This window comes from Kurthia gibsonii (genome assembly GCF_006539985.1).
GTDB classification, from domain to species: Bacteria; Bacillota; Bacilli; order Bacillales_A; family Planococcaceae; genus Kurthia; species Kurthia gibsonii.
The window spans coordinates 1-57,671 of sequence record NZ_BJOB01000015.1 but is presented as its reverse complement, the minus strand read 5'-3'; the positions used below and the strand labels follow the sequence as shown (position 1 = coordinate 57,671).

Annotated in this window: 63 protein-coding genes and 1 tRNA gene (1 of these 64 running past the window's edge); 16 read left to right on the top strand and 48 right to left on the bottom strand. The window is 36.0% G+C overall.

All coding sequences use genetic code 11. The features are described from left to right. From KGI01_RS06775 to acpS, 15 genes are all read right to left on the bottom strand, one after another. Positions 1-43 (bottom strand) — tRNA-Asn (locus KGI01_RS06775) (it extends 34 nt beyond the left edge of the window). 93 nt (positions 44-136) lie between these two features. Next, positions 137-571 carry a SprT family protein gene (locus KGI01_RS06770; RefSeq protein WP_141274062.1) on the bottom strand — a complete coding sequence of 145 codons (435 nt, stop codon included), beginning with the start codon at positions 569-571 and terminating at the stop codon, positions 137-139. A 72-nt stretch (positions 572-643) separates the two neighbouring features. Further along, positions 644-2,797 carry a Tex family protein gene (locus KGI01_RS06765; protein ID WP_141274061.1) on the bottom strand — a complete coding sequence of 718 codons (2,154 nt, stop codon included), beginning with the start codon at positions 2,795-2,797 and terminating at the stop codon, positions 644-646. A 57-nt stretch (positions 2,798-2,854) separates the two neighbouring features. After that, positions 2,855-3,454 (bottom strand): SpoIIE family protein phosphatase, encoded by a 600-nt coding sequence (locus KGI01_RS06760; protein ID WP_141274060.1) that lies wholly within the window; start codon positions 3,452-3,454, stop codon positions 2,855-2,857. 2 nt (positions 3,455-3,456) lie between these two features. Next, on the bottom strand, positions 3,457-4,236 hold the full coding sequence (sigB, locus tag KGI01_RS06755) for an RNA polymerase sigma factor SigB (protein ID WP_068450609.1): 780 nt from the start codon (positions 4,234-4,236) through the stop codon (positions 3,457-3,459). Further along, positions 4,214-4,684 (bottom strand): anti-sigma B factor RsbW, encoded by a 471-nt coding sequence (gene rsbW, locus KGI01_RS06750; protein ID WP_068450608.1) that lies wholly within the window; start codon positions 4,682-4,684, stop codon positions 4,214-4,216. The genes sigB and rsbW overlap by 23 nt, the downstream gene beginning before the upstream one ends. Beyond that, on the bottom strand, positions 4,671-5,012 hold the full coding sequence (locus KGI01_RS06745; protein WP_141274059.1) for an anti-sigma factor antagonist: 342 nt from the start codon (positions 5,010-5,012) through the stop codon (positions 4,671-4,673). Before KGI01_RS06745 ends, rsbW begins: the two co-directional genes overlap by 14 nt. A 73-nt stretch (positions 5,013-5,085) precedes the next feature. After that, positions 5,086-6,099, bottom strand: coding sequence for a PP2C family protein-serine/threonine phosphatase (locus tag KGI01_RS06740; protein ID WP_141274058.1), 1,014 nt, complete (start codon positions 6,097-6,099; stop codon positions 5,086-5,088). Positions 6,100-6,114: 15 nt separating this feature from the next. After that, on the bottom strand, positions 6,115-6,513 hold the full coding sequence (locus KGI01_RS06735; RefSeq protein WP_087681120.1) for an anti-sigma regulatory factor: 399 nt from the start codon (positions 6,511-6,513) through the stop codon (positions 6,115-6,117). Then, entirely contained in the window at positions 6,510-6,881 is a 372-nt protein-coding gene (locus tag KGI01_RS06730; RefSeq protein ID WP_141274057.1) for an STAS domain-containing protein, read from the bottom strand. The genes KGI01_RS06735 and KGI01_RS06730 overlap by 4 nt, the downstream gene beginning before the upstream one ends. After that, positions 6,881-7,690, bottom strand: coding sequence for an STAS domain-containing protein (locus KGI01_RS14155; RefSeq protein ID WP_304364145.1), 810 nt, complete (start codon positions 7,688-7,690; stop codon positions 6,881-6,883). The genes KGI01_RS06730 and KGI01_RS14155 overlap by 1 nt, the downstream gene beginning before the upstream one ends. A gap of 174 nt (positions 7,691-7,864) precedes the next feature. Next, positions 7,865-8,215: a type II toxin-antitoxin system PemK/MazF family toxin gene (locus KGI01_RS06720; RefSeq protein ID WP_068450600.1), complete on the bottom strand. Its 351-nt coding sequence runs from the start codon at positions 8,213-8,215 to the stop codon at positions 7,865-7,867. A gap of 4 nt (positions 8,216-8,219) precedes the next feature. Next, positions 8,220-8,498 (bottom strand): transcriptional regulator, encoded by a 279-nt coding sequence (locus KGI01_RS06715; protein ID WP_255314754.1) that lies wholly within the window; start codon positions 8,496-8,498, stop codon positions 8,220-8,222. A gap of 148 nt (positions 8,499-8,646) precedes the next feature. Further along, on the bottom strand, positions 8,647-9,765 hold the full coding sequence (gene alr / locus KGI01_RS06710) for an alanine racemase (protein WP_373863122.1): 1,119 nt from the start codon (positions 9,763-9,765) through the stop codon (positions 8,647-8,649). Positions 9,766-9,859: 94 nt separating this feature from the next. After that, on the bottom strand, positions 9,860-10,225 hold the full coding sequence (gene acpS, locus KGI01_RS06705; protein ID WP_141274054.1) for a holo-ACP synthase: 366 nt from the start codon (positions 10,223-10,225) through the stop codon (positions 9,860-9,862). Positions 10,226-10,294: 69 nt separating this feature from the next. Between acpS and KGI01_RS06700 the strand changes: the two genes are divergently transcribed. Next, positions 10,295-10,900, top strand: coding sequence for a rhomboid family intramembrane serine protease (locus KGI01_RS06700; RefSeq protein ID WP_141274053.1), 606 nt, complete (start codon positions 10,295-10,297; stop codon positions 10,898-10,900). A 37-nt stretch (positions 10,901-10,937) separates the two neighbouring features. Here KGI01_RS06700 and KGI01_RS06695 read toward each other — a convergent pair whose 3' ends face one another. From KGI01_RS06695 to KGI01_RS06665, 7 genes are all read right to left on the bottom strand, one after another. Next, positions 10,938-12,416 (bottom strand): PH domain-containing protein, encoded by a 1,479-nt coding sequence (locus KGI01_RS06695; protein WP_141274052.1) that lies wholly within the window; start codon positions 12,414-12,416, stop codon positions 10,938-10,940. Beyond that, positions 12,409-12,885, bottom strand: a complete 477-nt coding sequence (locus KGI01_RS06690; protein ID WP_141274051.1) for a PH domain-containing protein — start codon at positions 12,883-12,885, stop codon at positions 12,409-12,411. Before KGI01_RS06690 ends, KGI01_RS06695 begins: the two co-directional genes overlap by 8 nt. Before the next feature lie 133 nt (positions 12,886-13,018). Further along, a complete protein-coding gene (locus KGI01_RS06685; RefSeq protein WP_141274050.1) occupies positions 13,019-14,593 on the bottom strand; it encodes a degradosome RNA helicase CshA in 1,575 nt (524 codons plus the stop codon). A 308-nt stretch (positions 14,594-14,901) separates the two neighbouring features. Beyond that, positions 14,902-15,630 carry an alpha/beta hydrolase gene (locus KGI01_RS06680; protein WP_141274049.1) on the bottom strand — a complete coding sequence of 243 codons (729 nt, stop codon included), beginning with the start codon at positions 15,628-15,630 and terminating at the stop codon, positions 14,902-14,904. A gap of 67 nt (positions 15,631-15,697) precedes the next feature. Then, the gene (locus KGI01_RS06675) at positions 15,698-17,062 is read right to left on the bottom strand and encodes a UDP-N-acetylmuramoyl-tripeptide--D-alanyl-D-alanine ligase (RefSeq protein WP_141274048.1); all 1,365 of its coding nucleotides are present in this window, start codon (positions 17,060-17,062) and stop codon (positions 15,698-15,700) included. 15 nt (positions 17,063-17,077) lie between these two features. Beyond that, positions 17,078-18,145, bottom strand: coding sequence for a D-alanine--D-alanine ligase (locus KGI01_RS06670; protein WP_141274047.1), 1,068 nt, complete (start codon positions 18,143-18,145; stop codon positions 17,078-17,080). Between the two features lie 266 nt (positions 18,146-18,411). Then, entirely contained in the window at positions 18,412-19,182 is a 771-nt protein-coding gene (locus KGI01_RS06665; protein ID WP_307723178.1) for a hypothetical protein, read from the bottom strand. A 223-nt stretch (positions 19,183-19,405) separates the two neighbouring features. On the opposite strand from KGI01_RS06665, the gene KGI01_RS06660 reads away from it, so the two are divergent. Further along, positions 19,406-20,575 carry an FtsW/RodA/SpoVE family cell cycle protein gene (locus KGI01_RS06660; RefSeq protein WP_141274046.1) on the top strand — a complete coding sequence of 390 codons (1,170 nt, stop codon included), beginning with the start codon at positions 19,406-19,408 and terminating at the stop codon, positions 20,573-20,575. A gap of 149 nt (positions 20,576-20,724) precedes the next feature. Here the strand turns inward: KGI01_RS06660 and KGI01_RS13850 are convergent, their stop codons facing one another. Continuing rightward, positions 20,725-20,862: an Lmo0850 family protein gene (locus KGI01_RS13850; RefSeq protein WP_165442666.1), complete on the bottom strand. Its 138-nt coding sequence runs from the start codon at positions 20,860-20,862 to the stop codon at positions 20,725-20,727. A 376-nt stretch (positions 20,863-21,238) separates the two neighbouring features. On the opposite strand from KGI01_RS13850, the gene KGI01_RS06655 reads away from it, so the two are divergent. From KGI01_RS06655 to KGI01_RS06645, 4 genes are all read left to right on the top strand, one after another. Further along, positions 21,239-21,556, top strand: coding sequence for a metal-sensitive transcriptional regulator (locus tag KGI01_RS06655; protein ID WP_068450576.1), 318 nt, complete (start codon positions 21,239-21,241; stop codon positions 21,554-21,556). 13 nt (positions 21,557-21,569) lie between these two features. Further along, complete coding sequence (gene copZ / locus KGI01_RS14065; RefSeq protein WP_255314753.1) at positions 21,570-21,779, top strand: copper chaperone CopZ; 210 nt, start codon at positions 21,570-21,572, stop codon at positions 21,777-21,779. An 84-nt stretch (positions 21,780-21,863) separates the two neighbouring features. Continuing rightward, complete coding sequence (locus tag KGI01_RS06650; protein ID WP_255314752.1) at positions 21,864-24,050, top strand: heavy metal translocating P-type ATPase; 2,187 nt, start codon at positions 21,864-21,866, stop codon at positions 24,048-24,050. A gap of 185 nt (positions 24,051-24,235) precedes the next feature. Next, positions 24,236-25,417, top strand: a complete 1,182-nt coding sequence (locus KGI01_RS06645; protein ID WP_141274045.1) for an MFS transporter — start codon at positions 24,236-24,238, stop codon at positions 25,415-25,417. Between the two features lie 144 nt (positions 25,418-25,561). Here KGI01_RS06645 and KGI01_RS06640 read toward each other — a convergent pair whose 3' ends face one another. Continuing rightward, on the bottom strand, positions 25,562-26,953 hold the full coding sequence (locus KGI01_RS06640; RefSeq protein ID WP_141274044.1) for an L-cystine transporter: 1,392 nt from the start codon (positions 26,951-26,953) through the stop codon (positions 25,562-25,564). Positions 26,954-27,115: 162 nt separating this feature from the next. Here KGI01_RS06640 and cls point away from each other — a divergent pair, with 162 nt between their 5' ends. Further along, on the top strand, positions 27,116-28,585 hold the full coding sequence (cls, locus tag KGI01_RS06635; RefSeq protein ID WP_141274043.1) for a cardiolipin synthase: 1,470 nt from the start codon (positions 27,116-27,118) through the stop codon (positions 28,583-28,585). A 53-nt stretch (positions 28,586-28,638) separates the two neighbouring features. Here the strand turns inward: cls and KGI01_RS06630 are convergent, their stop codons facing one another. The 4 genes from KGI01_RS06630 to KGI01_RS06615 form a co-directional block, all read right to left on the bottom strand. Then, positions 28,639-29,358, bottom strand: coding sequence for a M15 family metallopeptidase (locus KGI01_RS06630; RefSeq protein ID WP_141274042.1), 720 nt, complete (start codon positions 29,356-29,358; stop codon positions 28,639-28,641). A 110-nt stretch (positions 29,359-29,468) separates the two neighbouring features. Next, a complete protein-coding gene (locus tag KGI01_RS06625) occupies positions 29,469-29,720 on the bottom strand; it encodes a hypothetical protein (protein WP_141274041.1) in 252 nt (83 codons plus the stop codon). Between the two features lie 111 nt (positions 29,721-29,831). After that, the gene (gene yidC, locus KGI01_RS06620) at positions 29,832-30,716 is read right to left on the bottom strand and encodes a membrane protein insertase YidC (RefSeq protein ID WP_141274040.1); all 885 of its coding nucleotides are present in this window, start codon (positions 30,714-30,716) and stop codon (positions 29,832-29,834) included. 92 nt (positions 30,717-30,808) lie between these two features. Beyond that, a complete protein-coding gene (locus KGI01_RS06615; RefSeq protein WP_068450564.1) occupies positions 30,809-31,594 on the bottom strand; it encodes an AraC family transcriptional regulator in 786 nt (261 codons plus the stop codon). Between the two features lie 441 nt (positions 31,595-32,035). Between KGI01_RS06615 and KGI01_RS06610 the strand changes: the two genes are divergently transcribed. Together KGI01_RS06610 and KGI01_RS06605 are read left to right on the top strand one after the other, a co-directional pair. Further along, the gene (locus tag KGI01_RS06610) at positions 32,036-32,686 is read left to right on the top strand and encodes a LytTR family DNA-binding domain-containing protein (RefSeq protein WP_068450562.1); all 651 of its coding nucleotides are present in this window, start codon (positions 32,036-32,038) and stop codon (positions 32,684-32,686) included. Between the two features lie 265 nt (positions 32,687-32,951). Continuing rightward, positions 32,952-34,466, top strand: coding sequence for a succinyl-CoA:acetate CoA-transferase ScpC (locus KGI01_RS06605; protein WP_141274039.1), 1,515 nt, complete (start codon positions 32,952-32,954; stop codon positions 34,464-34,466). A 61-nt stretch (positions 34,467-34,527) separates the two neighbouring features. Here the strand turns inward: KGI01_RS06605 and KGI01_RS06600 are convergent, their stop codons facing one another. Next, positions 34,528-34,845 (bottom strand): YbyB family protein, encoded by a 318-nt coding sequence (locus KGI01_RS06600; protein WP_068450558.1) that lies wholly within the window; start codon positions 34,843-34,845, stop codon positions 34,528-34,530. Between the two features lie 356 nt (positions 34,846-35,201). Between KGI01_RS06600 and KGI01_RS06595 the strand changes: the two genes are divergently transcribed. Beyond that, positions 35,202-35,813 (top strand): TetR/AcrR family transcriptional regulator, encoded by a 612-nt coding sequence (locus KGI01_RS06595; protein ID WP_141274038.1) that lies wholly within the window; start codon positions 35,202-35,204, stop codon positions 35,811-35,813. A 24-nt stretch (positions 35,814-35,837) separates the two neighbouring features. Here the strand turns inward: KGI01_RS06595 and KGI01_RS06590 are convergent, their stop codons facing one another. The 12 genes from KGI01_RS06590 to KGI01_RS06535 all read right to left on the bottom strand — a co-directional run bounded on the left by KGI01_RS06590 (position 35,838) and on the right by KGI01_RS06535 (position 44,553). After that, a complete protein-coding gene (locus tag KGI01_RS06590) occupies positions 35,838-36,290 on the bottom strand; it encodes a DUF4064 domain-containing protein (RefSeq protein WP_141274037.1) in 453 nt (150 codons plus the stop codon). Between the two features lie 111 nt (positions 36,291-36,401). Then, entirely contained in the window at positions 36,402-36,689 is a 288-nt protein-coding gene (locus tag KGI01_RS06585) for a GNAT family N-acetyltransferase (protein WP_141274036.1), read from the bottom strand. A 34-nt stretch (positions 36,690-36,723) separates the two neighbouring features. Continuing rightward, positions 36,724-37,695 (bottom strand): ring-cleaving dioxygenase, encoded by a 972-nt coding sequence (locus KGI01_RS06580; RefSeq protein WP_141274035.1) that lies wholly within the window; start codon positions 37,693-37,695, stop codon positions 36,724-36,726. A 132-nt stretch (positions 37,696-37,827) separates the two neighbouring features. Next, positions 37,828-38,763 (bottom strand): DUF1002 domain-containing protein, encoded by a 936-nt coding sequence (locus tag KGI01_RS06575; RefSeq protein WP_087681100.1) that lies wholly within the window; start codon positions 38,761-38,763, stop codon positions 37,828-37,830. Between the two features lie 200 nt (positions 38,764-38,963). After that, complete coding sequence (locus tag KGI01_RS06570; protein WP_141274034.1) at positions 38,964-39,821, bottom strand: CvfB family protein; 858 nt, start codon at positions 39,819-39,821, stop codon at positions 38,964-38,966. A gap of 38 nt (positions 39,822-39,859) precedes the next feature. Then, complete coding sequence (gene mntR, locus KGI01_RS06565) at positions 39,860-40,279, bottom strand: transcriptional regulator MntR (RefSeq protein WP_141274033.1); 420 nt, start codon at positions 40,277-40,279, stop codon at positions 39,860-39,862. Positions 40,280-40,393: 114 nt separating this feature from the next. Continuing rightward, entirely contained in the window at positions 40,394-41,512 is a 1,119-nt protein-coding gene (locus tag KGI01_RS06560; RefSeq protein WP_141274032.1) for a GNAT family N-acetyltransferase, read from the bottom strand. Between the two features lie 172 nt (positions 41,513-41,684). Further along, the gene (locus KGI01_RS06555; protein WP_141274031.1) at positions 41,685-42,041 is read right to left on the bottom strand and encodes a fluoride efflux transporter FluC; all 357 of its coding nucleotides are present in this window, start codon (positions 42,039-42,041) and stop codon (positions 41,685-41,687) included. Next, positions 42,038-42,397 (bottom strand): fluoride efflux transporter FluC, encoded by a 360-nt coding sequence (locus tag KGI01_RS06550; RefSeq protein ID WP_218026242.1) that lies wholly within the window; start codon positions 42,395-42,397, stop codon positions 42,038-42,040. Before KGI01_RS06550 ends, KGI01_RS06555 begins: the two co-directional genes overlap by 4 nt. Further along, a complete protein-coding gene (locus KGI01_RS06545; RefSeq protein ID WP_141274029.1) occupies positions 42,394-43,155 on the bottom strand; it encodes an exodeoxyribonuclease III in 762 nt (253 codons plus the stop codon). Before KGI01_RS06545 ends, KGI01_RS06550 begins: the two co-directional genes overlap by 4 nt. An 88-nt stretch (positions 43,156-43,243) precedes the next feature. After that, positions 43,244-44,167, bottom strand: coding sequence for a UDP-N-acetylmuramate dehydrogenase (gene murB, locus KGI01_RS06540; protein ID WP_141274028.1), 924 nt, complete (start codon positions 44,165-44,167; stop codon positions 43,244-43,246). Positions 44,168-44,247: 80 nt separating this feature from the next. Further along, entirely contained in the window at positions 44,248-44,553 is a 306-nt protein-coding gene (locus KGI01_RS06535; RefSeq protein ID WP_141274027.1) for a winged helix-turn-helix transcriptional regulator, read from the bottom strand. A gap of 267 nt (positions 44,554-44,820) precedes the next feature. Here KGI01_RS06535 and KGI01_RS06530 point away from each other — a divergent pair, with 267 nt between their 5' ends. Further along, entirely contained in the window at positions 44,821-45,354 is a 534-nt protein-coding gene (locus tag KGI01_RS06530) for a YceI family protein (protein WP_141274026.1), read from the top strand. A 138-nt stretch (positions 45,355-45,492) separates the two neighbouring features. Here the strand turns inward: KGI01_RS06530 and KGI01_RS06525 are convergent, their stop codons facing one another. The 3 genes from KGI01_RS06525 to KGI01_RS06515 all read right to left on the bottom strand — a co-directional run bounded on the left by KGI01_RS06525 (position 45,493) and on the right by KGI01_RS06515 (position 48,040). Next, entirely contained in the window at positions 45,493-46,143 is a 651-nt protein-coding gene (locus KGI01_RS06525; RefSeq protein WP_087681096.1) for an FMN-dependent NADH-azoreductase, read from the bottom strand. A 134-nt stretch (positions 46,144-46,277) separates the two neighbouring features. Further along, the gene (locus tag KGI01_RS06520; protein ID WP_141274025.1) at positions 46,278-46,985 is read right to left on the bottom strand and encodes a DsbA family oxidoreductase; all 708 of its coding nucleotides are present in this window, start codon (positions 46,983-46,985) and stop codon (positions 46,278-46,280) included. Between the two features lie 128 nt (positions 46,986-47,113). Then, entirely contained in the window at positions 47,114-48,040 is a 927-nt protein-coding gene (locus KGI01_RS06515; protein ID WP_141274024.1) for a manganese-dependent inorganic pyrophosphatase, read from the bottom strand. Positions 48,041-48,298: 258 nt separating this feature from the next. Between KGI01_RS06515 and KGI01_RS06510 the strand changes: the two genes are divergently transcribed. Next, entirely contained in the window at positions 48,299-49,144 is an 846-nt protein-coding gene (locus KGI01_RS06510; protein WP_141274023.1) for a GNAT family N-acetyltransferase, read from the top strand. 43 nt (positions 49,145-49,187) lie between these two features. Here the strand turns inward: KGI01_RS06510 and menC are convergent, their stop codons facing one another. Together menC and KGI01_RS06500 are read right to left on the bottom strand one after the other, a co-directional pair. Then, positions 49,188-50,294, bottom strand: coding sequence for an o-succinylbenzoate synthase (gene menC, locus KGI01_RS06505; RefSeq protein WP_141274022.1), 1,107 nt, complete (start codon positions 50,292-50,294; stop codon positions 49,188-49,190). 9 nt (positions 50,295-50,303) lie between these two features. Next, a complete protein-coding gene (locus KGI01_RS06500; protein WP_141274021.1) occupies positions 50,304-51,476 on the bottom strand; it encodes a M20 peptidase aminoacylase family protein in 1,173 nt (390 codons plus the stop codon). 91 nt (positions 51,477-51,567) lie between these two features. Between KGI01_RS06500 and KGI01_RS06495 the strand changes: the two genes are divergently transcribed. Next, positions 51,568-51,867 carry a nucleotide pyrophosphohydrolase gene (locus tag KGI01_RS06495; RefSeq protein ID WP_141274020.1) on the top strand — a complete coding sequence of 100 codons (300 nt, stop codon included), beginning with the start codon at positions 51,568-51,570 and terminating at the stop codon, positions 51,865-51,867. Positions 51,868-51,988: 121 nt separating this feature from the next. Here KGI01_RS06495 and KGI01_RS06490 read toward each other — a convergent pair whose 3' ends face one another. Next, positions 51,989-53,206 (bottom strand): MFS transporter, encoded by a 1,218-nt coding sequence (locus tag KGI01_RS06490; protein ID WP_141274019.1) that lies wholly within the window; start codon positions 53,204-53,206, stop codon positions 51,989-51,991. Between the two features lie 219 nt (positions 53,207-53,425). Here KGI01_RS06490 and thrC point away from each other — a divergent pair, with 219 nt between their 5' ends. Together thrC and thrB are read left to right on the top strand one after the other, a co-directional pair. After that, positions 53,426-54,478, top strand: coding sequence for a threonine synthase (gene thrC, locus KGI01_RS06485; protein ID WP_141274018.1), 1,053 nt, complete (start codon positions 53,426-53,428; stop codon positions 54,476-54,478). After that, positions 54,475-55,380 carry a homoserine kinase gene (gene thrB, locus KGI01_RS06480; RefSeq protein WP_141274017.1) on the top strand — a complete coding sequence of 302 codons (906 nt, stop codon included), beginning with the start codon at positions 54,475-54,477 and terminating at the stop codon, positions 55,378-55,380. The genes thrC and thrB overlap by 4 nt, the downstream gene beginning before the upstream one ends. Positions 55,381-55,452: 72 nt before the next feature. Here thrB and KGI01_RS06475 read toward each other — a convergent pair whose 3' ends face one another. Further along, entirely contained in the window at positions 55,453-56,343 is an 891-nt protein-coding gene (locus tag KGI01_RS06475; RefSeq protein WP_170214751.1) for a LysR family transcriptional regulator, read from the bottom strand. Positions 56,344-56,626: 283 nt separating this feature from the next. On the opposite strand from KGI01_RS06475, the gene KGI01_RS06470 reads away from it, so the two are divergent. Continuing rightward, positions 56,627-57,628: an S-layer homology domain-containing protein gene (locus KGI01_RS06470; RefSeq protein ID WP_141274015.1), complete on the top strand. Its 1,002-nt coding sequence runs from the start codon at positions 56,627-56,629 to the stop codon at positions 57,626-57,628. Positions 57,629-57,671: the final 43 nt, after the last annotated feature.

Genomic DNA, 57,671 nt, shown 5'->3' with positions numbered 1-57,671 from the left:
CTGATTAACAGTCAGATGCTACTACCAACTGAGCTACAACGGAGTAATATGATGTCGTTCAAGTGCGTATCATCTTGTCGACTTTTACTATTATAAAGAGCTTTCCTCAAAACGTCAACTACTTTTTCAAAAAAAGTTATTTTTTTAAATATATTCTTCCTGAACACTTGCTACAACAGTATTTTTGAATATTTATCTTTCTCATTCTAGGATAGTTTTGATGACAGCTTTCACAAATATATAGCCACTTCGATGTTGTGATTGGGCGACAATATCTTGGTGAACCTGTTTGTTTCAATAACATTTTAAAATCTAAATCTCTGTGTCGATAACCTTTTCCTTCTATATGTAAGTGGTAATGACAAAGCTCATGTTTAATAATTCCTTCTACTTCTCGCTCTCCATACACTTCTAAATACTTTGGATTAATCTCAATATTATGTGTTTGTAATAAATAACGTCCTCCCGTTGTTCGAAGGCGTTTATTAAATACAGCTTGATGTCGAAATGGTTTTTTAAAGTATGTCATTGAAACTTCTTGTACCCATAAAGTTAATTGTTCATAATTCATATTCATTTCCTCCATAAAAAATAAGAATGAATAAGCATATAGCCTTCTTCATTCTTACTCTTATAGTATAACTTATTTTTCAGGCACAATCATGGTTAATGATACGCGTCCTTTTTTCTCATCTACTTGATCTACATAGACAGTTACAATATCACCAAGTGCTACAACGTCTAAAGGATGTTTTACAAAACCTTTTTTCAATTTTGAAATATGAACTAAACCATCTTGCTTCACACCAATATCTACGAAGGCACCAAAGTCTACAACATTTCGGACAGTCCCTTGTAGCTCCATCCCTGCCTTTAAGTCTTCCATTTTTAAAACATCTTGCTTCAGTAATGGTTGCGGAAAAGCATCACGCGGGTCACGCGATGGCTTCATTAACATATCAATTACATCTTTAACCGTAATCTCACCCACATTAAAACGCTCTGATAGTTCAGCGATTGTAAAATGTGAAATCGCTTCTTCGGCTTCTTTTGTTCCAATCTGTTTTACTGTTAGCCCTGCTACTTCTAAAATAGATTTAGCTAATGCATAACTCTCTGGATGAATCCCTGTACCATCTAAAGGGTTTTTCGCATCTGAAATACGTAAAAAGCCAATCGCCTGTTCATACGTTTTTGCACCAAGACGTGGAATCTTCTTCAATTGTGTACGTGCAGTAAATTTACCTTGTTCACTTCTTATACGCACAATGTTCTCTGCTACCGTCTTTGACAATCCAGAAATATGTTGTAATAGTGATGAAGACGCTGTATTGACGTCCACACCTACTTGGTTTACAGCTGTTTCGACAACAAAATCAAGAGAAGATACTAGCTTCTTTTGTGATACGTCATGTTGATACTGCCCTACTCCAACTGCCTTTGGTTCAATCTTAACCAGTTCTGCTAACGGATCTTGCAAACGACGCGCAATTGAAATCGCACTTCTTTGCTCTACTTGTAAATCAGGGAACTCGTCACGCGCTACCTCAGAAGCAGAGTACACACTTGCTCCTGCCTCATTCACAATGACATATGCCGTATTACTTGAAGCTTCTTTTAATACTTCTGCTACGAATGCTTCTGACTCACGTGATGCCGTACCGTTACCAATCGCAATAATATCAATCGGATACTTATTTAATAGTTGAAGTAATGTATTTTTAGCTTCTTCTGGTTTTGCTTTAGGTGGATGTGGATAGATTACCGATAGGTCTAAAAACTTCCCTGTATCATCTACCACTGCTAATTTACAACCTGTACGATAAGCAGGATCTAAACCTAATACATATTTACCTTTCATTGGCGGTTGTAATAATAAGTTACGAAGATTTTCAGAGAAGATATGAATCGCTTGATTCTCGGCTCTCTCTGTCAATTCACTTCTTACTTCTCTTTCAATAGAAGGTGCAAGCAATCTTTTATAACTATCTGCAATTACTTCTTCTAAATACGCATGTGCCGGTGACATTTTTGGTTTTAACCATTTATTTCGCATAGCCGTATGAATCTTTACAGGTTCTACGTGTATGCCCACTTTTAAAATTTCTTCTTTTTCACCACGATTCATCGCTAAAATACGATGTGGCACTACTTTTTTTAGTGGTTCTTCATAATCATAGTAAATCTCAAAAACGCTTTTTTCATCTTGAGTAGCATCTTTTACTGTAGTGCGAATCACACCATCTTGCCATGTGATTTTTCGAATTTGTTCACGAATAGTTGGTTCATCCGCAAACTGCTCTGCTAAAATATCACAAGCTCCTTGCAAAGCATCTTCTATTGTCACTACCTCTTCAGTTATAAACTGTTTCGCATATTTAATAGGTGATTCATTCGATTGTGTAAGTAACCATTCTGCAAAAGGTTCTAGACCTTTTGCTTTTGCGACTGTCGCTTTTGTTTTTCGTTTTTGTTTGTATGGACGATATAAATCTTCTACCTTCTTCAACACAGTAGCATCACGTATTGATTTTTCAAGTTCAGGTGTTAATTTTTGCTGCTCATTTATTAACCGTACCACTTCTTCTTTTCTTTGTTCAAGTTGTTGAATGTAATGATGACGATCTTCTATATTTTTAATTTGTACTTCATCTAAAGAGCCTGTTACTTCTTTACGATAACGTGCAATAAAAGGAACTGTATTTCCTTCTTCTAATAATTCAATTACTTGATTCACTTGTTGTGGTTTAATATTTAACTCTTGCGCTATTAATTTATTCATAGTTACTCGTTCCATTTGAATCCCTCCAATATTAGTAGTGTATCAAAATACATAAAAAAAAGCCTATTCTACTTAGAATAGGCGTGCTGCGATTAAACTTGCATCATCGTTTTTTAAGGTTAAATAAGATGATTGTACTTGCTGCAATTTAATAAATTCATTCTCTAAAAGTAGGCTTCGAATATCTGTGATTTCTATCCCATCCGTATGTAATAAGAAAAAATCTCCTTTTTTATACTCTAACGCTTGTACAACAAAATGTTGAGTCCGTCCTGAAAGATAACCTCTCATCTGTCTCGGATAAATTACCTTACCTTCACTAGGTCGAAATATATAACAAGAAATGTTTCCAACACTCGCAAATTGAATATGGTTTCGTTGAAAACAAATTCGCATGACAGCAGCCACAGCGCCGCGTAACCCTAACATTTTTAAATCACTACGCCTAAGCAATTCACTTAATTCTAATTCGGGATTTTCTTCTAATTCTTTAATAACAACGGTAGCTGAAGCATTTGCTTCAGTACCGCTACCCAGACCATCTGCTATTGCTAAAATACAAATGTTCTCAAATAATTTAACAGTCAATGCATCACCACTAATAGTAGCATCATTTTTAGCTCGAATCATCGTTGTATAATGCATAAAATTATTTCTACCTTCTGTCTGCATAATTAGACACCCCCAGAAGAAATAATTGCTTGTTGTAATTTTTTTATGGCCTTTCTTTGAAGTCGTGAAACATGCATTTGAGATATCCCCAATCTTTCACCAGCTTCTTTTTGACTTAATTGTTCTAAATAAGTTAATTGAATGATTTGCTTTTCACGTTCTGAAAGGACGCTCATTGCATCTGCTACAATCATTCTTCGATTAGTTTTTTCGTACTCTTCATCTTCTCTTCCAACTACATCAAATAATGTAACCGTACTACCATCTGAATCAGACTCGATTGAATGATCCATCGAAAGAGCCTGATAACTTCGACTCATCTCCATCGCTTCTAACACTTCTTCTTCTGTTACTTCTAATCGTTCAGCAACTTCTGAAACTTTTGGCGAACGCTGCAATTCAGTTGTTAGTAATTCAACGGTCGATTTAATTCTTGGGCCTAATTCTTTGATTCTTCTAGGAACATGAACATCCCAAGTTTTATCTCGTAAGAAACGCTTAATTTCACCAATAATCGTAGGCACCGCAAAAGCTTCGAAACTTCTTCCAAAGTCTGGATCAAAACGTCTTATTGCTCCTAGTAAACCTAGCATACCTACTTGAACAATATCATCATGATAGGAACGTCCATTGGAATATTTTCGCGCAATTGATTCTACTAAATATTGATAATGTAATACCAAATTCGTTTGTGCATCATCATCTTCATTTTCTTGATACTTTTGGATCCATTCTAATACTTGTTCCTTAGAAGCAGATTTAGAAGGTGTCCGTTTCCACATGCTCCTTCACCTGCTCTCGTGCAACATATTTTGTCATGAAAACTGTAACACCGTTGTCATTTAAGACTTTTACTTCATCCATTAAGCTTTCGATTAAAAATAGGCCGAGGCCACCTTCTCTTATAAATTCTGCGTTTGTTTCTTCGTCGTAAGGTCCTACTTTTTCTCTAACTTCTTCAAAATCAAAGCTCTTACCGTAATCAGCAATCATAATTTCAATTTTATCAGTATATATAGCACAACCAACAACTACCTCACCTTGTTCTGCTTCTGGATAAGCGTGTTGAATTGCATTCGTAATTGCTTCACTTGAAGCAATCTTAATATCTTCAATGTCATCGTATGAAAACCCAATTCGGTTTGCTAATCCTGAAATTGCCAATCTAGTTATTCCTACATATTGAGTTTTCGATGGTACTCTCATTTCGAAATAATCAAATTCTCTCATGGTCGTTCACAGCCCCTTCTTTCTCTATATGGATTACTCCGCTAAGACCTGTAATGTCAAATAGTCTTTGTAAACGTTGAGATAGCCCTACCAAAACAAGTCTTCCTTTATTTGCTGTTACATTTTTGTAGAAAGCTACAATGACACCTAGTCCTGTACTGTCCATATAACTTACTTCTGACAAATTCAATTCAACTAGCATATCTTCTTGAATATCAACAGCTAATAATTCTTCTCTTAAACTCGGAGCAGTGAAAGCGTCAACTTCTCCACTCACCATACTTAACACCTTATTTTCCTCTTTATTAATCTCTATTTTAAAATTCATATTTTAGCACCCCAATTTTTTATAACAGTCTATTAATACTGAATACCTTTTTTTTAAACATCTTAAACATAGGCTAATCATCTTCTTTTTTCAATACAACAAAAGTTAGGTCATCTGCAAGATTTTGGAACTGTGATAATTTTTCAATCTCATGGAAAATAGCCTCTGCTAATTGCTGTGGTATTTTGTCTTTATGTTTAAAAATCAAATCGGTTAATTCAGACTTTTCTAAAAACCGATCGTCCACCCTACATTCAGTTACACCATCTGTCATAATAATTACCATATCGCCTTTTGCCAACTGTACACTTCTCTCTTGGTTATGAACATCAGGTAATACGCCTAATAATAGACCTTCAGACTCTAGTTCAATAAATTTACCATCTTTTGCACGATACAATAATGCAGGTTCATGTCCAGCTGAGCAATAAGTAAATGTAGATTGCACGACATCATATCGTCCATAAAACATGGAAATGAACATATTATCAGTTTTTTCTACAATGCGATTTAAAACATCCATAGCATAAGAGGGGCTGATACTCGGCTGCCCAAGTGTATCTAAACCATTCTTAACCATAGACATACAAAGTGCAGCCGGAATACCTTTTCCTACTACATCCGCGACACCTACTCCGACAAAACGTTTGGAATCTCCTTGGTAATAGATATAATCTCCATTCATTTTTCGAGCTGGAACAGAGATACTCCCAATAGAAAGACCATCAATTGTTGGAATCGTCGTTTTTAACATTGTCTTTTGAACATTCGCAGCAAGTTCTAGTTCATGATCCATTTCTTCCTGGTTCTTCAACAAAATTTTATGTTCACGTAAAGCTAAACCATATTGAATCATAAATTCAGTTAAAAAGTCCAAAGCATTTTTCATACCATCCGTAAACTCTTCACTACCTTCATAAATTTCCGCAAGAGAATCTTTATGAATACTAATTACTTCTTCTGGTGTAATATCTTTTTGTACCAAACGCCTGCTAAAGTTTTGGCCTAAATATAAATTACGCTCAGTTTGATACTGTAAATATTGTCCTAGAAGCATTGTGTACTGTTTTTTTATTTCATTTGTCATGCACTCATCACTTCCTCATCGGAGCCATTTAATGATTCTCACAATTGTCCCTTCATTGACGGTTGTTTGAATGTCAAATTCATCCATTAATCTGCGCACACCTGGCAAACCAGCACCTAGGCCTTGAGAAGTTGAATAACCGTCTTGCATGACAAGACGAATATCTTCAATACCCGGTCCTTCATCTTGTGCAACAATTTTAATCCCTTTTGTACCGCTCATATCAATTGTTTCAATCAGTATTCGGCCTTTATCTGCATATAAATAGATATTTCGTGCTAATTCACTAATTGCAGTCGTAATACGCGCCTGGTCTACCGCGCCAAATCCAATACGCTTCGCTTCGTTTCTTCCAAGTTGACGTGCCTCAACAATATCCCACTCTGTTAATATTTCAACAAAAGATTCACTCATATCTTTCTGCCCCCCAGTGCTTTCTGGAGTTTCGTAAGACCACCTTCTAAATCAAGTGCTGTAATAACGTCTTTCAAATAAATTCCTAACTCCACCAGTGTAATAGCTATACTAGGTTGAATACCAGTAATTGTTACTTTTGCTCCCATCAAGGAGGTCATACGAATAATGTCGCCCAAAATACGAGCAATAAAGGAATCAATAAATTCAATACAACTTAAGTCAATTACAACTCCTCTAGCTTTTACTTCACTCAACTTTTGTAAAAGATCCGTTTGAAATTGCATAGCTGTAGGATCATCTAATTCTGATTGAATCGATACAATTAGACAATCTTGTAATTTTAAAATTGGGATGTTTAGCACCATTAATGAATCACCTCACGAATGCATCGATTTGTCTCTTCTAGTGCTTTCTCTATTCCTTCTTGAAGTGTTCCCAATGTCGTGACATCTGATAAATTAACACCCAACTGGACAATCGTTTGCGCAATTTCAGGACGGATTCCTACTAACATACTTTTACCACCTACAATATGAATAGCATTTACGACTTCTATTAAATGATGAGCTACCACTGTATCAAGAACTAGCAAACCGGTAATATCAATTAGTACAACTTCTGATTTATTCGATACAACTGCATGTAAAACATTTTCCATAATTTGCTTTGCTCGATCTCTATCAATAGCACCAATAATTGGAATGACAATTACGCGATCAAATACAGGAATAATGGGTGTAGATAGTTCCTGTAAGGCAATTTTTTGTAAATGAATAATTTTATTATAGCGTTCTTGTTCATACTTTAATAATTCTATAGATAGAGAATGAACTATTTTACGTAAATATTGCAAAATCTCCATTGACTCTGCTGGCTTTTTATCTTTTTGATTCCGCAATACATAATATGTACTCGTTTCAAAAGCCTCGATAAAGGGAAATAATTGGACAGCTGTTCTATTAAGTGTTCCTAATTCTCGGACAAATTTTTGGATATCTAAATGATTCAAAAAATTTCTGATGTATCTCATCGTTTGCTCTAGCATCTTTTCAAATAATTCTTCTTGAAGACTACCCGTAGCCATCTCTGACTCATCAGCCCTTAATTGTTCTTGCCAAACATCTTCAACTTCTTGTAAATGATCTTTTAAAAATCGAATCGTGGCTTTTTCCAATCAATACCCCTCCCTATCTGTTATATATGCAATTGTATCTCAAATCTTACATTTATTCACTTTTTATTCCTTGTTTTATAAAAATCGAGAAAGCACCACCAATACTATTACCATTTTTAAGAAATTAAAAACACCAGATTAAAAAACCTGATGTTTTCACTCTATGTATAGCTTTTAAAATTTTAATAATCCTAAACTAATAGCCAAAGCATCTTCTACTTCTTTCATCAGTGGCTGATCCAGTTGTGTAATTTTGTCAGTCAAACGTGATTTATCAATCGTACGTAGTTGTTCTAATAAAATAACTGAATCTCGTTCAAATCCGTATTTCTTTGCATCAATTTCGACATGGGTTGGTAACTTTGCTTTTTGAATTTGCGCTGTAATTGCTGCGATAATCACCGTAGGACTAAAGCGATTCCCGATATCGTTTTGAATTACCAAAACTGGTCGAGTACCGCCTTGTTCTGATCCCACTACTGGTGATAAGTCAGCAAAAAAAACGTCTCCACGTTTTACATTCAAATTGTCATCCTCCGCAAACGAGTCGCTCCACCATATGTTCTGCTTCATATTCTAAATGTAGACATTCGCTACATATAGTTAAGTTAATTTGAGACATTTCGGCATATCCCTTAACCATAGCTTCTCGTATATCATTTTTATGAGTCATCTTTTTATATCGTTTCGTTGGTACATATAAATTTTGTTCAGACATAATAGATTGTTGATAAGCTTGCTCGATGTTCTCTGTAACTATATTTGATGATTTCGGTAGAATCGTTTCATTTATACTGTTTTGAACCACAGCTCGCACCTCCAAAAAGTTCCCTTTTATCATATCGAAATTTTCTATGTTAGAACAATCTTATCATTCTAGCAATAGAAAGGAAAGGTCTTTTCTAAGAGTTATGCCATAAAAAAATAGATTTCTCTAAATTTATAACATTTTTTTATCATTCTTTATAATAAACTCTCGGCACGCGTGCAGTCAGTATACATGCTATTTCATATGGAATTGTATGAAGGCGATCTGCCCATTCTTGCATCGTAATTTGGTCTGTTCCTTGTTTACCAATCAAAACTACTTTTTCACCTAATGGGAAACTATGAGGTAATCGAACCATTAACTGATCCATACAAATTCTACCTACGATTGGTACGCGAACACCGCCTACAAGAACTTCTTGCCCTTGTAAACCACGTAACACACCATCAGCATAACCAATTGGTAAAGTTGCAATCCATTCACCATCTTCTTGCGCTTCATAGGTTGCACCGTATCCTACGTGTTCACCCTTTTTCAATTGTTTCACGTGAACAATCTCTGTTTCAAGTTGAAGTGCTGGATGAATTGTAAAAGGTAGATGTTCTCCTACATAACTTGAAGGTAGTAAGCCATACATAGAAATACCAAAGCGAACTGCATCAAACTCTACATGGTCTTTTGTTAAAGAAGCTGCTGTGTTTGCTGCATGAACTAAACGAGGTTTGGTTGGTAATTGATTGACTAAGTGTATAAACACATCTTTTTGTTGGTCATAGTATGTAGAGTCTTCCTCGTCTGCTGTTGCAAAATGCGTGAAAACACCATCAAGTTCAAACTCGGGGGATGATTGAATACCATGATATAGTGCGAGCATCTCTTGTTCATTTCGCACGCCAATTCTTCCCATCCCACTATCAACTTTCATATGTACTTTAACAGGAACGTCTAAAGTTGAAAATTGTTCTTTCGCCGCTCCTAACCAATCCATTGAAAAGACTGTTAGTGTAATATGCTCTTTCGCTGCAAATGGAATAAACGAAACGGGTACGGCGCCTAATACTAAAATCGGTATCTTTGAAAACACTTCTCTAAGGTGTAAAGCTTCATCTGGCGTAGCAACTGCTAACATCGTAACCCCTGCTTCAATCGCTGCTTTTGAGACTTCTACATCTCCATGTCCATATGCATTTGCTTTCACAACTGCAATAATTTCAGCGTCGGTATGTAAGTGATTTCGTAACCCTTTAATATTTTTTTGTATAGCTGTCAGATCAACATGAGCTGTTGTTGGTCTAAAATGTGTCATGTTCATTACCTCTTTTTATTTTTTATTCGTACTAAGGTAAAGAATGTATATACCAACATTCTTTGTTTACCCTACTTTTTCAGAAAATAACCATTTATTGTGAATTTCTTTCCATTAAAATGACTTGAGCAGCAGCATATTCTTTCGAATGTGTGATACTAACTAATCCATCTACTTTTTGTTGCTTAAAATAAAGAATAGGTTGTCCTTTTTCATTCGGTAAGATTTCAATATCATGCAACTTACAATCTCGCCCTAACCCTGTACCATTCGCTTTTGAATAAGCCTCTTTCGCTGAAAAACGTCCTGCTAAAAACTCAAGTTGTCTTCTTGTTTTTAATTGCTCAAAAATAGCCATTTCGCGCTCCGTTAAAATACGCGTTTTAAACTTAGGGCTTAGATCGTTTGATTTTTGAATACGTGCAATTTCAACTATATCCAAGCCAATTCCTTTAATCATCTTCGCTTCTCCCTTCTCTCTACGAACTGTTCCATGTATAATATTTATATTACACGATGAGGTGACAAAATGTTTAATCGAACTGAAAATCTTTCACTTTATATTAAAAAGTACCCCGTAATTTCTGTTTTAATCGGTATGAACTTGGTCGTATATCTACTTGGTTTGATTCCAGGTATAGGAAACAATCTATATGCTCTTGGTATCGCATATAATTATTCCATCTCTCAAGGTGAGTATTGGCGACTTATTACAGCCATGTTTTTACATGGTGGCTTCTTACACTTACTTTTCAACATGTTTGGTTTATATGTATTTGGTCCTGAGTTAGAACAATTAGCTGGTAAGTTACGATTCTTCTCCATCTACTTCATCTCAGGATTACTTGCAAATGTTGCAACCTATGTTGTTGAGCCACTAAACTACGCTTCACTTGGTGCAAGCGGTGCAATCTTTGGTATTTTTGGCGCTTACTTAGCATTGGTATATCACACGCGCAAAATTTTACCGCAACTAAAACAATTAATCCTTCCTTTAGTTGCAATTTCTGTTATTATGACATTCGTCCAATCAAACATTAATATTACAGCTCACTTAGTTGGATTAGCTGTCGGTTTTATTTTAGGAATGTTCCAATTTACACCAAAACGTATCCGTCGTTTTAGAGAAAAATAAAAAATGAGAAGTAGCTTGTTCGCTGCTTCTCATTTTTTTATTTATTCGGTTGATACCATTTAAATAGTTGACTGATCGCTTGTAAATCAAAATGCTTCAGGTGTGCTGTAAAACCTGTCGTACTCGACATAATATGAACATGGCATGAAGCGATATCCTTTCGCTCAGCAAAATAACTCTGTGTTACGCGCATCGATTGAATTCGATTCTTTTGCACAACAAATGTTGTTTTACTGAAATAACGATGTACAATCGTTAACTGTAAATGATTTACTGCAAAACCAGCTGTTTTATACTGCCAATATGCACGCAACAGTATAAGCGGAATTAGTACAATACTCCACATACCGTATGGGTAGAAGTAATAACTAACGAATCCAACTGGAATAAGTGGTACATAGATTGGATTTAATAAATAACGAATTAAAGACTTCTTTGGCACCTTTGTATACGTTGTTTCCCAAACGTACTCGGGGAATAATTCTTGTAAAATACGAATTGCATTTTTCTTTTTTATGAAAGGTAGTAGGACGACTTGATCTTCTTTTTCATCGCCTGAACCACCTGCACTATCAATAATGACACGACAGTAACCAAATAATTGACGAATTGGATTTTCGATTATACGAATTCCTTGTACACGATTCATTTGAAGTGTCGTTCTCTTTTTCTCTAAAAGCCCCTTTGATAAAAAGAGCTGTTCTTCTGTTCTTTCAAGTTTAAAACCGTAGTTCACAAAATAAGAAATGAGAATTGCTACTGCCCATGATAATAAAATAGCTCCTAATACAATTAAAATAATAAAGAGGACTCCAAAACGAACAATATTCTGCACCTCTCCGTAAATGCGCTCGTACGGAATAAAATCATTAAACTGTGAAGCGATGGCAGCGACAGCAGAGAATAAAATCCCCATACTACTCGAAGTTGTTGCTAATAAAATTAATTCCTTCGTGTTGATTTGATAGATAAACTCTTTTTCAATACGAATTTCAGCGACATCTTCGATTGTACCATCCTCAGCTACAACCACTTCTTGTTTTGCTTTTTTCATTTCAAGTTCAATTCGACTGGCTTGCTCGCGTGTAATCGCAGTCAAACTTACTTCTGCATCTGCTGAACCACCAGCTGTTTCAACATCCACACGTACTAATTTAAAAGGTCTATGTAAAATCCCTTCTTTATAGTTCAATGTTTGAATGCGTTCAAATGGAATATACCGTTTATTTTTTACGAATAAACCATATTCGATTCGCAACTCGCCATCTTCAAACCAATAAATAAATTTACGCCATTTAATCCATGCAAAGATAAAAACAATGCATAAGAAGAGAATCGCTCCTCCGAGAACAAAAAGCGTCGGATAAAAATTCTCACCGTCTGATGGGTCTAAACTAAGCTCTAATTTTGTACTAAATACAAAAATGACAACAGGTAATAATAATGTTTTAATCGCATTAAAAAAATTAATGGCGATTGTAATAGGGTGTAGACGCATAACTTGTTCATTAGACATCTTCTTCAGCCACCCTTGCTAATTTAGAAATTCTTCTTCGTAATTCATCTGCTTCTTCCATTTGTAAAGCAGGAATCGTATGTGTAGTTGCTGCAGTTGAAATCGAAATTTCTGCTAAATTATACTTCTTTAAAATCGGTCCTTGCACCGTATCAACATGCTGTACACGAATCATCGGTACGAGTGTTCTCTCAACTACAAACAACCCTGATTGCACTTCAATTTCCTGTTCACGCACTTCATAACGCCAGCGCTGCCAACGAATTTTCGGAAATAAGTAAATACCACAAAAAGCTTCAATTACCCATAACCCTAAAACTGTATATGGAATCCATTTATACCATTCAAAATAATACGTTAAGAAAAAAATAAGAGCAGTAATTAATAATGCAATGCCCGAAAAAATACATGCATGAATTCGCCAAACGGTTAATCCTTTTGAATCAATTTGATATTTTAATTCATCCACCTTAGATATGCCTCCTTTTCCAAAGATTTGGAATCTACTTAATTATACGTATTATAACAAAAAGCGTTCCATTTTTTATGTATAAAAAAACTCATGAATCGCTCGAAAGCCATTCATGAGTTGTATATGTTGATTAATCTTCGCTTGAGCGACGACGACGTTCGCCACCACGGTTATCACGACGACGATCTCCGCCACGTGAACCACCATCACGACGTTCGCTTGAAGAACGTTCACCGCGTGAACCACCGCGACGATCTCCACCGCCACTACGTGAGCCACCACGACGATCTCCACCGCGTGAACCGCCACTACGTGAACCACCACGGTATCCACCGCCGCTACGTCCACCACGTGAACCGCCACCATTTCCGCCGCCGCGACGCATTGGTAATGGACGCTCTTCAGAAATTTGGATTGGTGTATCATCTGGCTCGTTCGTTAATGATTTAAGAGCTGCTGCAACTAAATCAATTGCATCATTTGTAGCTAATAAGTCTTCAGCCATACTGCGGTAACCACTCGCATTATTTTTATTAACTAACTCTTGTAATTGTTCAACAGCTAATTTCTTTTGTCCTACTAAAGCTTCATCAGCAGTAGGTGGTTTTAAAGGTGTCATACGTTTTTTCGTTGTTTCTTCAACGATACGTAAGTAACCCATTTCACGAGGTGTTACGAATGTAACTGCCATACCTGATTTACCAGCACGACCTGTACGACCAATACGGTGAACGTATGATTCTGGATCTTGTGGAATATCAAAGTTGTAAACGTGTGTTACACCTGAAATATCTAAACCACGAGCTGCTACGTCTGTTGCTACTAATACATCAATTTTATTTTCTTTGAATTGACGTAATACAGAAAGACGTTTTGCTTGAGATAAGTCACCGTGAATACCTTCAGCAAGGTAACCGCGAATGCTTAATGCGTGAGATAATTCATCTACACGACGTTTTGTACGACCAAATACGATTGCAAGTTCTGGTTGGTGTACGTTTAATAAACGAGATAGAACGTCGAATTTTTCGCGTTCCTGTGCTTTTACGAAGAATTGTTCAATGTTATCCACTGTTAATTCTTTTGCTTTAATTTTTACGCTTTCTGGCTCAGTCATGAATGTATCTGCAATTTTACGAATTGCTGGAGGCATTGTTGCTGAGAATAAAAGTGTTTGGCGCTCAGCCGGTACGTTTTCAAGAATTGCATTGATATCCTCAATGAATCCCATGTTTAACATTTCGTCTGCTTCATCTAATACTAACGTTTCAACGTTTTCTAGTTTAAGCGTACGACGTTTAATGTGGTCTAAAATACGTCCTGGAGTACCTACGATAATTTGTGGTTTATTTTTTAATGCACGAATTTGGCGGCTAATGTCTTGTCCACCGTATACAGAAAGAATACGAGCACGTTTACCGTGACCAATTTTGTAGATTTCTTCTGAGCATTGGATGGCTAATTCGCGTGTAGGGGCAATTACTAATGCTTGAATTGCTTGATTTTTAGGGTCAATTTTTTCGATTAGTGGTACACCAAATGCTACTGTTTTACCAGTACCAGTTTGTGCTTGTCCGATGATATCGTTGCCTGCAATTGCTAGTGGAATTGTACCTTCTTGGATTGGTGTTGCTGATTCGAATCCCATGCGTTCTAGGGATTTTAATGTTAATTCGCTAATATTTAGTTCTGAAAAATTTGTCAAACTTCTCATTCTCCTTTTTCGTGTTTGAATTTGACAAATGGTTACATTTTCAGATGAAAACTAGGGCAAATCGAGCCTCATGTTAGGAAAATTCCTTAACTATTATATCTCTGTGGAATGCAGAGTAACTTTAGATAAAATAAAGCCCGGTCTTTGCCGAGCGGTTCAATTCTACGCTTTTTAACGGTAATATAGAATCGACCGTAATGTTCAAAAAAAAAGTACTCTCTCATCAATGTATGGAGAGTCTTCATATAAAATGTATCCATTGCTCTAATCATTCTAACACGACATAGACTTGTATGCAATCAATTACAATCAGGCATAATATTCTGATTTCTTTTATCGGCTATTATAAATTGAAATACTCGTTCAAACCACTCGTTTTGATCGTCACTATAACAAATATGATGTTCACCACTTTTTGAAAAATACATTTGCTTATCAACCGATTGAATCTGCTCATATAAAAATGATGCCGCTTCCTTTGGTACAACACCATCTTTTTCACCTTGTATAATCATCGTTGGTTGGTGAATTCGATGTAGGTACGGTAAGACTGTATGTACCACTTTAAAAAAATGTTTCATTGTTGGTACCGTCATATGACGCGTCTGGTTGATGGCAGCTTGCAAAAAACGTGCCTGTGCAGTTGTTAACTGCTTTCTTTGTTTGATCAGTTCCTTACATGTGAGAAATAATTTTTTTACATCCACAAATTTTGCTGCTGTACTTAAAAGAATTAATTTTTTCACACGGTAACGTAAGCCGAGGTAGAGTGCTAACAATCCCCCCATTGAAAAACCTACGACAATGACTTCATCCACTTGTTTTTCAAGTAGACGATAAGCATTTTCAACATCACGAAACCAATGTTCAGAACTAACTCCTTTCAAATTGAGTGCCTCACCATGACCTGTTAATGTTACGACTGAACATGTCCATTCGGAGCGTTTTCCCATTAAATAATCCACTAAAGGTTGCACTTCTGTTGTATTCCCCGTAAATCCATGAATAAACAATATTCCTCGTTTCAAGTAGGCTCCCTCCATTAAAAAAACGACTAATGTACTATACCCACATTAGTCGTTTTCTCACTGTATGTTATTGGAAGTGCTTTAGAATTGTCTCAAGTGCCATGCCACGAGAGCCTTTTAAAAGAATCATCGTTTTTTCATCAGTCTGTTGTTCAATTTTTTGAATAATTGGCTCATATGCTTGTTCAGACCAAACAACATCTACAGATGGATATTGCGTCTGAATTGCTTCATATAAAACTTTCATACGAGAGCCATATAGACAAATTGTTTGAATCTCATCAAAATCAATTGATTCGATTAAATCATGATGATATTGTTCTTCTTGTTCGCCAAGCTCTAACATATCACCAAGTACAATCCATTTATTTGGACGCATTTGAGTGGTAGACATGAACGTAAGTGCTGCACGAACCGAGGTTGGCGCTGCATTGTATGCGTCATTGATGAAGAGTAAAGGACCGCATGTTACAAGCTGCATACGCATATTTGTAAGGGATACGTGTTTTAAGGAAGTGCGAATTTGATTGTCTGTCAAACCGATTGTATGCGCTACTCCCATAACTGCTACTGTATTTTTCACTTGATGGCTACCGAGTACAGGAATCATAAACTGTCCGTTTAACAGACCATGCACTTCAAACTGACTTCCTTTTTCATTCGTTTCGATTTGATCTGCGTATAAATCATTCGTGCTTTCAAAACCAAACGAGGTAGTTTGTAGTCCTTTTTCTTGTGCGACTAACTCTTGTAACAACGGTTCATCACCATCAAAGAATAAGCGTCCATTTTCTTGTAGCCCTTGAATGATTTCAAACTTGGCTTTCGCAATACCAGCACGAGAGCCAAGTGCCTTCATATGCGCTTCACCAATATTTGTAATGATGACATGATGCGGCTTTGCCAGCTTCGTTAAAAACTCGATTTGTCCAAAACCATCCATACCCATCTCTAAAATGGCAAATTCCGTATCTTCGTCTAAAGATAAAATAGTAATAGGCATACCTAATTGATTATTAAAGTTACCCTCTGTTTTTTGAACTTTATAATACGGCATAAGCGTCCCAGCAAGTAAGTCCTTTGTTGAAGTCTTACCATTGGAACCTGTAATACCAATAAAAGTTGCTTGATGTTCTGCACGATACGCTTTCGCCATCTGCTGCAACGCTTCTTCTGCATCATCTACTAAAATAACAGGAATATTCGTCGGCATATTTGGTTCATCTTTTTGCCAAAGTGTCGCCGCTGCACCTGCTTCAATTGCTTGTTGAATATACTGATGCCCGTTCGTTTTTTCACCTTTAAAAGGAATGAATAAATCTCCTGGTTGTAAGGTACGTGTATTAATCGACACACCTGTAATCCATTCTTGTTGACCATTCACAGGCTCTTGTTGTAACCAGTTAGCTACTTGTTGAACTGTTTTTTTCATTTTACTTCCGCCACCTTATTGAAAATGAAGTTGTTGTTTCTCTTCAAAACGCTCAATTCCAAGTGTGATTAGCGCTTCAATTAATTCTGGATATGAAAGACCTGTATTTTTCCACAGAATCGGATACATACTTACAGGTGTAAAACCTGGTAATGTATTCACTTCGTTAATCAATACTTCATCATCTACTGTTACAAAGAAATCGGCACGTACTAAACCACTTCCGTCCAATACTTTAAATGCACGTTTTGCCATGTCCGTCATTTTTTGCTTAACTGCTTCTGAAACAGGTGCTGGAATTAATAATTCTGTACTACTATCTTTATATTTTGAATCATAGTCATAGAAATCAGTTAGAGGCTTGATTTCACCTGGAACAGATACTTTTGGTTCATCATTTCCTAGAACGGCCATTTCTACTTCACGTGCAACCACGCCTGTTTCGATAATGACTTTACGATCATATTTGAAAGCTACATCGATTGCCTCAATTAATTCTTGTTGATTTGAAGCTTTATTAACACCGACACTTGAACCAAGATTAGCTGGTTTTACAAACATTGGATACGTTAATTTTTCTTCCATTTCTTTTACAAGTGCTTGCTGTGATTTTTGCCATTCTTTACGAATAAAATACACATAAGGAACTTGTTTAAGACCTGCAATTTCAAATAGTTGCTTCATAACAACTTTATCCATCCCAGCAGATGAAGCAAGTACGCCACAACCCACATAAGGAATGTTTAATACTTCTAAAAATCCTTGTACTGTGCCATCTTCTCCGTATGTACCATGTAGTAGTGGGAATACAATATCAAAAGGTCGCTCTTGTTGTGATAGTAAGAAACTTGAGATGTCATGTGGTTGCGCATCTTTTTCTCGATTGAATTGTAATGCTTCTACTGTTTCTACAGGTGCTGTTAAATAAGCTCCTTTCACCCATTCACCTTCACGCGTAATATAAATTGGCACGATCTCGTATTGATCATAATTTAGCGCTTGTGTCACCGCTTTTGCTGTTGATAAAGACACCTCATGCTCTGCTGATTGACCACCGTATAAAAGACCCAATTTTTTCTTCATTTTGACTTCCTCCATATACTCCATTATTTTCTTTTTATCTGGAATCTGAAAATCTTTGAACTTTACAAGACGTATTCTATTTTAGAAGGTTGCACGAATGAACCTTTTAACATATACCCAAATTTCAAGCTTTCAAAATAACATTTCTATCATAGCACTCTCAACATTTATTGGGGCAGAAAAACGTAAAAAGTTATCCTTCTTCATATTTTTTTCACCAAAAAAGCATCCCGAGTCGTTCAAGACGTTGGAATGCTCTATGCTAATTAGTGAATATTTGCTTGAATCGTTGTTGTTGCATCATGTTTTAAAATAGCGTTTAAATCATCCCAAATTTCATCTGGAAATTGAATGTCTGCTACATTACGTACTTCTAAAACATAGGCCACTTTGGGTTTCTCAACACGATACAATGATAGTAATATACCATCTTTTGCATCTTCTCTAATTTGTTCATAGTCTGTCGCCGTATAATGCGGGATACGTGAGAGTGGCTTTCTTCTCCAAAATGAAAGTGAACGTTCTTTCATCTGAATCAAATGATTGAACCATCTTGTTACAATTTGTGAGACTTCTTCTAAATCGCGTACATATACTTTTGTAAACTTCTCGCTTTTTGATTCTAAATAAACAAATCGATTTTGTAACTGATGATAAAATGGTGAACGAATTGGCTCTTTTTTATGCCCAATGTATAATAATTCTGCTTGCTCTTGTGGTGTTAAAAGATTTAACTTTTTCTCATCGGAAAAATCGATCCAACACAAGTCGCTTTTTTTATCACTCATTTGCTTGGAAAACTTTGTTAGCTCATTCTGTTCAACAAAGGCTAATCGCGTATGCATATTAAAAGAACCTTCTTCTGCATTTTGAATATTTTTTAAAAGCAGTAGATTTCCAAGCTGATCGACTGAAAAAATGAAATCTTGTAAATTCAACCCACTAAAAATAACGAATTGATTCAATTCATTCGTATGTATATATAAATGTCTCATATAATCATCTGCAGTGCGTATTTTTTTCGACAAGTCAATCACCCCTCTCCCCATTATCTATTATAAAATGAAATACGAAAATATGAAACATTTGTGATCTGTTTTCGTCACATCTTTGGTATGAAGCGTGTTACAATAATAAGCGTTATTGCAAACCAAAAGTTATTTTACATTTTTCGTTTGAATTGTTATAAGTTGTGGAATTTTAAGGTAGATACATATTCTTTTCAACTTTGGAGTTTAATATAAGTTAGGAGTTTGCTCAATGAAAATAAAAGTGGACGGGAAAATTTTGACGCTTTTAATTGTACTCTGCGTAATCAGTTGTACATTTATTTATACAGCCGTTGCAGGCTCAAACCAGTACGGCGACCCAAAAAGTTTTGTTATTAAACAGCTTGTTTTTTATGTAGTCGGTATTATTGTCATGATTGTGATTGCCCAAACCGATATTAATAAGTTAAAAACACTCGGTGTTGGTATGTATATCTTCACATTTGTTATGCTACTACTATTAATTGTAGCACCTGAAAGTATCGCAAAACCAATTAATAACGCGAAGTCTTGGTATCAAATTCCATTCGTTGGGACATTTCAGCCATCTGAATTTTTAAAGTTTGCCTTACTCATTTTGACGGCTTACATTATTGTGAAGCATACGGAACGATATCCCGTAAAATCAATCAAACATGATTTCTTATTACTCGGCAAAATCGGTTTGCTTGTATTACCACCATCATTAATTGTCTATCAGCAACCAGATACTGGGATGATTATGCTATACTTCGCAATGATTTTCCCAATGCTGTTTTTCTCAAATATCTCAAAAAAAATTTTATTTCCTGTTTTAGCAGTTCCGATTGCGATTGTATCAGTTGTCGCATATATCTATATCTTTATGAATGATTTTTTCCAAAATAATCTTTTGGCAAAATTATCTCCTCACCAACAGTCACGTATCCGTGGTTGGCTTGACCCTTTTAGTTATGGCGATTCTGCCTATCAAACACAAAAAGGGATTTTAGCAATCGGTTCTGGACAAGAATTTGGTAAAGGTCTGTCAGGTAATAATGTTTATATACCTGAAAAACATACCGATTTTATTTTTGCTAATATTGGCGAAGAAGTCGGTTTCATCGGTGCTTCATTCGTATTGATTGTTTTATTCTTATTACTTTATCGATTTGTACAAATTGCCTTATCAAATAAGTCGCAATATACATCGTTATTAACTGCAGGAATTATCAGCTTGCTGACATTCCAAATTTTCCAAAATGTCGGGATGACGATGGGGGTTCTTCCTGTAACAGGTATTACACTACCTTTCCTGAGTTATGGTGGTAGTTCGCTCGTATCCAATATGTTACTTGTAGGAATTATGGCTGCCATTCAAAATGATAATGGCGATTACATGTTTACGACAAAAGAAGATTAATTAAAAACCTGTGCACGATTCACACTTCAAATGTGAACGTCACAGGTTTTTTTCATAATAAAAAACCAGCTACCCTTTTTTAAAGAAGGATACCTGATTGATTGTTTCATATGTACAAACTAATTTGAAGTGCCCTGCACCACATCAAATTAGTTATGTGTTTGTGGTTTATTTTTCGGCGGCGCGAGTGCTTTAAGTAATTCTAGACGAGATTTCGTTGCAGTTGCCTTCACACCAATTTTGGATAAGTTAGAAATAATTTTCGTTACATCTACTTCTCTCTTCATACTCTTACACCTCTCCTTGCTGTCATTAAATTAAAACGATTTTTAAGAAAATAAGTTTCATACTTGACGGTTTTTTATTTGCTTTTTTCTTACATCTATCATATCATCTTTTGTTATTAAATTGTTTATCAATATTGTTACATCTTAATATTTTACAAGAAATTTACAATTTTATTTCACAAAAGATTTTAGTACAAATTATACTTACCACTATTTTATGAATTTTAAACTTTTAATTTCCATTCCTTGCATACCCCCATGACGTATGCTATTGTATGTATATCGTAACTTACCAGAATAGTCTTTCTATTTTACATACCCCAGATAGGTATGTTACAGTATAACCATACAAATGAACGTAAAGGAGCGATGCTTTATGACAACTGTTCCTGAGTGTCACACAAATAATGAAGAGCGTAAAAGCCACCACCCAGAACATGTTAAGAAAAATCTGGTGACGCGATTGAATCGTATTGAAGGTCAAATTCGTGGAATTAAGGGTATGGTAGAAAAAGATGTATATTGTGACGATATCATCACACAACTCTCAGCAACACAATCTGCACTAAACTCTGTTGCAAAAGTATTATTTGAAGGACATTTAAAAGGTTGTGTTAAAGATCGCCTACAAAATGGTGACGAAGAAATACTAGACGAATTAGTCGTTACGATGCAAAAATTAATGAAAAAATAAGGAGTGCTTGAATATGACAGAAGAAATGCAATTACATGTTGAAGGAATGTCTTGTGGACATTGCGTAAAAGCAGTTGAAAGTAGTGTAGGTGCCATTGATGGTGTCGAAACTGTACGCGTTACATTGGATCAAGGATTAGTTGAAGTAACGTATGATCCTAGACAAGCCTCTGTAGAAGATATGAAGGCTGTAATTGAAGAAGAAGGTTACACTGTAAAATAATTTTATATTGGGTTGTCTTATATTAAGACAGCCCATTCCTTACAGAAAAATATACCCCATATAGGTATGAAGGAGCTGGACACAATGAGTAAATCAAGTGAAATTAATCTCGATATTCAAGGAATGACCTGTGCAGCTTGTGCCAATCGAATTGAAAGAGGATTAAATAAAATGGATGGTGTCGAAGCTAATATTAACTTGGCACTCGAAACAGGTAAAGTGGTCGTCCATAATGATACAAGTGCAGAGGATGTCATACAGAAGATTCAATCACTTGGCTACGATGCTGTTGTTCATCAAGATGAACAACAAGATACAGATTATAAGCAAAAAGAAATCAAACGTAAAACAACACAATTGATTGTCTCGATTATCTTCTCACTACCACTATTGTGGACGATGGTTGCACATTTTTCCTTTACTTCCCATTTATATGTACCTGAACTATTTATGAATCCTTATGTACAATGGGGACTTGCTACAGTTGTTCAATTCGGTATTGGTTGGCAATTCTATAAAGGTGCTTACTTTGCACTCCGTAATAAAAGCGCCAATATGGACGTATTAATCGTCCTCGGTACATCTGCTGCTTATTTTTACAGCGTCTATGTTGTTTTACGAAATAAAGCAGCCATTGAACAGGGACAAATGCTCGATTTATATTTTGAAACGAGCGCTGTATTAATTACACTAATCTTACTTGGAAAAGTATTTGAAGCGCGTGCAAAAGGTCATTCTTCTGATGCAATCAAAAAATTACTCAACTTACAACCTAAAACAGCTTTCATTGAAAAAGATGGTGAACTACTCGAAGTACCTGCAACAGAAGTCCAAGTAGGCGATATCTTAGTCATTCGCCCCGGCGCCTCTATCCCTGTAGACGGTGAAGTAGTATCTGGTTCTTCTGCTGTAGATGAATCTATGTTAACAGGTGAAAGTTTACCTGTAGATAAAACCAGTGGTTCCAATGTATTTGCTGCTACTGTTAACAGTAATGGTACACTTCGTATTAAAGCAACGAATACAGGTAATAAAACGGTGTTATCAAATATCATTAAAATAGTTGAAGAAGCGCAGGGTTCAAAAGCGCCTATTCAACGTCTTGCCGATCAAATCTCCGGTATTTTTGTTCCAATCGTTATTGGGATTGCAATTTTAACATTTATTATTACGTTCTGGGTTGTCGATACAAGCTTTATTACAGCTCTTGAACATACTATTGCTGTACTCGTTATTGCTTGTCCATGTGCACTTGGTCTCGCAACACCAACATCAATTATGGCTGGTTCAGGGCGTGCTGCTGAAATGGGTATTCTTTTCAAAACTGCTGAAGCACTAGAACAAACACGCACAATTGATACAATCGTTTTCGATAAGACCGGAACAATTACAAAAGGACAGCCTGTTGTTACAAACTTCTATGTGAATCGCTCACATGATGAGGAAGAAGTAATGCAGCTGATTGCTTCTGCTGAAAAAGCATCTGAACATCCTTTAGCACAATCGATTGTGCACTATGTCGAAGAAACAATGAAAGTTCAAGCTGCAACGGATTTCCAAGCCATTTCGGGTCATGGTATTGAAGCAACAATTGAAGGCAAACAAGTAATTGTCGGAAACCAACGTCTACTTGAAAATCGTATGATTACAATTCACGATATTGAAAATTTCGATGAACAAGGAAAAACAATTATGTACGGTGCAATTAACGGACAACATGTAGCAACGATTGCTGTAGCAGATGAAGTAAAAGCAACATCAAAACAAGCAATGGCTGAATTGCATGCACTAAGTATTAAAACGGTCATGCTAACAGGTGACCGAGAAACCGTTGCACAAGCAATTGCTAAAGAAGTTGGCATTGATGAAGTCGTATCAGATGTATTACCAGCTGGTAAAGCAAATGAAATCAAACGACTTCAAAAAGAAGGTAAAATAGCAATGGTTGGCGATGGCATTAACGATGCTCCTGCTCTTGCAACAGCTGATATTGGAATTGCGATGGGAACAGGGACAGATGTGGCAATTGAAGCAGCTGACATCACGATTATGCAAGGTGACTTAATGCGTGTTGTACAAGCTGTTAAAATGAGTCGTGCCACTGTTCGAAACATTAAACAAAATCTTTTCTGGGCACTCGCTTATAACTCAATCGGAATTCCAATTGCCGCTATCGGCTTACTTGCTCCTTGGGTAGCAGGTGCTGCCATGGCATTTAGTTCTGTATCTGTCGTACTCAATGCTCTTCGTTTACAACGGACAAAAGTATAACCACTCTTAAAGAGAAGCTAACATCACGTCGCTTCTCTTTTATATTTTCACTGTTTTAAATTATTGAGTTATGTGTATAGGTAAAGAATAGGATATTTTTATCTATTCCCTTGTAATCTACTAGGCATATTTGATTTTTTTAGTATAGTATAGAGTGTACAAAATGAAAGAAAGGAGATCATAGTATGAATAAATCATTAATGCTTCTCTTATCTGTTCAATTCCTCGTATATGTTGGATTTGGACTTGTTATTCCTGTTCTACCACTTGTAGTAACTGAACAAGGATTTAGCGATATTCATGTGGGTGGCCTATTAACTGTCTATTCTCTCGCTAGCTTCTTCACAGCACCTATTTGGGGAAGTCTCTCTGATAAAATGGGACGAAAAAGACTCATTCTGATTGGGTTATTCGGCTTCAGTATGAGCTTCTTAATTTTTGCAATCTTCTCTGATTCATTAATCATGATGTATGTATCTCGTATTATCGGGGGGTTATTCTCTGGCGCACTTTATACATCGGTGACTGGATTTATCGGTGACTCATCTTCAGATGAAAATCGTAATATGTATATGGGCTTCATGGGGATGTCGATTGGTTTAGGCTTCATTTTCGGTCCAGCAATCGGTGGATTACTTGGTGCAATTAGTATTAATATGCCATTCTATGTATCATCTATTCTATTACTTATTTTATTAGTTTATGCATCGCTCGTATTAAAAGACCCACCACGTAAAGGTGAAGCTGAAAAACGTGCAATCATTCCAAAAGGAGCTTCGACTCTTTTAAAATATCGTGTACGTTATCTATTCTTCTTCTCATTCATGGTGACATTCTTATTAGCAGGTGTTGAATCAACACTTCAACTATTCCAAATTGATAAGATTCATATTACATCGGCTCAACTTGGCTCACTATTCTTATTTAGCGGATTAGTCGACTTTGTGATCCAAGGCGGTGTTGTTCGTAAAATCAAAGACGGTTCCGAATGGATTTTCATCATTATTGCACAAATCGTCACAGCATTCGGACTCGCTATGTTCCCATTCACAAGTAGTTTAGCATTTGCTGGTTTTGCACTATGTGTATTTACAGCAGGTAATGCACTAGCTCGTACATTAACTACTTCGCTTGCGTCAAAAGAATCTGGTGGTAAGTATGGTACAGCTGCTGGTTTAAGCTACTCGATGGATAATTTGGGTCGAATTATCGGTCCAATGTTCTTCACATGGGTATTTACAATGCAAATTAACTTACCTTATATCATTGCAGCTTCACTCGGTCTATTATCAATCTTTGTCATCTTAACATTCAAAGCAAGTAAAAAGACCTTACGTGAACCACAAGTAAAAGTAGAAGAACCCTAACTAAAAAACCAGGCTGGGACATAAATGCAAAAAAACACATCCCACGTGAGCATAAAAAAACTGGAATCGCGCTATGGCGCGATTCCAGTTTTTCGTTGCGAACGCTAAAAAGAGCGATGACTCGTTTTGTCCTAGCCCTCTTTATTAAACTTCTGCTAAGTTTTGAGGTTCTTTTGAGTTGAATGTATCTTTGTCTAATTCACCTGTTGCACGAGCTGATGTTACACCAGCAACCATTGAACCACTTACGTTTAACGCAGTACGTCCCATATCGATTAATGGCTCTACTGTAATTAATACACCTGCTAAAGCAACTGGTAAGTTCATTGCTGAAAGTACGATAATGGCTGCAAATGTTGCACCACCACCAACACCTGCTACACCAAATGAACTGATAGCTACAACTAAAATTAATGTAAAGATGAAACTTGGTTCAAGTGGATTAATACCGACAGTTGGTGCAATCATAACTGCAAGCATCGCTGGATAAACACCCGCACAACCATTTTGACCAATTGATACACCAAATGATGCCGCAAAGTTCGCAATTGCATCTGGCACACCTAAACGTTTCGTTTGAGTTTGGATATTTAAAGGTAAAGTACCTGCACTCGAACGTGATGTGAATGCAAAGATTAATGTTGTTGAAACCTTCTTCACATACGTAATCGGGCTAACACCTGTTAAGCTAATGATGATTAAATGAATAACAAACATTGCAATTAATGCTACATAGGAAGCGATAACGAATTTCCCCATGTTGTAAATCGCACCGAAATCAGAAGTAGCAACTGTTGAAGTCATAATTGCTAAAATACCGAATGGAGTTAAACGTAAAACGATTTTTACAACATTCATTACTAATGCATAAATCGCTTCAATTCCTGTTTTAATTAAATCAGCTGTTTTTTCATCCTTACGACGTACACCTAGATAAGCAAAGCCTAAAAACGCTGCAAAAATAACGACTGCAATTGTTGAAGTTGGACGAGCGCCTGTTAAGTCTAAGAATGGATTTGTAGGTAACAGATCAAGAATTTGTTGTGGTAAAGTACGGTCGCCCATTTCCTCTGTTTTTTGAACAATTTGTTCACCACGTTGTTGTTCTGCACTACCATTCATTAATGAACTTGCATCTAAATTAAAACTTGCTGCTGACGCAATACCTACTGCTGCTGCAATACCTGTTGTTGCAACAAGTGTAATTAAAATAATGGATGCCATCTTACCAAAATTCTTACCGACAATTACTTTCGTGAATGCCGCAACAATTGAGATAAATACTAATGGCATTGCAACCATTTGTAGTAATTTCACATATCCTGAACCGATAATGTTAAACCAATCGGTTGATTGAATCAAAATATCTGATGTAGCACCATATGTGAAATGTAATGCTAAACCATATAAAACCCCTAGTCCCAAACCTGTAAATACACGTTTAGAAAAAGATACCTTCTTTTTATTCATAACGACTAATAAACTAATAAGACCAATTAAAATAACAACATTTAATATTGTTAAAAAGATACTCATGGATGTTCCTCCTCTTTGACAAAAGATATTCTTTCATTGCTTTTCACATAATAATATAACAATACCTATCGGTCAAGTATGTTTTGTTCATATATATAATATTACTTCTTTCCAATGAAGGAATAAGATATACTTATAAAGAAAAATTAGGAGGGAGAAATCATGTTAATTAGCGATACAACTCATCTCATTTCATATATCGTTTCGGTGACATTATTTTTCAATATCATACTTGCTCTTGCTATTATCTTTTTGGAAAGACGCGAATCATCTTCGATTTGGGCATGGCTTCTCGTACTTTTCTTTATTCCCATTGTCGGGTTTATTTTATATTTACTACTTGGACGTAAACTGACAAGACGACGCATGTTTAGGTGGAGTGGACGTAAAAAGATTGGTATCGAAACATTAGTTGACTATCAAATTGAATCGATTAAAGAAGGTAGTTTTGAATATAAATTATCTGAAACAGCTGCAAAATATAAAGAACTTATCCACATGAACTTATTATCAAATCACGCTGTTTTAACACAAGATAATCACATTCATATCTTCGATGATGGACAAGATAAATTCGATCATCTTTTAGAAGATATTGCTGAAGCTAAACATCATATCCATATTCAATACTACATTTTTAGATTAGATCGACTAGGCACACGCATTTTAGATGCTCTTATTGAAAAAGCGAAGCAAGGTGTACAAGTGAGGGTCCTTTATGATGAAATGGGATCACGCGGTGTGCATAAAAAAGATTTTAAAGCCTTAATTGAACAAGGAGGAGAAGTAGAAGTATTCTTCCCATCTGTTCTTCCTTTAATCAACCCACGTATGAACTATCGTAACCACAGAAAAATTGTTGTAATTGATGGAAAAGTTGGTTATATCGGTGGCTTTAACGTAGGTGATGAATATCTAGGTTTAAAAGAGAAATTTGGTTACTGGCGTGATACGCATCTACGTATTAACGGCAGCTCTGTTCAACCATTACAAACACGTTTTTTACTTGATTGGAATCAAGCATCTGATCGTAAAAATTTAGAGTATGAAGATAGTTTCTTCCCAACATTTTATCGTCAAGGGAATACAGCTATTCAAATCGTATCATCTGGACCTGACTCAGATTGGGAAGCAATTAAAAATGGTTATATTAAATTAATTAATATGGCTAAAAAGTATGTATATATTCAAACACCCTATTTCATTCCCGATGATGCTTTTATTAACGCTGTACGCATTGCTTGTCTATCTGGAATTGATGTACGCATTATGATTCCAAATAAACCAGATCACATTTTTGTTTACTGGGCAACTTACTACTATGTTGGTTTATTAATTGAAGCTGGCGCAAAAATATATGTTTATGAAAATGGCTTTTTACACACAAAAATGGTTGTAATTGATGACGAAGCAGCTTCTGTCGGAACGGCAAATATTGATTCACGAAGCTTTAAATTAAACTTTGAAGCAAATGCGTTTATCTATGATACCGATGTAGCACATCAACTTGCTGAACTATTTGAACGCGATATTTTATATTCTTCTGAGCTAACACCTGAAAAATATAAAAATCGTTCAACCATCATTAAACTGAAAGAATCTATTTCTCGATTGCTATCACCTATTTTATAACGAAAAAGAACTCTTGCATGACTTATTTATAATCATACAAGAGTTCTTTTTTATTATCCTTTTGCACCGAGATATTCTTCTAATGTCGAGTTATTCTCATAAATTTCTGTCGCTATTTTTTCACCTACATAGCGGAAATGCCACGATTCATGTTTATACCCTGTGACTTTTTCTTTTCCTTTTGGATAACGCATAATAAAACCATACTTATGTGCATTTTCAGCTAACCATTTACCTGCTTCTGTTTCGCCAAAACGGTCATCCGCATAGTCTCCTGGCTTTCCTACCTCACCGATATCAAATGCTAAGCCTGTTTGATGTTCCGAAAACCCAGGGCGCGCACTATACGTATCTGCAGCCTCTTTTCCATCTCTTTTCACATAGCCATCATATAAAACTTTTTGACGATCGTATGAGCGATATGTGCTAAATGCATCAAATGTATATCCTGCTTTTTTAGCCGCCTTATTTAATTGTTCAAATGCTTTTCGAGCTTCTTTACTTTCACCCGGTGCAAAATTTTGAGGCATTGGATATACTTTGTTCGCAATTAAAATACCTTTTACATAGTGTTCTTTTTTAGGTGTTTTTTGATTAATAATGTAACCACCTGCATCTCTTTTCTCTTGTTCTTTTTCAGTGTTAGTCGTTTGCTGTGATGTTTGTTCTTTTTTGGGTTCGTTCGATTGCTCTTTTTGCTCACTACAAGCTGCTAATAGAATGCTACTACTTAGTAAAAGTGTTGCAGTCCATGTAAATGTTTTTAATCGCATCACTTTTCCTCCTTTATTCTCTGTTCCTTTTATCTTCACTAAAAATGCAGCATCTCATCAAGAGATCCTGCACTTTTCATTACTTGATTGATTCAATTGTAAGACGTTACTTACATAAAAAGGTTCACAAATAGAATACCTGCTGAAGCAATACCGAAGAAAATCGATAAATTGCGCATCCAGCGTGATTCTTTTTCAAAACCTTTTGAAGCCATATCTTTTGCACGCACTGCATTTGTTAATGTAAACATAAGTGTAATACAAAATACTGCCCAGTTGAAATTTTGTTTAATTAGTAAGAATACCGCTAATACACTCGTAATTAAAACGGCGATTCCCATAATTCTTTTTGTCACGTCCATTTCCTCCTCTAATAAAAAAGGCTGTCCTCTTTTACATGCAACTGAGAATCACAGATGGATTTTCAATTGTATTATGTAAATAGAGAGACTGCCTTTGTCTAAGCTCAACACTTATTTTTTCTTTTTCTTCTGTTGTTTCGCAGCACGCTCTGCTGGTGTTAATTTGCGTTTTTCAGCGGGAGCTTCTGGTTCAGATTCAACTGTACCACCGAATAGCTTTTTCTTCGGAGTAGGTTCTTGGCCTTCTGGTACTGTTGGTGGATATAACTTACGTCCAATGATTGTTTGAAGTACAAGTAATGCACCACTAACAGACCAATATAGAGGTAAAGCAGCCATACTTGTGAACGAAATGAACATGATCATAATCGGTGAGATGTACATCATAAGCTTCATTTGTTTCTTTTGTTGCTCTGGAATTGTCCATAGAGATACTTGTGCTTGGAAGAAGTATACAGCACCCGCGATTAATGTCATCGCAATATCCGGATCGCCCAGTTTGAACCATAAGAAGTGATGCGATTGTACATCTGCAGAATAACGAATTGCATAGTACAGACCCATGATAATCGGCATTTGAATAATCATTGGTAAACAACCCATGTTTAATGGATTTACACCATGCTTCTTATATAGTCCCATCATTTCTTGTTGTAGAGCCATTTGCTCTTCTTTAGACTTCGCTTGCTTTAATTTCTTTTGAATATCGTCCATTTCAGGCTTTAACTTGTCCATTTTTTCTTTCATACCTTGTTGATTCTTATAGTTACGAATCATGAATGGCATTAAAACAAGACGTACTAAAACTGTGATAATAATGATGGCACCACCATAACCACCATCTAGAACTGTATTACCAAAGAAATCAATTAAAAACTCCATCGGCTTTACGAATGTGCTATAGAAGAAGCCTTCTTGGTTCTCTACTGCTTCACATCCCGCTAAAATAAACGGCGCTAAACCGAGGATTGAAATTAATCCTAGTTTCTTTTTCACTATTTTCACCTACATCAATTTTTTCACTACTGTGAAGTATACAGTATGTTAGTACAATTAATCAAATCAAAGAAAGGTACATTTAAGACATTTTATAAAATTCTTTCTGGTAGTTGAAAACGGAAATACTCATGATCAACTTGATCGCGGAAATGTTTTGGTGTTAATCCAACATATTTTTTAAAAATTCGCGTGTAATAACTTTGGTTACAGAAGTGGAATTGCTCAGAAATGTTTGAAATACTTTTGTTCGTGTGACGCAAGTAATACTGTGATTCTTCCACACGACGTACATTTAAATATTCAACTAATGTAATGCCCACATGTTCCTTAAAAATTCGAGATAAATGTGATGTACTGATTGAGAAATGAAGTGCAATATCTTCAACTGATAAGTCAGTCTCTACTTCGTCATCTATGTACATAATTACTTTGTTTACAGTTTGATGCTTATAAGAAGGCTGCTTTCTTTCTGAAATTACATAAATGTAAAATTCAATTAAGTCGTCGGCGAACTGTAAAAATTCAGCATCGTTCATTCTTTCATCAATCATCTCTACGCATGCTGCGTTAAATGCAAATGCTTTTTTAAATGGAGCTTGATTCTCTACTAATTTGCGTGTTACCACAGAAGATAAAACAACGAAGTAGTGTCGAATTGCTCGGAAAAAGTGCTTGCCTGAACGCTCTGAAAGAATATCAATTAGCTTGCCTAGTGTTTCTTTTGCAGCTTCTTCTTCTAATTGATAAATTTCTCTTACTAATTGCGCTTCAATATCAAAGAATTTGTCGATACCATCGTAGCGATTCATCGTTTCAATTTCTTGAAAGTATCGCTTTGAAATAGCTTCTGAAATCGAATATTGGTGTTGTAGCATAAGCTTCCCCATCTTTCTAAAATTACGCATTTTGTAATAACCCACTTTATACTATATAACGAAAATAGTAATATGAAAATAGTTTTAACCCTATTCACACAAAAAATGTAAAAAAATATAAATTGAGCCTTTATACTTACTTTCCTTACACACAAAATACCTGTTTTTTATAAAAATTATACATTAATATTAATTAAAGGGAAAGACCACGTTCCTGTTTTTTATGATAAATTTTGCATTTTTTTCACAGATATATACTATTTTTTTCGACTGTAATTCCATAAAATGAAGCTATTTATCGTTCAATTTTATCATATAACTGCTTTTTTCAAGTTGTTTTATTTTCTTTTCTTAAATTTACCTCATTGATGTAGTAAAATGCTATAATAGTGTGTAAAATAAGATTATGAGAAGACAAGGAAAGAAACGAGGTATGAATTAATGGATCCAAGATCAATTGAGGAATTGATAGAGGTTATTAAGGAGTTTTTCCCGGACAATACATCAATTGTTGTTTCAGATACAAAAGAGTATCTTTATTACCAACCAAGTAAAAAGATTGATTTGAAAATCAAGCCGGGTGACCCAATTCCAGAAGGTTCGGCAACACATAAAGCACTAGATTATGGTCAAAAAATTAATTCATTTATTGAGCCAGATATCTTTGGTGTTCCTTATTACGGCATGTCAATTCCACTTATGGAAGAAGGCGAGCCAAAAGGTGCAATTACAGCGGTATTCCCACAAAAGCCATCACCATTCTTAACAAATTACATTACAGTCAAAATTGATGATTGTTGGTATCCTGTAAAACACAATGAAGTAATCTACTTAGAAACACAACTTCGCAAAACTTTCGTTAAGACGATGTCTAAAGAAGGTTACCACCGTTTAAATTTAAGTGATTTAGAATTATTCTTATCGCCAGATACCTTTATTCGATGCCATCGCTCATATATCGTTAACATTGATTTCATTGATGAAATCCAACCAGACTCACATTCAACATTTTTATTAATCATGAAAGACGGCACAAGAATACCTGTCAGCCAACGCTATGCAAGTTACTTCCGTCGCTCTTTAGGTTTTTAGTTTATATGTAAATCCAAAGTATGTCTTTAATAGCTACTTTGGATTTTTTCTTTTTTATAACATGTTTTATTTGTTATTGTATCGTTAAAACTATATTGTAGAAATATTCTATTTTCTATTTTCAGCAAACATTTTCCCTATTAATCATTTTTTAAACCCTTTCATGCATTAAAGAACTATATGTGACAATTTAGTGATAAAATTTTTTTGAACTAAATTTTCCATAAAAATAATATTTATTCAAGATAGAAAAGGGGAGTTTTTCATGGTTGCAAAAGTTGAAGAAAGATTACGCGCCACAGCACTTGCTGATAAAGTAATGTCTGCTGAAGAAGCGGCTCGTATTATTACAGATGGTATGACTCTTGGTTTAAGTGGTTTCACTCGTGCTGGAGATGCTAAAGCTATTCCAATGGCATTAGTTAATCGTGCAAATGCTGGTGAGAAATTTAAAGTAAACGTATTCACAGGTGCTTCATTAGGTTCAGATATTGATGCTTTAATGTCAGATGCTGGAATCGTTAATAAACGTCTTCCATTCCAATTAGACCGCACAATGCGCAATCATATCAATAAACAAGATATGTATTTTGTTGACCAACATTTATCAGTAACAGCTGAATACTTACGCCAAAATGCTATTGATACAATTGATGTTGCTGTAGTAGAAGCTGTCGCAATTACTGAAGATGGTATGTTAATTCCAACAACTTCTGTTGGTAACTCACCAATCTATGTTCAAACAGCTAAAAAAGTTATCATTGAGTTAAACTTAGCTTCATATGAACAATTAGAAGGTATTCATGATATTTATGTACCGGAAGCACAGGGCAAACGCGGACCGATTCCACTTGTAAACGCTTCAGACCGCATTGGTACAATCGGTATTCCATTAGACTTTGATAAAGTAGCTGCAATCGTATTAACAGATCAAGTAGATACGCCAACTACAATGACTGCAATTGACGCTGAAACACAACAAATTGCAAATCATATTATCGACTTCTTTCGTAAAGAAGTAAAAGAAGGTCGTCTAACAGAAACACTTGCACCTCTACAGTCAGGTGTTGGTTCTGTAGCCAATGCTGTTCTTGGCGGTATGGCAAACTCAGAATTCAAAGACTTAGAAGTTTATTCTGAAGTACTGCAAGATTCTGTATTCGATTTAATCGATGCTGGTAAAGTAAAATTCGCTTCTGGTTGTGCGACTTCTCTTACAGCCGAAAAATTAGACTCTGTATTTGGTAACTTAGAACGTTATAAAGATAAACTTTGCTTACGTCCACAAGAGATTTCAAACCATCCTGAATTAGTTCGTCGTATGGGCTTGATCGCGATGAATACAGCACTTGAGTTTGATATTTATGGTAACGTAAACTCTACACATGTAGCAGGTAATAAAATGATGAATGGTATCGGCGGTTCTGGTGACTTCGCTCGTGCTGCACGTACGTCCATCTTCATTACAAAATCATATGCTAAAGAAGGCAAAATCTCATCTGTTGTACCATTCGTTTCACACGTTGACCACAACGAACATGATGTAGATGTTGTTGTAACTGAACAAGGTTTAGCTGATTTACGCGGTTTAGCTCCACGCGAACGCGCTGAACTAATTATCGAAAAATGTGTACATCCTGATTATAAACCAGCGTTACGCGCTTACTTAGAAGAAGCTAATACACGCGGCGGGCATACACCTCATGTACTTGAAAAAGCGTTCTCATTCCATACGAACCTAGCTCAATATGGTCAAATGCTTCCTCCAGTACACGCTTAATTTATGATACGAAAAAGGAATCGCGTCGCTATGAGGACGTGATTCCTTTTCTTTTACACAATTATTTCTTCTCTTGTTCTTCATTTTGGTATTGAACAGATGTTAAACCGCCTTCTGCTACCATTTCATTTTCTTCAATTTTGTAGTCTTTTTCAGGATTACCAGTAATGCTATCATCATAGTGTGTTGCATGTACAACTTTTTCATCATTATGACGCTCTTCACCTGTTTTATCTTTATTTGCATTTACGTACTCATTTACTTTATCTTTTGTGCTGTTGAAAGCAGCTAATGCTTTTTCACGATTTTCTGGTTTCTTTAAGTATGCATAAGCTCCTGCTGCTAAACTTGCTAATAATAATGTTTTCTTTTTACTCATAATAAATTCCTCCCAGTTAAGTTCATTAAAACTATTATACCCGAAACAACTTTTCCTCAACCTAACATTTACTATTTTCTATATTACATTTAAGTGACCTAATATTTCAAATGATACAAATTCTATTTTTTTTGAAATAAATTGTTTACATTACCTATATTTTGTATGTATAATATATAAGGATTCTAGAGTTAGTGGACACTAACTTTTATGTAGAGAGAATTAGAATCTCGTCAATAATCTGTTCGCTCGGTTTAGTTGTTGAACGGATTTTTCGATTTTAACTTCATCTAGAGGGGGTAGCGGAAACTACTCTCTTTTTTTATGACGTATTTGCTCATTTGAGGTGATTCAATATGTATGAACCAAAGAGTACAAAAGGAAATCTAACGAAACAACGTATTTTACATATCGCGCGCAGTCTATTTTATCGTCAAGGCTACGACTGTACATCAACAGCACAAATTGCAAAGCAGGCTGATATTTCAGAAGCTGCTATGTATAAATACTTTAAAAATAAACATGATTTGTTATTAGCTACTGTTCAACCAAGTGTTTTATTTAATCGTCCGAAAGAAGAGCTTATTTCTTTGACGAATGATGAACTAATCCAACTATGGACTTCTGATTTACTTGAAAAGATTTTTGCCAACCGTCCACAATTTACAATTTTATTTACGGAAGCGGTTCGCCACCCTGAACTATCAGAACAATATACAACGAGTTTATACGAATTAACACATGGAGATCATGAAATTTTAAGGCGCATGAAACACGGTCGAATAATGGAAATCGATTTGAAGTTATTACAAGTTGGTATTATCGGTGCAACATTGTCGATGGTACAACATACCTTTATTTATAAGCCTGAAACTGAATTCACACATGTGCCAGAACATATTAAGAAAACTATCTTTCAAATCATTCAAGGTGAGTTGTTAAAAAAAGAACAGGAGAAATTGCAGTAATCTGCACTTCTCCTGTTCTTTTTCTTATTGCATTGGTGGTAATGTTTGATCAGTTGGCTTTGGTTTGCGTACAAAGCACATAATTGCTGCGATATAATATAAAATTGATGTAATACTAATCAATCCTGATAATACACCTGCTGCGATTAATAGACCGCCTGTTGCGTTCATGCTTTTATTCTTCATTAGATAAACAAACGCGATAATACCTAAAACAACTGAAATCACTAATAATGCGACAATCACCCAACCAAATGTATTAACGAACGGTTGAATGACATCAATAGCTTCTTGCATCTCCTCAACAGTCATTTGTTCTTGCCCTGTCTGATTTTGTTCGACTACAATTTCTTCAACTGTATTCGGATCATCAAAAACGACGCCAATACCGAAGATTATAACAGACATTAAACCTATTCCTAGTACACTACAGATGATTGCTGCCATTGTTAATACTTTTTCTACAGTTCTTTTCATATTCTCATCCTTTCAATTTTTCATTCTACATATTATTGGGTAAATTTCAAATAATTTCATAAAAAGAAACCATCTTCCCATGTAAATCTACGGAAAAGATGGCTTTTGGTTTCATACTTTTGATACTTTTATATCATCATATGTGTTCGAACGCTCGAAAGCTGCGACAACATATGAACAAACAGGCTCCATTTTATAATGATTTTTACGCGCATAGTTCGCTGCAGTATCTAATAATTGTTTGGCAACACCTTGTCCTCGCAGCGAATCATCTACGAATGTATGATCCATCACCATAACATCACCTAATTGCGTCCACGTAATTTCAGCAACATTTTCTCCATTAACTTCATGGATATAAGCACCTTGATTTCCGTCTTGTTTTAAACTAAATTCCATTTCATCAACCTCCTTTTCCATAGTTTACCACAATTTATTGGATTTTAAGTGGATGAAGACTCGCTTCTATTTCTGTACGTTTCGGTTCTAAAAATGGTGGAAGTGCTAATTTATTTCCCATTTCATCTAATGGTTCATCTGCATCAAAACCTGGTTCATCTGTTGCTAGTTCAAACAGAATGCCATTTGGATCACGATAATACATTGAACGGAAATAGTAACGGTCTACTTTTCCAGATGTTACATAACCAAGTTCATCAAATTTTTTAACCCATTCATCATATTCCTCAAAATTGTTTACTCTAAACGCAACGTGATGCACACTGCCCCTACCTGGTCTTTCCATCGGTAAATCGAGTCTTTGTTCAATATGCACTTCTCCTGCTGGTCCTCCAAGATCTGTTGAAAACACTAAGATGTTTGGTTGGTTCGGCACAAGTGATGGATAGCTTCCGATATATTCAAAACCCAGTACTTTTGTTAAAACACGCTCTGTCGCCTGTGTATTACGTAGTGTCAATGTCACACCACCTAATCCAACAATCGCATATTCAAGTGGAATATCATCCACTTTCCAAGGCTCTCCATATGGAATGCCCGAACCGTCATCTACAACAAGTAAAAAACGCGCCAAGTCTTCGTCTCGAAATGGTAATACTTTACGTCCAAAACGTTCTTCAATTTCTCCGTGTTCAACACCAAGCTCATCGAAGCGTTGAACCCAAAATGCTAGTGCTTCTTCTGATTTCACACGAAATGCTATGTTATTAATGCTCGATACACCTTCATGTGTTCTACCTGCCATCGGGATATCGAAGTATGTCATATCTGTCCCCGGTGTTCCAACTGCATCCGCATAAAATAAATGATATGAAGATGTATTATCCTGATTTACGGTTTTTTTAACTAGGCGCATTCCTAAAATACGTGTGAAAAAATCGTGATTTCGTTCAATATGTGAAGTAATAGAAGATACGTGGTGAATACCACCTAATCGTAATGTCATATAAAACACTCCTTTTAAAAAATATCTTGAATTCGAGATATTTACCACATTCATCTTAACATGCTTTATTTTAAATTGCAAAATAAAAAGCAATTGATGTTTTCAGCTCTACATCAATTGCTTTTTATCTAATTAGTTAAACCAACCTTTTACTGTATCTACAAGGTTTTGGAAGAAGTTCTTCACACTCGCCCAGAAACCAGTATCACTATTAATATCATTTTTGATATTGTCTAATTTATCTTTAATTGTGTTATTTAAGTCATCTAGTTGTGAAGACCATTTACCAAAGTCGATGTCTAACTTACTGATTTTATCCATTAAATCAACTAGCATTTGACGATCTTGGTCACTTAATTGAATGTTTAATGTGCTTAATTTATCATCGACAATTTGAGCTACTTCTTCTTTTGTAGCTGGCTTTTGTTTTGCAATTTCTTGCTTAATTTCTGTTAGTAACTGACTTACTTTTTCATCTGAAACATTTGAATTTTTTGCTAAACCTGTTGCTACATTTAACTCTTGATTTGCTACATCTGTACGGTCTTTATCGAGCTTTTTACCTGTTGTTGATTCATATGCTTTATAAATACCTGCTAATGCAGAATGTCCTGTTACAGGTTTTGGTGCCGCTACATCTACTTTTGCATCATCTACACCTGCAGTTAACATTGCATTGGCATACATATCAGACGTTACTTCTGTAATATCATCTGGTGTGACAATATTAATCGCTAAGCCTTTACCTTTATCTTGTGGCGTGATTTTTGCTGATGAGTATAGTCTTGCGCGTGGATTACCATCTTGAATATACTTCGCAATATCCGCTCCTGTAACAGTGATTTCTTCTGTTTCCTCATCTGCTGCTACATTTAAACTTTTCTTCACTTTTTCTTTTTCATCTGCTGTTAATGAATCACCATATACAGCGATTGGTACACCTAGTTTTTCATTTACTGCATCTTTATTCGTTTGTGTAGCTGTACTAGCTAAACTAATTGTTGGTGCTGCAATAGACGTTGTTGCCAGACCAATTGCTGCCACAACGGCGATTACTTGCTTTTTCATGTATTCTTACACTCCTTTACAAATTCTTCTGTTTCTTTCGCGCTATACAATAATACGAAAAAATAAGGAAAAGGTTTCTTTATCCGTCTATAACATCTTTTTTATACAATTGAGTATGAAAAAAAGGAGGGTACCTACGCATAAAGCTACGGCTCCTCCTGTTAAAATGAGAGGGGAGTTGGAATGACTTCGAATAGAAGTTATTTTAGAATAGTCCATCCATCTTCTTGAACAATTCTTCCTGCTTTCATTAATGTACCTAGTGCACGTTTGAAAGCTCCTTTACTCATGTTAAACATCTCTTTAATTTCTTCAGGTGAGGATTTATCACCGAATGGCATTTTACCACCTGCTTCTTGAAGGTAGGCAAAAATTCGATCTGCGTCTTCTGATAAACGCTCATATACACGTGGTAACATTGAAGCGTTCACTGTACCGTCTTCTTTTACTTCAATCACACGAACGGTTACGTCAGCACCTAGTCTTGGTTCTGCTTTACGCTCTGATTCATGAACAAAAATACGGTATGGTACATCAACACCAATTAAAAATGTACCTACAGGTAATAAACGATATGGTCTTGCTACAATATTTTGATTGAATAATGATGGGTCTGCGTCTTCATAAAGCTCTAAAAAACGATCTTCATTAATTAAACGACCAAATAGTCCACCATTACGATCAACGCGTAATGTCACATATAAATGATCGCCTGGCTCTGGCCATAATTCACGAAGTGTTGGTAGATCTTCTGCTGGAACGAATACTTCACGCGAAGTACCGATATCGATTTTTGCACCATCATGTTCACTTACATGTAATACTTTTGCAAAACCATATTCATCTTTTAAGATGTGTGGGATTGCTGTTGTTGCAGCTAAGTCGCCACGACGGTCAGCATATAAGAATACTTCAACATGATCATTCAATTGAAGTTCTTCTTCTACATCTGATGCATTTAACGGAATATCTACCTCATCATTCGTTAAAATATATTTTGAATCTAAAATTTCCTTTACGACTAATTTTGTAACGTCGCCTACTTGTAATTGTGTCACTTTATGACTCCTTTCGCACTAAAGAACGGGTTTTGTTGTTAATCTTCTTGTTGATTCCTAACAACTTCAAGCTTTTGAAGAAACTCGGGATTTTCTTCTAGCACTTGAATCAGATCTGCTATTCGATCAATTGAATTCCAACTTAAATGATGCTCGATTCCTTCCACATCATGATAAATCAGCTCCTCATTCACACCAATGAGACGCAATAACTTTTCTAATAAGCTATGTCGATCGACTAATCTCTTTCCTAGCTTCGTACCTTTTGAAGTTAAAGTTAAACCACGATAACGCTCGTACACTAAATAGCCATCCTTATCTAACTTCTGAACCATCTTTGTAACAGAAGAAGGAAGCACTGATAGAGCTTCTGCGATATCCGATACACGTGCATAGCCCTTCTGATTAATTAATAAATAAATCTGTTCGATGTGATCTTCCATACTAGGTGTCGGCATCTAGTTCCCTCTCTTTCAATGTCTTATCCTTCTATCTTACTACATGGAAACATAAAACGTAACTACTTCAAGAGAAAGGTCAATTATTTGTACTAATCAGAACTTTTTTCGAAATCAATGAGAAGAACTTTCATCAATTTTAGCGTAAACACAGGTATCACGAAGGTGAATACCACTTGCATCTAAACAATCATTTCGTAAAATACCTTCTAGTTCGTATCCCGTTCTTTCTGCAACAGCACGACTACGAACATTATCTCGGTCACAGCGAATTTCAATTCTTTTTGCGCTTAATTCTTCGAAAGCAAACTCTGTAATACGTTTGACTGCTTCCGTCATATATCCATTCCCTTCAAAACGGTCATCAATCCAATAACCAATCTCAAATTTCGGAATTTCCCAATCAATTCGATGTAGACCTGAACTTCCAACAAACTCGCCTGTTTCTTTTAAAAATACGTGGAGGCGTAAGTCTTTTCGTGCTAAGAAATTCGCATTTGCTTCACGTAATGTTGCACGTACTTCTTCGCGTATAGCTTCTTTTTGAGCCCATGGCATGTAGGCTTTTAAAGAGCGAGCAGAACGCTTTTGTGCTTCAAATACAGCATCTGTATCATCTAATTCTGGCATGCGGATAATTAAGCGCTCTGACTCAAAGCTCGATTCAAAGTCCCAATTAATTTGAGGCTTTGGACGTTCCTCTGTTACGTCATCCCAGCAAACTGGCGTTTTTACACCCGATAAAAAATCTTCGCGTGTAATACCATATGTGATTGCATCGTAGTATTCACCTTCTTTTGGTACGTACCATGCCTTTCTAAAATGCGCTTCCTTCACAAAGCCTACACGTTCAAATGTTTTACGCATTGCAACATTATCTTGACGTGTATGACCTTCTAAACGAATTTTACCAGGTAATTTGAAAACATATTCTGAAACTAATCGAAGTGCTTGTAGACCATAACCTTTTTCACGATACTTTTCTGCGATTCGTAAGTCGAAAATTGGAATTTCATCTTGTAGATCATAGAGTTGAACAATACCTACTTTTTCACCCTCTGTATTCTCTACCCAAAACGTCTTCACATCGTCTGACTCATAGCCGCCTTCTTCAATCACCTTTTCAATTATTTCTCTCCCTGGGTGAGAATTCACGTGATAAGGCCATACATTCGTTGTTAAAAATTGAATCAATGGTTCTTGTTCTTCAATCGTCCATTCCTTTAATTCCATTGTATTTCCCTCTTTTTTCTATTTTATATGAATCATTTTTATCTTATACAGGTTCGAATAAAGTCATTTCTTCGAATGTATTGAGTATATTAAAATCTAGCATATTATTCAATTTTTCATATACATTTAAAAAGCTCTACTACATGTCGAGGTCATGTAATAGAGCTTTTATTTATACAATTCTTCCACCTAAGTACAGCCCTATTAAAAAGGAGATAAAGCTTACAATAAGTGTACTTCCCGTATAAACTATCGCAGTTATATATTTTTTCTGTTGTGCTAAACGAACAAAATCAAAGGCAAAAGTAGAGAATGTCGTATAACCACCTAATATACCTAACGTAATAAACGCGAAGACAATTTGACTTTGTATGTTATACAAAATCATGAATCCCATAATCAAACTACCAATAACATTTACAATAAATGTAGCTATATAAAAAGGGCTTTGATATTTTTCGAAAGCAAGGACTGTTACGTAACGAAGAATTGCTCCAATCCCTCCACCTAGTGCAATCCATAAAATCATACTATCCGTTCTCCCCTCTTACGCAAGAGTAAAAAGCCTATGTATGCAGCTAGAAAGCAACTAATTGTTATTCCAACTGCATAGATACTTGCGTAAAAAGGATTTACTTCAAAATGGGTAAACCATTCCGCTGAAAAAGATGAAAAAGTAGTAAATGACCCTAGTATGCCCGTTGTCCAAAATACTTTCCAAACGGGTGCGGACTTTTGTAAATAGTATGCTTGTAAAGCCCCCATCGAAAAGCTGCCTATAATATTCACAATCCACAATACTGCCTCAGCAGGTGACCATAGAATAACAAAGTAGCGAAGGGTTGCTCCAACAGCTCCTCCTAAAAATACCGCTAAGAAGTTCATTCGCTTTCCTTTAACTGAAGTAATACTGGGCAATGATCACTCCCTAAAATGTCATCATGAATTTCAGCTTTTTGAATCGTATGAGCAATTCGGTTCGATATAATAAAGTAATCAATACGCCAACCGATATTGCGATCACGCGCTTTATTCATATAAGACCACCAACTATATTTACCTTCTTCTTCAGGATAAAGGTAACGGAATGTATCTGTAAAACCCGCTTCGAGTAAAGCAGTCATTGCTTGTCGTTCTTCCATCGTAAATCCAGCATTACCTACATTTGTTTTTGGATTTTTTAAATCAATGGCTTCATGTGCCACGTTCAAATCTCCACAGTAAATGACAGGCTTTTTCGCATCTAATTGTTGCAAATAATTTTTTAATTCCACTTCCCACTCCATACGCCCAGAAAGACGAGATAAGTCGCGTTTAGTATTGGGTGTATATACATTCACCAGATAAAATTTTTCATATTCAAGCGTAATAATCCTACCTTCTTCTTCACTTGTTTGCTCCCCCACACCATAATGTACAGAAAGTGGCTCATGTTTAGTGAAGATAGCTGTACCAGAATAGCCTTTTCGTTCAGCATAGTTCCAGTACTGATAATAGCCTGGTAAATCTAATTCAATTTGACCTTCTTGGCATTTTGATTCTTGAATACAAAAGAAATCTGCCTCAACAGCTTGAAAGTATTCCATAAATCCTTTCTTAACAACTGCTCGAATACCATTTACATTCCACGATACGAATTTCATATAGTGCGCCTCCTTATTCCTATGTAAAAAAGCTCCTATGAAAGTTCGATTCCCTATGAGGTTACGAACTTTCTAGTAGCTTTTAAAATTATTTTGGTTGTGCTACATCTTCTCCGACAATACGCACTTCTGTTTCTAACTCTACACCGAATTTTGCTTTTACAACTTGTTGAACCATTTCAATTGTCTTAATATAGTCTGTCGCTGTTGCATTGCCTTTATTAATGATGAACCCTGCGTGTTTTGTTGAAACTTCTGCACCGCCAACACCTTTTCCTTGTAAGCCACTATCTTGAATTAGCTTACCAGCAAACATGCCTGGAGGACGTTTGAATACACTTCCTGCTGAAGGATATTCTAATGGTTGTTTTGACGTACGTTTATGTGTTAAATCTGCAATTGTTGCATCAATTTCTTCTTTATTTCCCTTCTTCAATTCGAAAACAGAAGAAAGTGCATAGAAGCCTTTTGATTGAATCACACTTTTACGATAGCCTAGTTCTAATTCTTCTTTTGACAGAACAACTACATCGCCTTCACGTGTTAAAACTTTACAACTTTTAATGACATCATTAATTTCGCCACCGTATGCGCCTGCATTCATTGCCATTGCACCACCAACTGACCCTGGAATACCACATGAGAATTCCAAACCTGTTAGTGATTCTGCTGCTGCTGCTTTTGATACATCAATAATAAGCGCACCTGCTTGTGCATAGACAGTTGTACCTTCAATATGGATTTGGTTAAGTTTTGAAAGATTTAGTACGATTCCACGCATTCCCCCATCACGAATAACCATGTTCGATCCATTTCCTAATAGGAAAATCGGAATATTATTTTTGCGTGCATATTTTACAACCGCACCTGCTTGCTCTTCTGTAGTCGCCATGACAAATACATCAGCAGGTCCTCCTAATTTTGTCATTGTATATTTATTTAAGGGTTCATCGATTTTGATATGCTGAGGGTCAACAATCGCTTCTAATTCTTTTGCCCATTGTAATTTCATAGTTGAAACATACATTCCTTTCTCGAATAAGTTCATTTAAAACGTGAATATACATTAGACATTCTACCTGTATTTATTCATTAAAGCCACTCTTTCGACCATTTTTCAATTGAACGAATTGTACTTTCCAAACTCATTCCCTTATCTGTTAATCGATACTCTACACGAATTGGGACTTCTGTATATACATGACGTTCTACAATCCCCTCTTTTTCTAATTCCTTTAAACGCTCAGATAGTAAACGCCCACTAATTGGTAAGCTCGACTGTATTTGATTAAAACGTCTTGGACCATCTAATAAATCATACAAAATTAAACCGACCCAACGCTTTCCAATCAAATCCATCGCTTTGGATAATCGAGGACATAATTCTTTTTGTGTCATCTTCTTCACCTCGTACTTTCTATTGTACAGATTTCTTGTGTGTGTGACTAATTGTAATAATTATCTGTGCGAAAATGAACAAATCTTTAGGTTTTAGTATAAGAATAAAGGGAAAAAGTGAGTGTAGAAGATTTGTGAAGAAACATCGCAAAATATCTTCCATTTCCTTGAATTTTTTATCTCGAATTAAAAACTCTTGAATCCGAGATAAAAATGCGTTATGATGTATTCAATACCAAATAATAAACAATTCTAGGAGGATTTATAATGACAAAACAAGTATTTAAAGTAGACAGTGCACACTCAAATTTAGGATTCGAAGTCAAACATATGATGATTGCAAAAGTACGTGGTTCATTCGATACATTTACTGCAGACTTAAAATTAGACCCTGAAGATTTAACAGATGCTGAAATTAAATTTATAATTGACGTGGCAAGTATTAATTCACGTAACGAAGATCGTGATATGCACTTACGTTCTGAAGATTTCTTAGATGCTGAAAAATATCCACAAATGACATTTGTTGCGACAGATATCAAGAAAACAGGTGATGCAGAGTATGATTTAACAGGTGATTTCACAATTCGTGACGTAACTAAACCTGTTACATTCAAAGTAGAATATACTGGACGCGGACGTAACCCATGGGGTGCAGAAGTTGTAGCATTCGAAGCAAACACAAAAATTAACCGTAAAGACTTTGGTTTAACATGGAACTCAACTTTAGAAACAGGTGGCGTACTTGTTGGTGAAGAAATTAAAATCCATGTTGAAATCGAAGCAAATCCATTAGACTAGTATTAAAACAGGTAACCATACCTTTTTCAGAGGGTTATATATTAACAGACATCGTGTCTATTGACGCGGTGTCTTTTTTGTTGATTATTTTATAATAAAAAAGAGCCGTACATGAATGTACGACTCTGATTATATGAATTAAGCATTCACTGTTACGTTCGCTAATTTTTGTGCTGCTGCTTTCACTGCTTCGAAACCAGCTGCTTTGATTTCTTCAGCTTTTGCAGGCATTGCATTATGACCTTCGATGATTACTTCATCAATGATTTCCATACCGAATACGCCGCCAACTACTGCTTTGATGTAGTTTACTGCCATTTCCATACCAGCTGTTTCTGGAGTTGAGTAAATACCGCCACGAGCATTTAAGATGATTGCTTTTTTATCTGTTAATAATGATACTAAGTTACCGTTCTCGTCATATTTGAATGAGAATCCAGCAGCATATACGTAATCAATGAATGTTTGTAATTTAGCTGGGATTGTTAAGTTCCAAAGTGGGAAAGCAAATACAACTACATCTGCGTTTGTTACTGCTTCACGTGCTTTTGTTTGAGCGGCCATTACAGCAGCTTCTACTTCGTTTAATTCTTCGCCTTGCGCTAATTTACCGTAAGCGTTGAATACGTCTTGACCGAAGTATGGAGTATCTTCTTCATATACATCGTAAGTTGTTACATTTACGTTATCTAAACCTTTTACAGACTCCATGAATACTTCATACATTTTACTTGAAACGCCTTCTGTTGAAGGACGATTATTTGCTTTTACTACTAATACGTTTGTCAAAATAATCTCTCCTATTTATATAATCAATTTTATTATTGTCTCGATTTCGAGATAAATTAATCATACAGAAAATCGCTTTTTAAGTCAATCAAAAAACCTACGACTTTCGACTGAAAATCGTAGGCAACTTTTCATTATAGTTCACATTGTCCGTCTTTACATACACCAGACTGACCTGACCCCATCATTTTTAACCCTGGGCGTAAGCCTTCTTCTTCGGCAACTTGTTTAATTGCTTGTTCAAATACAGAAGTTGGTTGTGCTCCCGATACAGCATATTTTTCATTTAGTACGAAGAACGGAACACCTTGTACACCAATCTCACGTGCTTGTTGGATATCTGCAAGCACTTCTGCTGCAAATTGATCATCTGCGAATAAATCACGTACAGCTGCTTCCTCTAGCCCGACTTCTTTTGCAAGTGATACTAAGACATCTGTATTACCAATCTTCATACCTTCTTCAAAGTAAGCTTTTAATAAGCGTTCTGTCATCTCTTTTTCAAGACCATGCTCGCCTGCAAATTTTGATAGACGATGTGCTTTAAATGTATTGGCAGGTGTCATTTTATCAAAGTCATAATGTAAGCCGACTTCTTTTGCACGTGCTGCAATACCTTCCGTTTGTGCTTTTGCTTGTTCTTCAGAAGAACCGAATTTACGCGCTAATGCTGTGTACATCGATTCATCTGATTCTGCTGGCGATGTTGGATCTAATTGATATGCTTTAAACTCCACATCAATTTTCCCTTTAAAGCCTGTATTTTCAATTGCTTTCTCTAACTCTCTTTTACCAATGTAACAGAATGGGCATACATAATCTGACCATACTTCGATTTTCATTCCAATCACCTCTTCACCATTCTATAGGGAAAAGGAATCAAAAAGCAATTTATCAGCTCATACCCATATAGGTATTTTTGGAATCAAAAAATACGCACTTACAATCGAAGTAAGTGCGCATCTTTTTCTTATTGGAATGCTTCTGTTAATGTTGGGACAATTTGTTTTTTACGTGATACTACACCTTTTAGCTCAATTTGATTATTCGCTAAAATTGTACCGAATGCTTCAGCTGAACGTGTTGCTAATTGACCTGCTGGTACTGCAACTGAATCATTGTTTAAAATATCTGTTACAACGAAGAAGAATAAATCTAATCCTTTTTCTGCAACTTCTTTATTTAATAATAATTCAAGTTCTGCTTGGCGACTTAATACATCATTCACGTCTACAGCATTTACTTGTGCAATGATGACTTTGTTTGAACCCATTTCGAATTCTTTTGCATCAAGTGATAATAAATCTTCTAGTGATTTATCTGATAAGTCTGCACCTGCTTTTAACATTGCTAGACCATATTCTTCTAAGCTTACACCTGCTTTAGCAGCTAATTCTGTTGCTGCTTTTACATCTTGTGGTGTGCAAGTTGGTGATTTTAATAATAATGTATCTGATACGATTGCAGATAACATTAAACCAGCATAGTTTGCAGGAACTTCTACGTCGTTCTCTTTGAACATTTTGTTTAAAATCGTTGCTGTACAACCAACTGGCTCTGCACGATAGTAAAGTGGGTTCGCTGTTTCAAAGTTTGCAATACGGTGATGATCGATTACTTCGCTAATTGTTACATCTTGAATATCTTCAGCAGATTGTTGGAATTCATTGTGGTCTACTAAGATCACTTCTGCTGCTTCAGGTGCAACTTTTTCAACAAGGCGTGGTGCATCAAAACCGAATTTTTCTAAAGCGAATGCTGTTTCATTGTTTACTTCGCCTAAACGTACTGCTTCTGCGTCTACACCTAGTTGTTGTTTTAAGTAAGCATAAACTAATGCAGATGTAATCGTATCTGTATCTGGATTTTTATGCCCGAAAACTAAAATTTTGCTCATATTCTAAATTCCTCCTAAAGAAATGTACTTACTTATTTAATCCTATGTATTTTACCATATTTATAAATGAAAAAAAATGAAATGAAACCTTGAAAATAAAAATTCATCTATGCACTATTTTACCTTTAAACATTTTATTAACCGTTGTTTTTTAACAATTTTTTGTCTGTTATATTATATATAGTTCAATTAGTATCTAATAAATAGTTATATATGATATTATTTTGATATAAACGAAATGAAAAAAGAGGTCGAACTATGGAACATGCAATCGAAAAGAAATACATTCCTTTAGCCAACTATTTTCATGTATTAAAAGAACCGGTGATTCAACTTTCTTTTTCTGAAATAGAAACGATTATTGGACAAAAGTTGCCAAATGCAGCTTATTTAAATAGAAGCTGGTGGACAAAAACAAAACCACCTTTACACCATTTTTTAGCGTGGACAGAAAAGAACTACTTCGTTTCAAAAGTACAGCTTGGTTTTTATGTACAATTTGAACGTTCTGCTCAACAAGTACAACAAAACAAAACAACAAATGACGCAACATGCACATATATTATTCGCCAAGCTGAGCTAAATGATGTACGCAATTTAACGCGTTTTATGCATCGCTTAAAAGAAGTAGAGCCGATGAATCACTATGATTTCTTACAAGCTCCTGATACTTTATCCGCTTTACGTAAAAGAATTTCGCATTGGAATGTTAAAAATGCCGGACAATTTTTTGTGGCAGTTGTTGATGGACATATTCGTGGTGTTGCACAAGTCTGGCGACATATCTCACAAGGATTCCAACATCGTGCGATGACATCGCTTCAACTCATGCCCGAATATCAAAAAGCAGAAATCGCGCATGACTTACTATGTGCAGCAGAAGAATGGGCAAAAAAACAAGGAATTGAACGATTAGATGCATCTGTATTAGATGGGAATCATCATACACTGACGTATTATAAAAGTAGACAATTTGAAGTTGAGGGTACAAGACCATATGCGATTCAATTGAACGGTCAATTTTATGATGAGGTTTTCTTAGGTAAAATGTTAACACAACCACCTACATATACAGATGCCACAAAAGAAGAAGTTTACGCATAAAGCAAAAGTAGCGAATGGGCTGAAAAACCACTCGCTACTTCTATTATTTGCATATTAAATATTCTGTTGTAAATCGTTCATAAGCATCTAGATTTACATCATATCCAATACCTGCTTTTTCAGGTAAATGAATAACACCCTTCTCTACAACAACTTCAGGAATAATCAAATCTTCTTCGAAATAGTGACGAGACCCCGCAGTATCAGCTGGTAATGTGAAATCTGTTAATGTCGCAATGGCAACACTATGCGCACGCCCAATACCTGCTTCTAGCATACCGCCACCCCACATCTTAATACCCGCTTTACTCGCTTCTTCATGAATTAATCTAGCTTCTTCAATACCACCAACACGCGCAATTTTAATATTAAAGATTCGCCCTGCATTGAGGGCAATAGCTGTTTTTGCATCTTTCAAACTACAAATGCTCTCATCTAAACAAATCGGTGTTTTTAATTCTTTTTGTAACGTCGCATGCTCTATTAAATCGTCTGCTCCAAGTGGTTGCTCAATCATCAATAGATTATAGGCATCAAGTTCTTTTAATAAAGGAAGATCTTCTAATGTGTAGGCTGAATTCGCATCAACCATAAGCGGTACATCTGGATAGCGCGCACGAATTGTTTTAACTACTTCGACGTCGTTACCTGGTTTAATTTTCACTTTAATTCGTTTCGCGCCATTTTGTAATGCCTGCTCTATTTTTTCATATAGTTGCTCGCTTGTCGGTTGTAATCCAATACTTACACCTACTTCGACTTCATTTCGGATACCGCCAATTACCTGATAAAGTGGTTTATTCATTCGCTTGGCATAGACATCCCAAATCGCTGTTTCAATAGCTGCCTTTGCCATTGGATTACGGCGATAAATCGATAAAAGTTCACGTACTTCACTGGGGTGCTGAAAATCTACATGGAGTAATCTCGGTATATAAAAATCTCGCAACATATGCCAACAGCTTTCGACTGTTTCTTCTGTGTACCACGGAATTTCAAAGGCATCCCCCTCACCGTAACCACAGAAACCTTTTTCATCATAAGCCTCTACTATAATAAATACTTTATCTTGTACCGTACCAAAGCTTGTCGTAAAAGGATGCTTCATTCGCATTTTCATTTTTCGTAAAACAAATTTTTCAATTTTCATGTTCGTTTATCACCCTAACACTGGTGCGGATTGCTTTCTTGCCTGCTCTAATGCTGTCATAACAGCGCGTGATAGAATATTTACACCGACAATTAATTGCTCATGATTAAATGTCATATGTGGATGATGAAGTCCTGGTACTAATCCACAACCAAGACCCAGCATAGCCGCTTTAATATGAGGACGACGTTTTGTATAGAAATGGAAGTCTTCTCCTCCTGGTGTGATGATTTCTTCACCTAAATGATCTTCACCTACTGCTTCAATAATCGACTTTTTCAAAATATCTCTCGCTTCGTCACTTACTTCTGCAGCAGCGATATCTAATAATACTTTTTGTTCGATATGTGCTCCGTACATTTCTGATACGGCACGAATACTTCGACTAATCCCTTCACCTAGCTGTTCCATTGCAGCATTTGTTTGCGCACGTGCATCCATCGTTAAAATGGCTTTACCTGGAATAACATTCCCAGCCTCACCACCTGCTTGGAAGCGTGTCACTTTAACAGACCAAGGAATTGTTGTATCCACATGAATTGACTTCAAAGCGTCTACTAAACTACTACCAATCTCAATCGCATTTTTTCCAAGATGAGGACGAGCAGCATGTGCCTCTTCACCATAAATTTCACATGATACTTGGCGTGACGCACCATGATGAAGTGCTGGACTAAATTCACCATCTTTTAATTCTTGGATTGGGCGAACATGTACACCGAATAAATAATCCACATCATCCATTAGCCCTGTATCAATGACCGATAACGCCCCTTGCCCTTTTTCTTCCGCAGGTTGGAAGATGACGCGAATTGTACCGCCTTCGTCCATTGAAAACTGATTTTTATCAATTAATTCTTGAATAAATAAACAAGCACCAATAGCCATTGTCATATGTCCATCATGCCCACATGAATGATTCGCACGGAATTCGCCGTTTACTTCTTGCCATAGCGCATCCATGTCTGTTCTTAGAGCGACAACCGGACTGCCACTACCAAATTCAGCATATAAACCTGGAATACGTTCAAAAAGATGTACTTTAAATCCATGACTTTCTAGTAAATTTGCAATATATTTGGTTGTACTTATTTCACTCCAACTTTTTTCTGGATTCTCATGCAAATGTAAAAATACTTCGTCTAATGTTGGCTTTAATGTCTTTAACAAGTCACTATTCATTTTAATCCCCATCCTTTTCTACTTACATACATTATATAATCAATCGGTCCGTTATAATGAAACTAAATGAATTTTTAAGGAGTTCGTTTTCATGCAAAAAACAATACAGGAAATTTTAGAATTCCGAAAAGAGCGCGGTTGGCACCTTAATCAAGATGCACGTGCTTTAGCTATCTCAATCTCACTTGAGGCAAATGAATTATTAGAGCCTTTTCAATGGAAGACAGGTGAAGAAGCAACTGCTACGCATCACCAAGCAATTAAAGAAGAACTAGCTGATGTATTCATTTACTTAGTTGCTCTCGCTGATCACATGGATATTGATTTACAACAGACTGTTTCTGAAAAACTAGCCAAAAATCTCAATAAATATCCAGCAACCGAAAAATAATGTGTTTAACTTATTAATATTATGATAATGGAATATTTCAATAATTAACATCATAAACACTTTATTTTTATTAAAATAAAAAAAGTGTAGTGATTTTTAAATGCATCACTACACTTCTTTATTAATCAATTTCCATCTGTTTCGTTTCTTTTCCTAGGAAGATAATCGCGATAATGGCAATGACAATCGCAATCGTGAAAATTGTAAAAATACTACTAATATCAATACTTCTCGCTGTTAACACCCCAACTAATAGCGGTCCGAAAATCCCACCTAAACGACCTACAGAAGCAGCCATACCTGAACCTGTCCCACGAATAATGGTTGGGTAATTTTCAGGCGTATAAGCGTACAATGCACCCCACGCTCCTAAATTGAAGAAAGATAGGAACATACCTGATACTAGTAGCATCGCTGTCGTATCTGCAAAACCGAATGTTAAAGCGCTTACTGCTGTACCAAGTAAGTAAAGTGATAACACAAATTTACGCCCTACTTTTTCAATAATCCAAGCTGCTGTAAAGTAACCTGGTAATTGTGCAAGTGTCATAATCAGTACATATTCAAATGATTGAATCATGCTGAATCCTTTCATGACCATAACACTTGGTAGCCATAAGAACATACCGTAATAAGAGAAGACCACCATAAACCAAACAATCCATAGCATGAGTGTACTCTTTGCATATTCTTTCTTCCAAACAGACTGTATATTTTTCCAAATAGATTGTCTTTTGGATTTATTCGCCTCATATTTTGGTGAATCAGGTAAACTAATACGTAAGTAAATTGCATAGAATGCTGGAATCGCTGTTAAGATTAATGCCACGCGCCATCCGTATGTTGGAATGACAAAATAAGAAATAATCGCTGCTAGTAGCCAACCACCTGCCCAGAAGCTCTCTAAAAGAACGACTACACGTCCACGCTCTTTTGGTGCAACACTTTCAGAAACCAATGTTGAAGCTACTGGTAATTCTCCACCGAGCCCCATTCCTACGAAGAAGCGTAGTACCATAAAAGCTGCTAGCGTTGTTGTAGCAGCTGATAGACCACTTGCTACTGAGAAAATAACGAGCGTCCACATAAATACAGCTTTTCGTCCAAAACGATCTGCCATTAAACCAAATACGAGCGCACCAACAGCCATACCAATCGAGTTAATACTACCAATCCAGCCCATCTCTGTCGGTGTTAAATTCCACTCCACTGCTAAAGCTGCAATAACGAACGATAGAATTCCTACGTCCAATGCATCAAAGAGCCAGCCAACTCCTGCAATTGCTAATAGTTTATTTCGTGTAATCGGCTTCTTTTTGCCTTTTGTTATTGTTGTCACGTAAAACCCTCCAACTGTCTTGTCACTAGAATATACATAACTATACCCTTTTTCATTTATTATGACAATCCCTTTACAAATTCAAATTGTTCCGAAAATTTCTAAAGAACTATAGATATAAATGCAAAAATAAGTTAAAATGTCTTTTATAGAAAAACAGTTGTCTTTTCAAGATGAACAACTGTAATTGAAGAACGTACAAAAAAGGAGCGCATTTATATGTGGAAAGGCTTAATTGAACAATACAAAGAATATTTACCCGTAACTGACAAAACACCAGCATTAACTTTACATGAAGGGAATACACCTTTAATCCGTTTAAACGCATTATCAGAAGAATTAGGAATCGATCTTCACGTAAAATATGAAGGATTAAATCCAACAGGTTCATTTAAAGACCGCGGTATGGTAATGGCTGTAGCAAAAGCTGTAGAAGATGGTAGTAAGTGCGTCATCTGTGCTTCAACAGGGAACACATCAGCGGCAGCAGCAGCATATGCAGCACGCGCTGGTATTCAATCACTTGTTGTGATTCCAAAAGGGAAAGTAGCAGCCGGTAAGTTAGCACAAGCTTATATGTACGGTGCAAAAATTATCGAAATCGACGGTAACTTTGATGAAGCATTACAAGCAGTACGTGATATTTCTGAAACAACAGACGTAGCACTTGTAAACTCTGTAAATCCTTATCGTTTAGAAGGTCAAAAAACAGCTGCTTTTGAAATTTGCGACCAATTAGGTGCTGCACCTGATATTTTGGCAATTCCTGTAGGTAACGCAGGGAACATTAGCGCTTACTGGAAAGGCTTTAAAGAATATAACGAGAAAAAAGGGACAACACTTCCAAAAATGTTCGGTTTCGAAGCTGAAGGTGCTGCAGCGATTGTACAAGGCGCGCCAATTGCAAAACCTGAAACAATTGCAACAGCGATTCGTATCGGTAACCCTGCAAGCTGGAAATTAGCTGAAGCAGCACGCGATGAATCACATGGTAAAATTGGTGCTGTAACAGACGAAGAAATTTTAAATGCATACCGTTTAATCGCTGCAAAAGAAGGTATTTTTGCTGAGCCAGGTTCAGCTGCTTCTTTAGCAGGTGTGATTCAATCGGTTGCAAATGGTTCAATTCCAAAAGGCAGTAAAGTCGTAGCTATCTTAACAGGTAACGGTTTAAAAGATCCTGATACTGCTGTTTCTGCTTCAACAATTAGCATGGTTTCTTTACCAAATAACGAAGAAAAAATCCGCGAATACATCGAGGGTGTTCTATGAGTAAAATGTGGTCCATCTCCGTTCCTGGAAGTACGGCAAATCTTGGACCGGGATTTGATTCGGTTGGACTCGCATTAGGTCTTTACTTAAAACTAGACGTTACATTACAAGATGAATGGCAGTTTGTGCATCATTCATCCCATTTACCAGTTGAAATGATCGTGGAAGACCACCTTGTTTATCAAGTGGCGCAACAAGTAGCTCAAAAATTCAATGTACAACTACCTGCTTGCAAAGTTGAAATGTATAGTGAATTACCACTTGCACGTGGTTTAGGCAGTAGCGCTTCTGCGATTGTTGCTGCGATTGAACTTGTCAATGTCGTATGTGATTTACAATTAGATGAACAAGCAAAATGTGCATTATCTTCTGAGATTGAAGGTCATCCAGATAACGCAGCTGCTTCTGTATGTGGTGGACTAGTTGTTGGTGCTACATTGCCAAACGGTGAGTTACACCTAGTCAATGAGAAACAAGTAGACGCTGCTTTCGCTGTCTTTATTCCAAATGTCGAATTAAAAACAGCCGAGGCCCGTAAAGCGCTTCCTACTACATATGAAAAAGGATATGCCGTACACGCAAGTGCATACAGTAACCTACTTGTCGCAGCTCTTTTAAAACAAGACTACGCATTAGCAGGGAAATTTATGGAAGCCGATTTATTCCATGAACCGTTCCGCGCTCATTTAATTCCAAACTACGAAACAATTCGTACATTAGCACGCGATCACGGAGCATTCGGTACTTCTATTAGTGGTGCAGGTCCTACGATGATTTCATTAATTGACTCGTCTAAAGTAGATGAATTCGTTGAAAAGATGCAACAGTACTTACCTGACTATACAATCAAAGCAGCACATGTTGACACACAAGGTGTGCAAGTGACTGTTCAAAACAGATAGATAAAATGATTCATTATAAAAAGGTAGGAGTCATATAAAATGGCTTCTACCTTTTATTTTGTTCTATGTTTTTTATAGTTGTGTAAAATGATATAAATGTTCACTCACAAATGCTTCAAATTGTTTCGCGACTTGTGGAATGTAACGACCTTTCATCGTCGCAATCCCAATTCGACGCTCGCAAACTACATCGGTTACATGCAGCCTTTTAATTTGATAGCCATCAATTCTCTGTAAATCAGGCAACAAGCCCACTCCAAAACCTGCTTCTACAAAACTTGCGACCGTATGAAATTCTTCACCTTCAAATACGATATTAGGAGAAATACCAACCTGTTCAAAAACATGATTCTGAATTTGTCGCAAGGAGTTTCCTTCCTTAATCGTCACAAAAGAATCTTCTGCTAAATCTTGTAATCGAATCGTTTCTTGTTTGGCAAAACGGTGGTGTAGAGGGACAATCACATATACTTCTTCTCGCCACAGTTCACGCCAATCAATTGGAATATCTGTTTCTAAATGGGGAATTAGACAAAGATCACATAGACCTTTATTTAAGTCTTGTACAAGCGGTAGCGAGTTCCTTTGAACAAATTCAAACTCCGTCTCCGGATACTCTTTTTGAAATGCTTGAACAGCTCTTGAGACTAATCTCGTTCCCATCGAGTGTGTAAAACCAATCGCAACTGTGCCGGAATTCGGTGCAACCAAATCACGTATTTCCTGTTTAGCTTCGTCTAATATTTGAGTGATTGGTTCGGTTCTTTCTAAAAATAGAGCGCCATAACGATTCAAACGGATCGCACGTCCTACTCGTTCAAATAGCGGTGCCCCTACTTCATGTTCAAGTTGTGAAATTGCCTTACTGAGCGCTGGTTGCGATATATTCAAAACATCCGCTGCACGCGTCATATGTTCTAAACGTGCAACCGTCTGAAAATACTTTAACTGTTGTAAATCCATATCCCCCACCCCTTCCATTCATAACCAAATCGAATGAATTCAATCAATATAATAGATTGTTATTATGAATTGTAACTCATTATAATAAAAAGAAACAACAATTATAATACTTAAGTATTATTGAAATAAAAAGGAATTATTTATAAAGTTAACCAATTTTCAAACTTTAAAAATATCATAAAATTTTTTAGAAAAGCTGTAAATCTATGGTATAATCTTATTGAGAAATAAATTTAAAGAAAAAATCAATAAAATATACCACAACCAAAAAGGAGAGATTAAAATGATTAAAAAGTTAATCACATCAACCTTGGCCTTGACACTAGCTCTCTCAGTTGCTACATCTACTGCTGACGCTGCTACATCAAAGTCAACAATATTTAAGGACGTACCAAAAACACATTCAATGTACAAACATATTACTTCAATGAAACAAAAAGGAATTATTTCAGGCTACTCTGATGGAACATTCCGCCCAAATCAAGGTGTTACACGTAAACAAGTAATTGCTATGGCTGCTAAGGCAACTCAACTTAAACCAGTTCGAAAAGGGAAAGAATTCAAAGATGTAAAAAAATCTGACCCAAATTACAAACGAGTTCAACTTGCTTACCGAGCAGGAATCATTGATGGGAAATCAAATGGCAAATTTGGTTTAAATGATAAAGTTACTCGTGCTGAAATGTCAAAAATCCTAGTAAAAACCTTCAAACTTAAACTTCAAAAAGGTTATATCTTCAATGACATTACTAAATCCAACTCATACAAAGATTACGCTGCAACATTATATGCTAAAGGAATTATTCCTGAAAACAAAGGAAAATTCGAAGCAAATAAAGTCGTAACACGCGCTGAATACGCCGCATTTACAAATCGCACAATTAACCCTTCTCAAGCTTTAAAACCCTCTAAAAAACTTAAGTCAACTCCAGTAAAAGCTAAAGTTGCAAATACTTCATACGTAAGCCCATTCAAAAAGAAACCTTCTAAAACTCCTCCAGGTGCTAAATTACTCAAAACTGAAAAGTTTGAAACTGGTGTATGGAAAACTTATTCATACAACAAGAAAATCTCTGGGGGACACAAAATTAAATTAGTACGTGTAAATAAATATGTTGTTGTCATTAAGGTCCAAGTTAAAAAATATGAGTATTTAGCTCAGTATAATAGAGAGAACTCTAGATTCTCATTCTTAATGCTTGACCCAAAAGTTAGCCAAAACACAATTGAAGATTTATACACAATTGGTGAAGACTTCGATGCTTACTTGAGTGGTTGGTATTAAGTTGTAAATTGTTAAAGCTCCATAATAAAAAGAGAGGATATTG

Coding starts and splice junctions, on each gene's coding strand:
- KGI01_RS06770 (WP_141274062.1), bottom strand. CDS start 571: ATGAATTATGAACAATTAACTTTATGGGTACAAGAAGTTTCAATGACA.
- KGI01_RS06765 (WP_141274061.1), bottom strand. CDS start 2,797: ATGGAACGAGTAACTATGAATAAATTAATAGCGCAAGAGTTAAATATT.
- KGI01_RS06760 (WP_141274060.1), bottom strand. CDS start 3,454: ATGCAGACAGAAGGTAGAAATAATTTTATGCATTATACAACGATGATT.
- sigB (WP_068450609.1), bottom strand. CDS start 4,236: ATGTGGAAACGGACACCTTCTAAATCTGCTTCTAAGGAACAAGTATTA.
- rsbW (WP_068450608.1), bottom strand. CDS start 4,684: ATGAGAGAATTTGATTATTTCGAAATGAGAGTACCATCGAAAACTCAA.
- KGI01_RS06745 (WP_141274059.1), bottom strand. CDS start 5,012: ATGAATTTTAAAATAGAGATTAATAAAGAGGAAAATAAGGTGTTAAGT.
- KGI01_RS06740 (WP_141274058.1), bottom strand. CDS start 6,099: ATGACAAATGAAATAAAAAAACAGTACACAATGCTTCTAGGACAATAT.
- KGI01_RS06735 (WP_087681120.1), bottom strand. CDS start 6,513: ATGAGTGAATCTTTTGTTGAAATATTAACAGAGTGGGATATTGTTGAG.
- KGI01_RS06730 (WP_141274057.1), bottom strand. CDS start 6,881: ATGGTGCTAAACATCCCAATTTTAAAATTACAAGATTGTCTAATTGTA.
- alr (WP_373863122.1), bottom strand. CDS start 9,765: ATGACACATTTTAGACCAACAACAGCTCATGTTGATCTGACAGCTATA.
- acpS (WP_141274054.1), bottom strand. CDS start 10,225: ATGATTAAAGGAATTGGCTTGGATATAGTTGAAATTGCACGTATTCAA.
- KGI01_RS06700 (WP_141274053.1), top strand. CDS start 10,295: ATGTTTAATCGAACTGAAAATCTTTCACTTTATATTAAAAAGTACCCC.
- KGI01_RS06695 (WP_141274052.1), bottom strand. CDS start 12,416: ATGTCTAATGAACAAGTTATGCGTCTACACCCTATTACAATCGCCATT.
- KGI01_RS06675 (WP_141274048.1), bottom strand. CDS start 17,062: ATGAAAAAAACAGTTCAACAAGTAGCTAACTGGTTACAACAAGAGCCT.
- KGI01_RS06670 (WP_141274047.1), bottom strand. CDS start 18,145: ATGAAGAAAAAATTGGGTCTTTTATACGGTGGTCAATCAGCAGAGCAT.
- KGI01_RS06660 (WP_141274046.1), top strand. CDS start 19,406: ATGAAAATAAAAGTGGACGGGAAAATTTTGACGCTTTTAATTGTACTC.
- KGI01_RS13850 (WP_165442666.1), bottom strand. CDS start 20,862: ATGAAGAGAGAAGTAGATGTAACGAAAATTATTTCTAACTTATCCAAA.
- KGI01_RS06655 (WP_068450576.1), top strand. CDS start 21,239: ATGACAACTGTTCCTGAGTGTCACACAAATAATGAAGAGCGTAAAAGC.
- copZ (WP_255314753.1), top strand. CDS start 21,570: ATGACAGAAGAAATGCAATTACATGTTGAAGGAATGTCTTGTGGACAT.
- KGI01_RS06650 (WP_255314752.1), top strand. CDS start 21,864: ATGAGTAAATCAAGTGAAATTAATCTCGATATTCAAGGAATGACCTGT.
- KGI01_RS06645 (WP_141274045.1), top strand. CDS start 24,236: ATGAATAAATCATTAATGCTTCTCTTATCTGTTCAATTCCTCGTATAT.
- KGI01_RS06640 (WP_141274044.1), bottom strand. CDS start 26,953: ATGAGTATCTTTTTAACAATATTAAATGTTGTTATTTTAATTGGTCTT.
- cls (WP_141274043.1), top strand. CDS start 27,116: ATGTTAATTAGCGATACAACTCATCTCATTTCATATATCGTTTCGGTG.
- KGI01_RS06630 (WP_141274042.1), bottom strand. CDS start 29,358: ATGCGATTAAAAACATTTACATGGACTGCAACACTTTTACTAAGTAGT.
- KGI01_RS06625 (WP_141274041.1), bottom strand. CDS start 29,720: ATGGACGTGACAAAAAGAATTATGGGAATCGCCGTTTTAATTACGAGT.
- KGI01_RS06615 (WP_068450564.1), bottom strand. CDS start 31,594: ATGCTACAACACCAATATTCGATTTCAGAAGCTATTTCAAAGCGATAC.
- KGI01_RS06610 (WP_068450562.1), top strand. CDS start 32,036: ATGGATCCAAGATCAATTGAGGAATTGATAGAGGTTATTAAGGAGTTT.
- KGI01_RS06605 (WP_141274039.1), top strand. CDS start 32,952: ATGGTTGCAAAAGTTGAAGAAAGATTACGCGCCACAGCACTTGCTGAT.
- KGI01_RS06600 (WP_068450558.1), bottom strand. CDS start 34,845: ATGAGTAAAAAGAAAACATTATTATTAGCAAGTTTAGCAGCAGGAGCT.
- KGI01_RS06595 (WP_141274038.1), top strand. CDS start 35,202: ATGTATGAACCAAAGAGTACAAAAGGAAATCTAACGAAACAACGTATT.
- KGI01_RS06590 (WP_141274037.1), bottom strand. CDS start 36,290: ATGAAAAGAACTGTAGAAAAAGTATTAACAATGGCAGCAATCATCTGT.
- KGI01_RS06585 (WP_141274036.1), bottom strand. CDS start 36,689: ATGGAATTTAGTTTAAAACAAGACGGAAATCAAGGTGCTTATATCCAT.
- KGI01_RS06580 (WP_141274035.1), bottom strand. CDS start 37,695: ATGACATTACGATTAGGTGGTATTCACCACGTATCTTCTATTACTTCA.
- KGI01_RS06575 (WP_087681100.1), bottom strand. CDS start 38,763: ATGAAAAAGCAAGTAATCGCCGTTGTGGCAGCAATTGGTCTGGCAACA.
- mntR (WP_141274033.1), bottom strand. CDS start 40,279: ATGCCGACACCTAGTATGGAAGATCACATCGAACAGATTTATTTATTA.
- KGI01_RS06560 (WP_141274032.1), bottom strand. CDS start 41,512: ATGGAATTAAAGGAATGGACGATTGAAGAACAAGAACCATTGATTCAA.
- KGI01_RS06555 (WP_141274031.1), bottom strand. CDS start 42,041: ATGATTTTATGGATTGCACTAGGTGGAGGGATTGGAGCAATTCTTCGT.
- KGI01_RS06550 (WP_218026242.1), bottom strand. CDS start 42,397: ATGAACTTCTTAGCGGTATTTTTAGGAGGAGCTGTTGGAGCAACCCTT.
- KGI01_RS06545 (WP_141274029.1), bottom strand. CDS start 43,155: ATGAAATTCGTATCGTGGAATGTAAATGGTATTCGAGCAGTTGTTAAG.
- murB (WP_141274028.1), bottom strand. CDS start 44,167: ATGAAATTACAATGGGCAAAAGAATTAGAAGCGATTGTTGACCCTCAG.
- KGI01_RS06535 (WP_141274027.1), bottom strand. CDS start 44,553: ATGACACAAAAAGAATTATGTCCTCGATTATCCAAAGCGATGGATTTG.
- KGI01_RS06530 (WP_141274026.1), top strand. CDS start 44,821: ATGACAAAACAAGTATTTAAAGTAGACAGTGCACACTCAAATTTAGGA.
- KGI01_RS06520 (WP_141274025.1), bottom strand. CDS start 46,985: ATGAAAATCGAAGTATGGTCAGATTATGTATGCCCATTCTGTTACATT.
- KGI01_RS06515 (WP_141274024.1), bottom strand. CDS start 48,040: ATGAGCAAAATTTTAGTTTTCGGGCATAAAAATCCAGATACAGATACG.
- KGI01_RS06510 (WP_141274023.1), top strand. CDS start 48,299: ATGGAACATGCAATCGAAAAGAAATACATTCCTTTAGCCAACTATTTT.
- menC (WP_141274022.1), bottom strand. CDS start 50,294: ATGAAAATTGAAAAATTTGTTTTACGAAAAATGAAAATGCGAATGAAG.
- KGI01_RS06500 (WP_141274021.1), bottom strand. CDS start 51,476: ATGAATAGTGACTTGTTAAAGACATTAAAGCCAACATTAGACGAAGTA.
- KGI01_RS06495 (WP_141274020.1), top strand. CDS start 51,568: ATGCAAAAAACAATACAGGAAATTTTAGAATTCCGAAAAGAGCGCGGT.
- thrC (WP_141274018.1), top strand. CDS start 53,426: ATGTGGAAAGGCTTAATTGAACAATACAAAGAATATTTACCCGTAACT.
- thrB (WP_141274017.1), top strand. CDS start 54,475: ATGAGTAAAATGTGGTCCATCTCCGTTCCTGGAAGTACGGCAAATCTT.
- KGI01_RS06475 (WP_170214751.1), bottom strand. CDS start 56,343: ATGGATTTACAACAGTTAAAGTATTTTCAGACGGTTGCACGTTTAGAA.
- KGI01_RS06470 (WP_141274015.1), top strand. CDS start 56,627: ATGATTAAAAAGTTAATCACATCAACCTTGGCCTTGACACTAGCTCTC.